This is a genomic window from Bradyrhizobium sp. HKCCYLS1011 (assembly GCF_051167795.1).
Classification (GTDB): Bacteria; Pseudomonadota; Alphaproteobacteria; order Rhizobiales; family Xanthobacteraceae; genus Bradyrhizobium.
On the sequence record NZ_JBNPTT010000014.1, the window covers coordinates 57,297 to 113,106 of the forward strand.

Genomic DNA, 55,810 nt, shown 5'->3' on the forward strand with positions numbered 1-55,810 from the left:
TGTGAGCAGCGGCTGGTCGGTGCGGCCGTCGGCATTGGTCATCACCTGCTTCAGGCGCCGCCATGAACCGTCGGGCCGGAGCACATCGAGCTCGATGGCTACATTTTCCGCGGGCTTGCCCCGCACCGTGTCCAGCACATGCGTGCTCAATCGCCCCATCGCTTGCCGTCCTCATCCGATCGCACCGGCAGCCCGGCGGAGCGCCTGTCGCTGCCTGTCGGCACCAAGCGTATATCGATCGCCGGATTTGGCCTAGTGTGGGCGTGCTCGAGGCTTTTCGATTTGTCCGCGTCAGAACAGCAGCACCCCGTCATCTTCCTCCGCCACCGCTGGCGCACTGACGGGAATCGCGGAAGCCAGCCCAAGCCGCTGCAGCACCTCACGGTGGACCTCGCGTTCGCGCTCCATCGTGTAGCGGGCGAACAGCTCGTCCAGCAGCGACTGGTCGGCCGGCAGCAGCGTCACCTGCCTGGGCGCGACATTCTCGGCGGCGATCGAAGCGGCGGTGCCGGGAAGCCGGGCGGAGGCCTGGTCGAGCGCGGTGATGCGATCGCGCGCCCGGCCCAGCAGTTCGTCGAACGCGGCGCTCTCGCGCGCCAGCCGGGTCATCAGCCCGACCAGCTGCTCATTGCCGGCCTCGGCCTCCTGCAGCGCGTTCAGCACCGCGGGCTCGAGCCGCGCAAGCTCAGCCGCATCGCCCTGGGCGCGGTGCTCACGCAGCTCGCCGACGAAATTTTCGATCCGGTCGAGCACAGGCTTGAGCCTGACGGCGCCGGCCGACATCTGATCGGCTGCGGCCTTGAGCTCGTTCGCGATCACCACGAAGGCATTGCCTTTGACGCCCGCGCGGGCCGCCCGCAGGCTCGCATTCATGCCGATCAGGATGATGTCGCCGACGGCTTCGCCGAGGCCGGAAATCGCCTCGCGGAAGCGGCTCACCGTTTCGGTGACGACAGTGAGCGCCTCGTCGACCGAGACGCCGGATCGCTCGCAGGCCGCGATCAGTTTCGAGGCCTGCGCCAATCGCTGCTTCACCAGGGTCAGGAACGAGGACGCGTCCTCGGCCTCGCCGCCATAGATGGCGCGGCTCTGCGCGACCAGGCCGCCGGCATCACAGATGATGGCGCCCAACGCGCTCACCGTACGCGCGAGGTCCTGATCGAAGGCACGCTTGGTGTCCTTGAGCTGCTCGGCCTGCAGCTGGCCGACCAGCCAGGTCGCAGGTGCTGCGACCGCGTCCGGCGCGATCGTCGGGGCCGGCTGAGCCATGCGGCCCAGCGCCTCGCTGATATGTTCCAGCCGCTGGCGCGTGGCATCGCCCGATTGCAGCGCCATGACCGCTTCGGTGATCGCCGATGCAATCCGGCTCGCCGCCGTCGCGGCCGTCTCGGTCAGCCTGGCGCCGCTCGCCTGCTGCGCCATGAGGTCGGAACGTGCCGCCACCAATCCGGCCGCGACCGACAGCAGCTCGCTGCGATACAGGCCCTCGAACTCCTTCTGCCGCCCCAGTGCCGCCTCGACGGCCTTGGCGAGCTGAATGCCGTCGCGCGCACAGGCCTCGACGGAGCGCTGTGCGGCCTGTCCCAGCTCGAACGCCTCGCGGGTGAAATCGAGAAAGCTCTGGCGGTCGCCATCGAACGATGCTGCCTCGATCCGGGCGCTGCGCGCCACGATGGTGATGGTCTGGATATGGCCGGACAGCAGCTTGAGGACCGCGGAGGCCTGCTTCGCCTCCTCGCCAATACTGGCGAGCAGCGCGGCCTCGGCCGGCAGTGCGCCGGCCACAGCATTGAGACGGTCCGCGATGTCCTGCAGCGCCTGCGAGGCGCCTTCGATCCGCCCGCCCGACAGCTCGCGGGACAGCACCGAAAGCCCGTCCTCGAGCTCCTTGAAGATCCCGTGGCTGCGGCCGAGACGATCGCCAACCTCGGCGAACGCCTCCTCGATTCGCGAGGACACGTCGGCGATGGCGGTCATTGCCGCTGCGCCTGCATCCGTCATGTCGGTTGCGGAGGTCACCACCTCAATCCGTCACTGCGGCCTGGCCGGCCTGCTGCCACAGCATGATCTCGCGCGGGATCTGGCGGAGCGGCACGACCTTCTCCGCGGCTCCCTTGGCAATCGCCTCTTTCGGCATGCCGAACACGACGCAGCTTTCCTCGTCCTGCGCCCGCGTCGTAGCACCGAGCCGTCGCATCTCCAACAGCCCGCGCGCGCCGTCATCGCCCATGCCGGTCATGATGATGCCGAGCGCATTGGCGCCGGCATATTGCGCAGCAGAGCGGAACAGAACGTCGACCGACGGGCGATGCCGCGACACCGGCGGACCATCCTTGATCGCGATGTGATAGCGCACGCCGGTCCGCTGCAGCAGCATGTGGCGCGCGCCCGGCGCGATATAGGCGCAGCCCGACTGCACCAGCTCGCCGTCTTCGGCTTCCTTGACCTGGATCTGGCAGGTGCCGTTCAACCGGTTCGCAAACGCCGCCGTGAAACCCTGCGGCATGTGCTGCACGATCAGGATCCCCGGACATTGCGACGGCAGCGCTTCGAGCACGTCGGCGAGCGCCTCGGTGCCGCCGGTCGACGCGCCGATGCAGACGATACGCTCGGTCACCGGCCGCGAGCGGGTGGCCAGCGGCGGCGGCATGATCGCATCCGCCGTCAGCTTCTTCTCGACCAGGGTCCGGCGCGCCGGGCGCGGCCGCACCCGCGCGCGCGCGGCCGCCTTCACCGCTTCGCGCAGCCGGGCCGAGCTCTCGAACAGGGCCTGTCTGGTGTCGATGCGGGGTTTCGGCACGATGTCCACCGCGCCGGCCTCCAATGCCTCGAGCATCTGCTCCGAACCGTCTTCCGTCAGCGACGAGCAGATGATCACGGGGATCGGGCGCTGCGCCATGATCTTGCGCAGGAAGGTGATGCCATCCATCCGGGGCATCGCGATGTCGAGCAGGATGACGTCGGGCAGCTCGTCCTGCAGGCGGCGCGCCGCCGCAAACGGATCCGCGGCCGTGCCCATGATCTCGATGTCGGGATCCTCGCTGAGGATCGTCGTCAGGATCTGGCGCACCGAGGCGGAGTCATCGACGATCAGCACCCGGATCTTTGGCTCGATCACCACATGCTCCCTTCTAGACCCGAAAGATCGTCGGCTGGACCTGCTTCAGCCCCGGCACGACGCTGTGGATCATCGATTCCGAATGTCCGACCATCAGGTAGCCACCCGGTCTCAAATGCGAGCACAGCTGCTCGATCACTTTGCGTTGGGTCTCCCGCTCGAAATAGATCAGCACGTTGCGACAGAAGATGATGTCCACGTCGCGGTCGACGGGATAGCTGGAATCCATCAGGTTCATGCGCATGAAATTGGTCATCCGGCGCAGCTCCGGCACCACGCGGACCTCGGTGCAGGTCCGATCCCGCGACCTCAGGAAATAACGCTTGATGAACTCTGCAGGAACCGGCGCGAGCGCGTCGTGGGTGTAGATCGCGGCCTTGGCGAGCGCGAGAACCGCGGTCGAGATATCGGTGCCCAGGATGCGATACTGGAATGTCCTGCCGCGCGTCATGTCGTCCAGGACCATCGCCGCGGTGTAGGCTTCCATGCCCATCGAGCAGGCCGCGCTCCAGACCTTGAGGTCCTTGCGTCCGCGCGCCTTCAAGAGCTCAGGCACCGCGACATCCTTCATGAACACGAAATGCGACGGCTCGCGAAAGAAGTCGGTCTTGTTGGTGGTGACGACATCGATCAGATGCGTAAGCTCGAGTTCGAGCTGGCCCTGCTCGAACAGGTTGTCGACATACTCGCCGATGCCGGAAAAATTCAGAGCACGAACGCGCTTGTGCAGCCGTCCTTCGAGCATCAGCCGCTTGGCCGCGGGCAGCTTGATGCCGACCTGGCTCTCGATCAGCTGTGCAATCGAACGGAAATGGCGGTCCGATAGCTGGGTCGCAGGAACAGCGGAAATCATTTCATGATACGACACTGGCCGCTTCCATCTCGCCCTGACGGACTGCGGGCATCTCCGCGTCCGACATCAGCCGGGCGAGATCGAAGATGATGATGAATTTCTCGCCCTTGCGGCCGATCCGCGCGATGTAGTCGGACTGCCAGCGGCCCCCGACGGAAGGTACCGGCTCGGTGGTGCTCTCATCAATGTCGGTGACCTCGAAGACGCAGTCCGCGACGAAGCCGACGCCGACAATGCGGTCCTCGATCGGCACGTCGAGGATGATGATCCGCGTCGCATCGGTCGACGGCACGCTCGGCAGATCGAGCTTCAGGCGAAGGTCGACGATCGGATAGCCGCTGCCGCGCACATCGATCATGCCGAGCAGGAAATGCGGCGCATGCGGCAGTCGCGAGATCGGCCTCATGTCGAGGATCTCGCGGACGTTGCGGATGCTGATGCCGAACGTCTCACCGGCGAGACCAAGCGTCAGATATTGCGAGATGGCGGCCATGGTGACCTTCCTTGCACCTGTGAAAACCCCGATGCGGCGTGACTATCCGAAAGCTGCGCCGCACCGCCTGGTATCGGCATCAGCGATGAAAATCGGCATCCCGCTCATCGCCGCTGTCGTCGAGAGCGAACGCAAAGCCGCCGCCATTGGCCGCCTTCGCAGCGCGACGCGGCGCTGCGCTTTGCGGCCTCTTGGGCCCGCGCTCGGTCGCAGCCATGCTCGCAGCCTTGGCGCGCAGCTGACCGACGGCGCGATCGATCGGCGCCGAAGCAGTGGCTCTCGCGTGCACGGCCGCAGGCTCGTCGATCCGGAAATAGGCGATCGTGGCCTGCAGCTGCTCGGCCTGCGAAGCCAGTTCCTCCGAAGTCGAGGAGACCTGTTCGGAGGCGCTGGCGTTCTGCTGGCCGACCTTGTCGAGCTGCTGGATCGCCTGGTTGATCTGCGCCGAACCGACATCCTGCTCACGGCAGGCGGCGGTGATCTCTTCGACCAGCTCCGCCGTCTTCTTGATGTCGGGCACCAGCTTGCCAAGCATCTGACCTGCCTCTTGCGCCACCTTGACGGTCTCGCCGGACAATTGACCGATCTCGGCCGCTGCCGCCTGGCTGCGCTCGGCAAGCTTGCGCACCTCGGAAGCAACCACCGCAAAGCCCTTGCCATGCTCGCCGGCACGCGCGGCTTCGACCGCGGCGTTCAGTGCCAGCAGATCGGTCTGGCGCGCGATCTCCTGCACGATGGTGATCTTCTCGGCGATGGTCTGCATCGCCTGCACCGCGCGACCGACCGCGGCACCGCTGGCTTCGGCGTCCTTGGCGGATTGCGCGGCAATCTTCTCGGTCTGGTTGGCATTCTCGGCGTTCTGCTTCACATTCGCCGCCATCTCCTCCATCGAAGAGGAGGCCTCCTCGGCAGACGACGCCTGCTCGGTCGCGCCTTGTGAGAGCTGCTCGGCGGACGCGGAGAGCTCCTGGCTGCCGGCGGAGACGTTCTGCGCGGCGGTCAGGGCCTCCGAGACGATCTGACGCAGTTTCTCGACCATCCGCTCCAGCGCGATGCCCAGCGTATCCTTCTCCGATAGCCGCTTGGCGTCGACAGTGAGGTTGCCGCTCGCGATTTCGTTGGCGACCGCGGCGGTGGCGTTGAGGTTGGCGGTCATGGAATTCAGCGACTTGATCAGGTCACCGATCTCATCGTTGCTGGTTACTTCGATCTTCTGGCTGAGATCGCCGATCGCGACCGCATCGGCAAGCCCGACGGCCCGCGCCAGCGCCCGGCTGATGTTGAGCGCAAGCCATACCGCCGCCGCGACCGCAATGAATAGAGAAGCAAGAACCAGTGTGATCAGGATCGTTTCGGCGCGGCTCCCCGTCTCCCTCGACTCCACCACCTGCGCCGCCATGGTCTTCTTTGCCATAGCGACATAGGCCTCGGCCGCTTCGAGCGCTTCGGTGGTCGCCGCGAGGCCTTGATGCATCGATGCTTCGGCTGCTGCCGCCCTGTCCGTTTTCGCCAGCTTGAGCGTCTCGTCCTCGACCGCATTCATCTTGGCGTAAGCCGACCCAAACCTATCGAGCAGCTTCTTGCCGTCTTCGCTGGCCGCAACGTAGATCTTGTCCTTGATCGCTTTGACCTCCTCGCGCGCCTTGCCGAGCGCAGCAATGTACTGCTCGGCCTCGGCCCCTTGCGCCAGAATGCTGTTCTTCTCGGCGCGAACCTGGAACAGCATCTCCTTTTCCATCTCGATCGCCTCGCCTCTGCGATCTGCGCGCGCGACAAGGCTCTCGGAGGTTGCGACCATCTCGGTCAGCTTGAGGTAACCAACGGCACCTGCAATCATCGATAACAAAATGACGACGCCAAACGCACTCGCCAGCTTGGCTTTAACAGTAAATCTCATGTCAGCCCCACTCGTCCCGACCCCTCAGGACGTCCCCTAGTTCAGAATGCGTTCCATGTTCGGCACGATGACGAACTCCTCGCGCCATTTGCTGATGAAGCGGATGTATTCCGGCCGCCAATGCATGCCCACCCGCGGCGTCTGCTGTACGTCGGCACGCGTGATCTCGGTGACCTCGTAGACCTTGTCGGCGGTCAGCCCGACCAGGACCGGCTCATTGTCGATCGCAAGCTCGATCACCACGATCCTTGTGTCGACCGAGGCATCGGCCGCCGGCATGCCGAAGCGGATGCGTAAGTCCGCCAGCGGAATCACGTTGCCCCGCACGTTGATCACGCTCGGCACGAACGGCTTGGCGCCCGCCACTGCCGTCACCGGCACCGGATCGATGATCTCCCGCACCAGCTCGGCCTCGAGCGCGAACTTCTCCTCGCCGAGCCCGATCATCACCACCTGGAGGGCGCCGTCGGCGGTCGCGCTCGCATCCTGCTTCTGCGCAATGCTCATCACGCCGCCTCGTTCATCTGCTGCTGCTTCTCGGTGCGCGCCTGCGCCAGCGCCACCAGCTGCGCCACATCCAGGATCAGCGCCGCGGTGCCGTCGCCCAGGATGGTCGCGCCCGAGAAGATCGTGACGTCCGAATGCAGCTTCGACAGCGACTTGATCACGGTCTGGTGGTTGCCGATGATCTGGTCGGCCACCAACCCCACCCGGCTCTCGCCGGTCGAGATGATGATGGTCTTCTGATGCAGCTCGGCGGCGGCGTTGACATGCAACAGCTCGCGCAGCCTTAGGAACGGCACCAGGCTGCCGCGCACATTGAGGAAGCTGCGCCCGCGCGAGCGCTGGTCCTCGGCCGTCAGCTCGACGCATTCCTCCACCGCCGACAGCGGGATGATGTAGCGGCCCTCGCCGACCCGGATCAGCAATCCTTCGATGATCGCCAAGGTCAAGGGCAGCCGCAAGGTCACCGTGGTGCCCTGCCCCGGCCTGGTCGCAAGATCGATCGTGCCGCGCATGTTCTCGATGGTGCGCTTGACCACATCCATGCCGACGCCGCGGCCCGACAGCGCCGAGATCGTCTGTGCGGTCGAGAAGCCCGGGTGGAACAGGAACTGGTGGATATCGCTGTCCGACAGCGCAGCGCCGGGCGCGATCAGGCCCTGCTCTTCCGCCTTGGCGCGGATGCGCGCGGTGTTGAGCCCGCCGCCATTGTCGCGCACGGTCACCAGCACCTGGGCGCCGGAGTGGACCGCCTGCAGCTCGATGCGGCCGGATTCGGTCTTGCCGGCCGCGCTGCGGGTCGCGGTATCCTCGATGCCATGGTCGATCGCGTTGCGGATCAGGTGCACCAGCGGATCGGCCAGACACTCGATCATGGTCTTGTCGAGCTCGGTGTCCTCGCCCACCGTGATGAACTCGACCGGCTTGTTCAAGTCGCGCGACAGGTCATGCACCAGGCGGCGGAAGCGGCCGAACAGCGAGCCGATCGGCACCATGCGCGCACCCATCGTGGTGTCGCGCAGGCTGCCGGCGAGACGTTCGATCTCCTCGGCGATCATCTTGATCGACAGGTCCGAGCTTGTCGCCGCCAACTGGCTCAGCCTCGCTTGCGCGATCACGAGCTCACCGACCCGGTCCATCAGCTCATCGAGCCGCTCGGCCTGCACCCGCACGGTTGCCACCGCACGCTCGTCGCTCCGCTTCGGCTCCTCGCGCCGCGGCTTGGCCAGAGACTCCGCGGCCGGCTGAGCTGCCGGAGCAGCCGATGTCGAAACAGGAAGCGCGGTCGCAGCCGGCGCTGCAGCCGCAACAGCTTCAACCGCAGCCGGCGCCAGCGGCGCCTCGGCAGCGGCGACCACTGGCACATCGTCAGCACCAGCAATCGCCGGCGCATCCGCGACTGCCGCAACGACCGCGGGCGGCGGCGGCAGATCAGCCTGCGCCAGCGGGGTCACGACGAGCTTCATCTCGTCGCACACGAACATGAAGACGTCGTCGATCGCGCTGCGCTCGCAGTCGCAATGCAGCGTGACGTCCCATTTGAGATAGCAGTCGTCCGGCTCCAGCGCGTCGAGCAGCGGAATATCGTCGGTCAGCGGCACTGCAAAGCACGGGCCCAGCTGGCAAAGATCATCGAGCAGGTCGAGCGGGTTCGAGCCGTTGCGCAGCACATGCTGCTCGAACTCCAGATAAAGCTTCCACCCCGCAGCCCGCGGCGGCGCGGCTATGGCTGATGTTGTCGCGGCGGCTGCGGCCGGGGCCTCCGCGGGGGGAGACACCAACTGCGCGAGATCATCCAAGATCGCGTCGCCGATCACCTTGTCGGTGGTTTCCGGGGCTTCGATCAGGGTCCGGATGTAGTCCCTGGCGGCCAGCGCCACCGTAATCAATTCCTGCGTCGGGGTAATCACACCCTTGCGAACCTGATCGAACGCAGTCTCGAATTCATGGGTGAAGGCCGCGACCTTGTCGAAGCCGAACATCGCACCCGAGCCTTTGATCGTATGCAGCGCACGGAAGGCCGTATCGACGAGGCCCTTATCGTGCGGATGCTGACCGAGGTCGAGCAACGTTCCTTCCAACACCTCCAGCAGTTCACTTGCTTCCTGACGGAAAACCGCGGTGGCGTCGAGGACGCTCATGACCGCACCAGTTTACCCACCACGGCCAGCAGCTGCGCAGGAACGAAAGGCTTGGTGATCCATCCTGTCGCGCCGGCGGTCTTGGCTTCCTGCTTGGCACCGTCGCTCGACTCCGTGGTCAGAAAGACGATCGGCAGGCCCGTGAGCGTCGGCTGCTTGCGCAGCGCCCGGATCAATTCCAATCCGTTCATCACGGGCATGTTGAGGTCGGTGATCACCATGTCTGGCCGGCTGGCCTGCGCCTTGGCAAGCCCCTGCGCGCCATCACCCGCCTCGATCACGCTGTGACCGGCCGGCTCCAGCGTCATTCTGATCATCTGGCGCATGCTCGGAGAGTCGTCGACAGTCAGGATGGTCGCCATTGGCGCGCCTCTTCTTGTTAATGGAAATGATGCTCGATCATTTCGTCGCTAGTGAATCCGGCGCGGCGCATGGTCTTGCGGAGCGCTTGCGAGAACGCCGTCAGCACAACCTTGCGACCTTCGGCCCTGCCGGTTTTTGCCGTCGAAAGCAGCAGCTGGATCGACGTCACGTCGGCCTTGTCGACGGACGAACAATCAATCTCGAGCTTCTCATGCCGGCGGAATGCATCGCGGATCAGGTCGCACACGGCCCGAATCGCTGCGATGCTGCAATCGGCGGGGAGGCGCAAAGCCTGTCTGGGTGGACTCAGATCAGACATACGCCAGCCTCCAAACGCTCTGACGATCCACGTCACCCATCAGCGTGAACCGCTTACCTCACCGACGATAGATTTGACTGATGAGAAAACCGTTAATGACCGACGCTTGCGCGCGCCAAGACATGCATCTTGCGGCTGCGGTCACCGCGCGTCAGCGCTTGTTTCATAGCGGGCGGCGATGGAAATGTTGGCCAATGCAATGAGGCGACTGCGTCCGTAGTCCTACGGTCGTCGTGGCCATGCACCCGGCAATCTCGCTTCGACATTGCCACCGCGGACCACCCAAACTTGACGACGTCGTCCGTGCGTCCGCCTCCGCGGCGCCCAATCCACGCTTCCTGTCGCAGATGGCTTAATCGCTTTTCAAGAATAATACGATACGGTATGTTTCAATTCTTTTGGATCCGAGACAGGAGACGTGGGTGTCAGTGGTTTCGATACGTCGGCGCGCCATGGTCGTGGCGGCGCTCTGCGGCCTTGCCTGGATGCTGGCCGCATGCGCGACCGTGGATCGTGCGACCTATTCCTCGGCAGAAGCGAAACGTGCGACCATCGACGGCTTCGGCGAAATCAGGATGTGGGCGGATGGTCCGCCGGAGAGCTTTGACCGCTCCTCGATCAGGCCGCGACTGCAGCCCAATAAGCCGTTCACCTATCTCGCGCTCTCCGGCGGCGGCGGGGACGGCGCGTTCGGCGCCGGCGTGCTCAATGGCTGGACGGAGAGCGGCACCCGGCCGGAATTCACCATCGTCTCCGGCGTCAGCACCGGCGCGCTGATCGCCCCCTTTGCCTTTCTCGGACCGGCCTATGACGGGACGGTGAAGGAGATGTACACCAGCGGACTGGCGAGTTCCTTTGCGGCCTCGCCCAGCGCTTTCGGAGCGCTGTTCGGCTCCTCGATCTTCGACGGCCAGCCGCTTCGCACGGCGATCGGCCACTATGCGACACCGGAGCTGCTGCAGGCGATCGCGGCCGAGCACGCCAAGGGCCGGCGGCTTCTGGTGGTGACGACGGATTTGGATGCGGCCCGTCCGGTGCTGTGGGATATGGGCGCCATCGCCTCCTCTCCCTCCCCCCGCGCCCTCTCGCTGTTCCGTCAGGTCCTGGCGGCCTCGGCCAGCGCGCCGGTGGCCTTCCCGCCGCTGCTGATCGAAGCATCGGCCGATGGCCGTTCGATCGAGGAGATGCATGTCGATGGCGGCGTCTCGACCCAGGTCTTCACCTTCCCCGATCGGCTCCTGATGCAGCCGGATGGCGCCAAGCAGAGCTTCGCGCCCAAACCCGCGATCTACGTCATCATGAACGGGCGGACGACGCCGGCATTCGAATCGGTGGAGAACGGCACGCGGGCGATTGCGGTGCGCTCGCTGGCGCTGAAGAGCAAGCGCGAGACGCGGTCCTATCTTGCCGCCACCTTTCAATTCGCCAAGCGTAACGGGCTCGCCTTCAACATGACCTCGATTGATGCATCCGTGCCCGAAAGCCAGGGCGCCGGCTTCGAGACCGACTATATGAGGAGCCTCTACCGTCTCGGCCACGACATGGCCCGTTCCGGTCAGTTCTGGCGGCACGCCCCTCCGGAGCTTTAGACCGCGACAAACGGCGCGCAGCTGCGACCGGCGGCCGCTTGACAGCGGGGCGACCCTGTTATAAACGATACAGTGTAGTTTTGTTCATCCGGGCTGTGTGCGAACCCGCGCTGCTCTTCGAGAGCAGGCGGGGTGATCGAAGCATCAATGCAACAGGAGCAGCCAATGCCCGTAAAATATCTTTGCGCGTGTGCCCTGATCGGCTTGCTTGCCCTGGCTCCCGCGAGCGCCGTGCCGGTCGAACCGCAGGCCGCGACCGCAACTCAATCCGGCGACGACGCAGCAACGTCTCAGGAGACCGTCGACCACGAGCTCGACCTGTTCCGCAGGGCGGGAGTGTCGCTGCATCAGGCCATGCGGATCGCCGAAAAGATCCACCCCGGCTCGGTGACGGCCGATATCAGCTTTGACGGGGCGCTCGGCGCGCCGCTTTACAAGGTCCGCACCATCAAGAGCGGCCAGGTGTTTGAATGCGACGTCGATGGAATCACGGCCGAGGTGAAAAACAGCGCCCTGTTCTCGTCGCTGCAGGAGCTGAACGAGCTGGACCGTCATAACCTGGCTGCGCTGCGTGCGGCCCATCTCAAGATGTCGGATGCCGTGCTGATCGCGGAGAAGTCGGCAGCCGGCAAGGCCATCGCAGGCGGACTGGCGAACAACGACGGCCGGCTGAGCTTTATCATCATCGTGGTCAGCAATGGCGGTCTGAAACAGGTGCAGCTCGAACCGGCGCCGGGCCGGCACTGAGCGGCCTCTCGGTCTCACTCCGCATCGGGACCGCAGGCGGCGAGGAAGACATTGACGCGCTCGCGGATGAAGTCCGGCAGTTCCTTGCGGAGCGCACTTTCGTCCACGCCCATCAGACAGCGCATCAGGACCGGCAGCAGGATCAGGTCCAGGAAGATTTCGGCGGTCACGGCCGCGCTCTTCGCCGCCGAGGCGCGCTTGGCCGTCTTCGCCGGCGCCTGCGTCATGTCCGCCAGCAGCTTGCCGACCGCAACCTGCGTGCGCTCGCGTGAGGCCTGGTGCGCCTCACGGCTCAATTTGGGGAAACGCGGCGATTCCGCGATCGTCACGCGCAGCAGAGCGACGGTTTCCTTCAGCGCGCGATCGACGATTGCGCCGGCCAGATTGACCAGCTTCTCCTGCAGCGTCCGCCCCGAAGGCTTGAAGGTCTCGAAATCCGTCAATCCTTGGACCACGCGCGCCACCACTGCGGCGAACAGCGCATCCTTGCCTGGAAATCGCGCATAGATGGTCGGCTTGCTGGCCGGCGCGGTTTCCGCGATCTCATCGATGCTCGCCCCATCGAAACCACGCTTCAGAAAGACATGCTGCGCCGCGTCCAGAATGCGCTGGTCGACATCGCCGGCCAGGTCCTTGGGCGGCCTGCCGACCCGTCGCACGGGGTCTGCGCGCTTGGTCCTGGCCTGGCTCTTCGCCTGTGTCTTGGCCTCGGTCTTAGCCTGTGTCCGGCTCATCTGGTCCGATCTCGATCGCCTGCAACCATGTTGGCGTTCGTCACCGGATGACACGTTCCGGTTCGACCGGCAATAGAACCCGTCACATTATCCTTCGTCGTCGGCGATCGTTCCTGACATTTCGCATTTTGGCCCGTACAAGGCCCCGTGCGATCAACCCGTTGCTCGCAGGCGCAACACCTGCGCCAGCTCGCCGAGGCCTCCGATCGTCAGTGACGAACTCTCCCGCAGCTCACGCAGGTCGTAGGCGAGATTGGCAATGGTCCCGAGCCCAACCTTGCCCCAGGCCAGATCCTGGCGCAGCAGGTCATTCAGAATCCGCGCTTCGACCTGAGTGTGGCTTTGGATTCCGGCCTTCACCGAATTGCCGAACTGCTCGCCGGCATCGGCCGGGCGCAGATGGTAATTGGCAAGAACGCGCGGCACGAGCTGGATATCGAACTGCGACAGCAGCCGCATATAGAAGTCCCAATCGCCGAGAACCGGCAACTCCTCGCGGTAGAGACCAAGCGTCTCATGCACCCTGGCGCGGTAGAGCAGGGAAATCGGCGGAATGAAATTCCGCGACGCCATCCGGAACAGGGTCACGTTGCGCACCCAATCGTTGAAGGGACGCACGCCCTTGCGCGCGATGGTGCCGTTGACCACGACCTCATCGACATATTGGGTATGGCAGGCAACGCCGGCGACCGACGCCGGCTCGCGATCGATCGCCGCGACCATGGTCGGCAGAAAGCCGTCGTGCCAGCTGTCGTCATCATCGTGAATGACCAGGAGATCACCGCGCGCGGCTTTCACGCCGACGTTGGCTGCCGCCCAGCGCCCCTTGGACTCGGCATGATGGATCACCGAGACGCGCCGACGCACCACATCAGGCACCTGCGTCAAGAGTTCGTCCAGCGCCGGCGCGTCGCCACCGTCATTGACGATGATGATCTCCCAGTCGTCAAAGCGCTGCTGCTGTACGCTGAGCAGGCTGCGCGCCAACAAGACCAGGCGGTTCTTGGTGCGGATGATGATGGAGACGCGCGGCATGGGAGACCTATTGTACGATGAGAGCGAGCCGATCTGCGGCGTCGTCGGGCGCGAGCCCAGGCGCTTCGCTTTCAACGTCGGCGAGAACCTTGTCGAACACGAGCAGGGTCTTGTCGGCGCCGATCTGCTGCAGCCGGTAGGTGTCGACTGCGCTTAACGTGAGACCAAGCACGGCAGCCGCATCGCGATAGGCCGCAAGCGAGCGCCAGCGCACATGCGGCGCATCGCTCGGCTTGCCCGGAAAATGCTCGAGCACCAGGAGCCGGCCGCCTGCTTTCAGCTTCGCGGCCAGCGCCTGGAAGCTCCGCACCCAGAGCTCATCATCGAGAATGTGAAAGAACAAGTCCATGCAGATGGCGACGTCGACCGGCGGCACGGAAACCTGGTCGAACGTTCCGACGATGAAGCTGCCCTGAGGCACGCGGACGCGCGCTTGCGCGATCGCGGTCTCGGAAAAGTCGACACCGATCACGTCAAAGCCGAGTCCGGCGCAGAGCGCGGAAACCAGGCCGATGCCGCAACCGGCGTCGAGCAGCAACTTGCCGTCCGGCTCGGGAAATCTGTCGAGCAGCGCCTTGCGCAGATGCTCGGCATTGGTCGCATAATCCTGTTGGTTCTCTGCCTCGCCGAGACCGATATGGCCAACGCTGCGGATCGAGCCTTGCAATGAGGCGTGGCGCTGCTCCCAATAGGCCTGCGCATCGAACGCGGCGGCCCCGTTCAGGGAGCTGAGCAGTCGGCGGACGGCCTGTTCCTGACGCGACACCGAATAGCGATCGAGAACAAAAGACCGGTAAGCATTCGGCTGCGCGTCAAGGATGCGCGCGACCGCCTGATCGACACTGGCAAACAGCGTCTCCGCTGGCCAAGTCTTGGCAGCGCCGGGATAGTCGTGCACCACCGGCCAGCAGCCGCTCGCCATTGCCTCGCCGATATTCATGCCGAAGCTTTCATAGAGCGTGGTGGAGAGCAGCACGCCCTTGTCGCGATACCAGCTCTCGATGTCGGCAATTCGCCCGTAGAAGCTGACAGATCGGCCGAGATCCATGGCGCCGATCAGATGATCGAGGTAGCGCGCCGTGCGCGCACAATTCACCTCACCCGCCACATGCAGGTGATAGCGCGGATCGACGTCGACGAGGCGCCGCAGGATCTGCAACGCCAGCATCGGGTTCTTCTTCATTGCGACGTCGCCGACCCAGGCGATCCGGCAGAAATCGCCGGCCTCGCCCCCCGGCACGAAGCGGTCGCAATCGATGCCGTTGGAGATCACCGACTGCATGACACGTTTCGGCAGGTCGGGCATCTGGTTCAAGAGCTGGTCGCGAATGTCCTCGCTGACGAAGATCAGATGATCGACCGCCTCCCACTTCACCTGGTGCGGGAAGCGGCCGTCGATCACCTCGGTCGAATGCAGGCGCACGATGACCTTCTTGGCATGAGCGCGCATGTCGATGCGGTTGGTGGCCCAGACCGCGTGCTCGAGGCACCATTCCAGCCAGACGACATCGGCCCAGGCGATCGCCTCGATCAGCTCGCCTTCCTGCCGCGAATGCACGAAGCGGATGTCGTAGTCGGGCGCGAGAGACGCGATGATGTCGCGGAGAAATGAGATCTCCTGCGGCTTCAATATATCGAGAAAAGCGATGCGCGGACGCCGGCCGACGTCCGCGCCAGATGCGGATTGCGTGAACGCATCATGATCCATGACATGCCTGCCCGTGCCGGCCGAAACAGCCCTGGATCTGAAACGTAACTTCGCCCTGAATCAGGCGAGGAAATTGCTTGCTCAGGCGTCGATGTCGACGTGTTGCGTTTCCTTGCCGATCAGCAGCGCGATCAGGGTCAGCAGCGCCATCACGGTGAGATAGAGGCCGACCAGGAACGGGGAGCCGCCGCCGGCGCTCCATAGCGCCACGGCGATGAAGGGCGCCACCGCGGCGCCCAGGATCGAGGACACATTGTAGGAAATGCCTGAACCGGTGTAGCGCACATTGGCCGGGAACAGCTCAGGCAAGAGTGCGCCCATCGGGCCGAAGGTCATGCCCATCAGCGCAAAGCCGAGAATGAGCCAAGCCATCACGCCGACGAAGCCGGCCTTCAGCATCGGCACCCAGAGCAGGCCGAAAATTGCGATCGCCGAGGTCACCACGATCAGCGTCTTGCGGCGGCCATGGCGATCGGCCCAGGGGCCGGAGACCAGGGTGAAGACGCCGAAGAACACCACGCCGATGATCATCATCAGCACGAAGCTGCGATAGTCATAGCCGAGACCCGGCAGCGGCGCGGTCACCGCCGCACGGCCATAGGACAGCGAGAACGTGGTCATCAGGTAGAACAGCACATAGGTCGCAAGCATGTAGAAGGTGCCGAGGATCAGCTCCTTCCAGTAAGTCCGCAGCGCCGCCACGAACGGCAGCTTGTGCACCTGGCCTGATCGCACCGCCCTCTCGAACGCCTTGCTCTCAACCAGGTTGAGCCGCACCCACAGGCCGACCACGACCATCACGGCCGAGAACAGGAACGGGATACGCCAGCCCCAGTCGAGGAACGCCTGCGACGGCCGCGACGGATCGCCCGACGGCAGCGCCGCGGCTATGGTCAGAAACAGGCCATTGGCGATGATGAAGCCGATCGGCGCGCCGAGCTGCGGGAAGGTGCCGAAGATCGCGCGCTTGCCCTTCGGCGCGTTCTCGGTTGCAACCAGCGCCGCCCCGCTCCACTCGCCGCCGAGCGCGAAGCCTTGCGCGAGCCGCAGCAGCACGAGCAGCGCCGGCGCGATCCAGCCGGCCAGCGGATAGGTCGGCAGCAGCCCGATCAGGAAGGTCGCGATGCCCATCGTGAGCAGCGCCCCGACCAGCGTGATCTTGCGGCCGCGCTTGTCGCCGAGATGGCCGAAGAACACTGCGCCCAGCGGACGCGCGATCATGGCGGCGCCGAACACGGCGAAGGAAGCGAGCAGCGCGGTGGTATCATTGCCCGCAGGGAAGAACAGATGCGGGAATACCAGCACGGCCGCAGTGGCATAAACGTAGAAGTCGTAGAACTCGATTGTTGTGCCGACGAGGCTCGCGAGAAGCACGCGGGAGCGTGGATTGAGCGGGACGGCGGGTGAGGTCTCGATGGCGACGGTCGACATTGACGTTATAAAAGCTCCTCATGTGTCGCACGGGATGCAAAGCCCGCGCGAATTGGCAGATGATGCTTCATGACCCTGGAATACCCCCTGATGGCATAGCGGAGCGGCGTCGTAACCCCTTGGCAATGCAAGGCTCGCATGCAACCGCAGCTCGTTCTCACGGCAATGGTTCCCCGCCTCGACCTTCGTGATGATCGCGATGCGCCTCGCCGCCACGAGGTGGTGGGCGACACGTTGGCAACATGGCCGGAATCGCTACTATGCTGCTCCGGGGGCAATCTCTGGCCCGCGGCTAGGCCAATCGTTCGTTGCAGCTGCTATCGCTCGCGGGACCGGAGCACGTCGCATGATCAGGCTGATTTGGGCGCCCGTCAGGAAGCTGCTGCAGTTTCCTCTCGTGCAGTTCTCGATCGTGATCTTCCTCATCCTGCTGATGCAGGCGGCGGACGAACACACCATCTTGGGAGAGGCTTTTGATGGGCTCGACGAGCTGGTCGATTGGTCCGTGCGAGCGGTGTCGGCCGTCGTCACGGTCAAGTCCTTCACCCGGTCCGGCCTGACCTTCTGGCTGATGATCGCCTATGTCTATCTGGCCTGCTGGGCGCTTGTGGCCATCGCCCGCATCATGCTGGGACTGCTGATTGATATCATCGGCAGAAACAACATCCTTTGGTTGCGCCACCCGATCGCGCGCGAACGGGGTGCTGAAGCCTACCGGGCCTGGCTGCCGCTGGAGCGAATCCGCCCCCAGCAGATCCCACAGGCTGAATGGGAAACAACCTACGCCTGGCCTCCGAACAACGCCCCGCCCTACCCGCCTCTTGCCCAACGGATGGCGCGCGGGACGGCCGTATACGCAGTCCTACTTGCGGTCATCGCGATCTCGCTTCAGGAGTTTACGCCTGTTCCTGTTCTCAGCTGGATCGAGAGCGGCTTGAAGCGCGCCGTTGGACTTTGAGGTGGAGCATGTAAGGCGCAGGGCCTTGCAGGTCTTTCAATGCAGCTTACTTCGAGCAGGTGCTATAGAGCCCGTTTGATGGATTTTGATACGGAGTTCGGGATTGAGCGTCGCCTTCACCAAGGAAGAAAGTGCCGAGACCGCGTCCGAGACGCTGCTCCCGGACCGCCCGATCTCGCCGCATCCGAACCTCGTGACCGAGGCGGGGCTGCGCGCGCTGGAGCTCCAGCTTCAACAGGCGCGCCAAGCTTACGAGGCGGCACAAGGAATCGAGGATGTGAACGAGCGGCGACGTCAGGCCGCGGTTCCGTTGCGTGATATGCGCTACTTCTCTGCGCGGTTGCGAACGGCTCAACTCATTCCCAATCCGACGTCCGCCGACACCGTCGCCTTCGGCAGCACGGTGACCTTCAGCCGCGGCGATGGCCGGGTGCAGACCTACCGCATCGTGGGCGAGGACGAAGCCGACCCCAAGACCGGCTCGATTTCCTTTGTGTCACCGGTTGCAAGATCCATTATGGGCAAAGCCGTCGGGGACGTTGTGGGCTCGGGGGATCAAGAACTCGAGATCATCGCCATCGCGTAGCGTGCCAAGCCGACGCGAGGCTTGTATCCCCCATGCGAGCCCTTCCACCGATCTCTGGAGAACATCGAGCGGCCGGCCCTGGTTATCCACGCCCGCAGCGCGTCGGCTTTCCAAAGCCGCTATGCCAGCTGCCCTCTCGTCTTCTTCTTGACGGGCGGCGGGTCGATCTCGGCAATCCTGCGCAGACATTCGGCGGATGACGCATGCGGACCCGACACGAAGGTGCCGCTAGCCTTGGTCACATACCAGCCGGACGCGACGCCGAGACGAAGCGCCTCCTCCGTTTGGACGCGACGTGGCGAGAGATTTTGCATGATATCCTTTCCGTGATGCGCGATCTTGCCGTCGAGCGCAGGACGGCGGGTTCAAGAGGGCGGGTTCAGTTGTCGGAGCCGGCGCTTGCCGAGAGCCGAGCGAAGTCGGCCACGATGGCTGCGATCAGATCACGATGATGGGTATCGGTAGGCGCAAGGCTTGCCGCATACAGGTTCAGCAAGTACCGCGCCTTTGCCGCCGCCTCCGCCCACGTCGCCGCCGGCGCCGAAAGAATCTGGTCCTCGATCACTGCCTGCTGATCCCGCAGAAGCTTCGCGTTCGCTTCGACGTCCGCAAGCACGCGTCGGATATCGGTCGCCTTCTGCGCGGCAATGCCGCGATGCTTGTCGAGATCGATCGGCGGTTCATTCATGCGTCGGCGTCACTAGCTAGGCTTCAGACAATTCCGCCGGACATCTCTGGGCATCGGCGCACCATGCGCGCATTCAACCCAAATAGCTACCCCTTTCACCCAGCCTTTGGGCAAGGGCGGCCAAATACGTTCCTGCCGGACGCGGGTCGCAGTTCAAACAAATGATTAGCTATTGAACAAAAAAGGGCGCACAGTTCGAAAAAGGGAGCCTCAATGTCGCGCCAGACGCACTTCCTGGTTCAAACCTTCGATCCTGCGAAAGGGAATAGATTGAAGGCCGGCGCGCCGATCGTCTGCCAGTCCGAGGGCGGTGCGCGCCGAACAGCCGAAAGGCTGGCGCTGACCAAGGCCGGAGTGGTTGCCTTTTCAACCTCCTCGGACGTCGAGACCGGTGACTACGACGATCAGCCCACCGTGTTGTTTCGCGCCGGTCAGGTGCCGGATGAATTCGATTCGATGCCGTGATGGGTCGATGCCGTGATGGAGTCGACCTCGGCAGCGCCGACGCTTTTTTTGAGCCGGCTGCCCCGCGTTCGCCGTTGCTCGCCATGCACGGCCGGCGGTGAACACGATAACCCGGACTCAACACCTGCCCATCATCACACGCGAGGAAACATCGACATGGCCAAAGGCGAGCAAAGAGGCAATCGGGAAGCCAAGAAACCGAAAAAGCAGAAAATCAAGACGATAGCCGCGGCGCCGAGCCAAAAATCCGGCGCCTGGCAGCCGACACTCGGCTCCGGCAAGAAGAAATAGAAAAGGTTATTCACTTTGAAACACACATTCTGCGTGGGCCAGTTCGTCGAGCTGAAGCCGAGCCTGATGCGTGCGGCCGCTGCAGGCCCGTACGAAATCACGCGCCTGATGCCCGAACCCGATATCAACTCGGAGAGTCCGCGTTACCGCATCAAGAGCAGCGAGGAGATTCATCAGCGGATCGTTCCCGAAAGCGATCTCACGCTTGCGACCGGTCTCACCGCGCGGTCATCAGTGAACCTGTTGCGAGGGTCTTTCTTGGCAGCACCCATCATGAGCCTTCCGCCGATCGAGGGTTGATACGCATCGGAACGAGGCTTGACGGCGGCCCCCTTGTTCGCGCGCAGCGACATCCATTGCTCGCAATTCTTGGCCGGGGACCAGTCGTCCAACTCGCCGATCAGGATCGGCGTCGGAATCTCCAGCCACTGCGAAACCGCGCTGCAGATGGGATAGAACGCAATCGCGGTGTTGAACTTCAAGTCGTCCCGGACGTCTGGAGAACGGGTTCGGCGCTCCGGCGAGACCCCACCATGGCATGCGTAGCTTGAGCCGATGGGTTTCGCGTCGCCCCACTCATCCTGCGCTAACAACGGTCACTGATACAAGTTGAGGACCGACGCGATCGACGCCGTGCTGCGCGAGTGGCGCGGGACAAGCGGGCGCGATGCCGCGGCGTGATTCGCTGTTGAATCGATCGAGCGTGACTGTGGTGCAGAACTGGCGACACCGCGAGGCCCGGACGCCCATCGCGCGCGACGCGACGCCAAGATTCGATCCATGAAAACACGCTGGAGAAGCTGGCCCGCAGGCGGATGGACACCGCGCTCAAGAGCGTCCACAGTTTGCCCTCCAAGAATGGCAGCCGTGAGCCCGTTGCGATCCTGGTGCGGCCGCCTTGCGCCCAGATGACAGGCGAGCGGCTCTCGTGATCCGCGGCACCCCGAACATCGGCAGCCCGCGAGCTCGGCTGGTCCGGCTCCTCCGAGGGGCCGACCACGATCAAGAGCTGGCGCATGTACATTTCCTACTCGTCACCTCGGCCGATTGATCGGCCGCGCTCTCTACAATGGCCAACCCACGCTGACCGGCTGCTGTCGACCCATGTCAGCTAAATGTCAGCGAGATGTCAGCTTGGTTTCAGGCGTGGCGCTCCCTATGGACGCCGGAGCGAGCATGAAACATCGATGCTCCCTTCTGCAGGGCCGGAGCAGGCTTGCATGGCGACTGCCGTGCAAGCCCTGTCCGACGCTGCGGTCGAATCATAGCAGCGCAGCTCACCGCCCCGCGCGCGGCGCCTCGGCCTTCAGCTGCTCCAGCGCATCCGGCATCATGCGGCCGAACATCGAGCTCAGCATCGCCGTCGGAATCAGACCGGCATTGCCGCTCTCCTGCCCCTGCCCGCCCGACATCAGGAATTGCGGCACCAGGGGCTGGTTGATCCGGGTCAGCGCGTCCGCGAACTTCGCAAAGTTCTGCTCAGCCAGCCTGAACTCAGGGCCGCCATAGGCATCGACCGACAGCTTGGTCGCCTGCGCGTTCGCCGCGCCGACGGCCAGCACGCGATCGGCCTCGCCCTGGCCCTCCAGCCGCGACTGCTCGCCGACGGCTGCGGCCGTGACCTTGCGCGTCTCGGCGTCCTTCTGGGCGCGAGCGAGCGCGGCGGCGCCTTCGTTCTCATTGACCTTGATCTGGATCAGCGACTGCGTCAGCGCGGATTGCGCCGCCGCCGTCGCCTTGGCTTCATTGAGCGTACGCTCCTGAATCGCAGCCTTTTCCTGTTCCTGGAAGGTCTCGACCTGCTCGCGCGCGACCTGGCGCATGCGGAGCTGGATCAGGATGTTCTCGATGGTCTGGTCGCCCGGCGCGGCGCGCGGGGTTCCGATCAGCACCTCCTGCAGATCGAGCGAATAGGTCTCGAACTTGGCCTTCATCACCGAGGCCGACTCCTCCTGGATCGCGGCGCGGTTCTGCAACAGCTCGATCAGGGTCATCTTCTGCGCGATGTTCTTGAAGAAGGCGCTGACCATCGGATCGAGTGTCTGCTCGACCAGCTTCTTCACGTCGCCGAAGCGCTGGATGATCATGGGTGCCTTCTTGTAGTCGATATGCATGACGACCGAGAGCGGCAATGTCGGTTCGAACGCATCCTTGGTGATCAGCGAGATCTCCGACAGGTTCTCGTCGAGCTTCATCGCGCCGACCTCGCCGCGCACCCATTTGAGGATGAAATTGACGGTCGGGATGATCTCGATCTTTCCTGCATAGGTGTTGAAGGCATATTTGCCCGGCAGCAGCGGATCCTTCCAGACGCCGCGGCTGCCGTTGCTGACGAGCTCGCCATGGCGATATTGCTCGCCCGACACGTCGGCGGTGCGCGGGCCGGTGTAGAAGATGACCACGCCGACATTGCCGACCGGAATGATCGTCTTCGGCACGGCTTCGACAGTGGCAAACAGCCGGTTGATGTACCAGGTGCCCTCGACGATGACCTGGAGCTGGCGCCCGCGATAACCGCCCGCGGTCAGGAATTTTTCTGGCTCCTGGAAATTGTTGTGAAAGGTGACGCCGTCGTTGAGCTCGATGCCGACCTCCGGCGCAATGATCTCGCCGGGCGGCAGCGACGGGCCGTCATGGACGGTGACGATGCCGACCAAGTCGTGATCGGCGGCCAGAATCACCGGCGTGAAGCCCCAGCGCTCGGCGATGGTGAGCTGCATGCCGTCGAGCACGGTGCGTTCCTGCGTGCTCAGCGCGTGGCCGTAGACCCGTTCGTCGGTAATGATGGCAAATTGCGTGGTGTTGATCGCGTAGGTGCCTTCGCGCAGGACCTTGCGCTGCGGCCCCTTCTGGCCACCTGCGAGCAGAAAGCGCCGGGTGTCCTCGAAGTCGGATTTGTCGTCGCTGTCGTTGGCGCCGAGCACCTGGGAGGCGCCGAGCGGCGCACCATCGCGCGCGAACACATAGGCGATCTTGCCCTGGCCGACCGTGACGAGGTCGGAGCGGTGAATCCGATACATGAAGGGGAAGAACAGGTGCAGGCCGCCGCGCAGCACTTCCGGCTCGAAGCCGGCCTCGCCATTCAACGCGATGAAGCCTTCCGCGACCGAGCCGCGGAAAGTCCAAAGCTTTTCGACGATCCCGACCTGGTTGTTCGGGATGTAGCAGAAGATGTTGGCGAGCTTCAGCAGTGCAAGCAGCACGACGATAGCAGCGGCCCATAGGGCCGGCTGGACCAGGCTGGTGGTATCCATGATGAAAGACTCCAATGTCGCCCGATGCCGGCGCGGCGGCTGTTCGCAGCTCGCGCCATCGGGCGATCCGTGCCGTTCAATATCGGCGCGCGAGAGCTAGGTATTGGAACGGCGTTTCCTAGATCGCTTCCTGCGAATTCGCGCGCTACTTTGGTCTAGTCAGACGCGTCTGGCGTTCGATCTAACAACTTGGTGTCGAAAAATTAATTATCATGAACGATGAACCGGACCGTCGGACGGCCGACTCATACTGACGGCCGATGATGCGACGTCTCCGCCGTCTCTGCGCGATCATGCATCTCTTCATCGATCCAGCACACCGCGCAGGAATTGCGCGGTCCGCTCCCGCACCTCGGGCCGGTTCAGGATCGTGTGCACGTCGGCATCGATCACCATGACCTCGGCTTTCGGATCATCCTTGAGCGCGGCGGCGCAGGAGCCGGTGACGCCGCGGTCCTTATTCCAGGGATTGGCGGCGGAGAAGTACGGATCGCGGGCGGCGATCACGTTCAGGACCGGCTCCTTCGGTCCAATACCGAGGTGAGGTTCGCTGACGAAGTAGTTGCTCTCGCACGACCAGGAATAGATCAGCCGCGCCGCGGCATCCTTGCCGGAATAGCGGCCGACGGCCACGGCACCCTCGCTGGTGCCGGCGAGGACGAGGCGCAGCCGATCGACCCAGCTCCAGTCGCGCGCCGCCTTCAGTGCATGCTCGAGCTCGGCGAGGCGCAGCGCATGCACGCGCTCATAGGTGTCGACATCGATCGGCGAGGTGTAGGTCAGGCGATCGGGAATCGCGAGGCTGTCGGGTGCGACCGAGGCGACGCCAAGCTCATCGGCCAACCAGACCTGAAACTCCTTCACCGCCGGCGCCACGCCGCTCGAGCCGTGCATCACGATGACGAGCGGCGCGATGCCGATCACGTCGGGCGCTTCCTCCGCATATCCCTCCCAGCGCCGCCCGCCGAACAAAACTCCCGGCAGCACCAGATTGGCCCTGGCCCAGGTCAGCGCGAGATTGTCCGGCGACGGCTCCAGCACCGTCCCCTTGATTTCGCCGGGCTTGTCAGCCGCGAAGGCGACCGAGGCGAACAGCAGTGCAGCGAAAGCAAGCAGGAGACGCGATACGGACATGATCGATCCTGACCTCATCGAGGTGAACAGCGCTCCGCATCTTGCACGCGCAGCGCAGGCTTCAATCCCACGGCGTCGTCATCCAAACAAGCAGCGAGCCGCGGTCCGGCTCCGATGCGTTCGGCCTCGTCGCATTTCCGACATTGCTGCGCCAGGATACGCCTCAGGCGCGGCGTTTTTGCTGGTCCGGAAATTGCGTTGTGGCCCTTCAACGGTGTGGCCCATTCAAGAGGCTCACTTGTCGAAAGGCGACATGATGACGTTCACCTCTGTTTGTGCTGCCAATGCCGTGGGCGAAGGCGACATGGGCCTGTTCCAGGTCGGCCGCAAGAGCGTGCTGCTGGTCTGGGCCGCCGGTGGCGAGCTCAAGGCCTATCGCGGGCGCTGTCCTCATGCCGACATGCCGCTGACCGAAGCGAGCTTCGACGGGACCACCGTCATGTGCCCACATCACCAATGGGGTTTCGACGGCAGAAGCGGCAGATGCGTCACCCATATCGTTCGCAACGTGCTGCATCCTTACGAACTCCGCATCGATGGCGGAGAGATCCAGGTCGACCTCGGGCCCGCCAAGCCGGCCCGTGCGCCGGCGTGACGGACACGGCACAATGGGTGGTCTGGAACGGCTCGCTCGGTGTTGTCGACCTCGCGACCATCGGCTGGATTGAGCCCAGTGACGACGGCCGGCGCGCCTGTCTCGCGCCGCCCTATGACGTGGTCGGCCCGTTCAGCCTCGATGCGCTCGAGACCGACGGCCGCATCGCCTTCGGCGCATGCCTGGTGATGTCGCGGCAGCGCTGGCAGCAGGATCAGGTCGGCCTGCGCATCGCGGCACAAAAAGCACGTCGTGCGCTTCTGCGGCGGACTGAGGGCAGCGACCACAGCGAATTCCGGGAGGCGCTGGCGCTCCCACCCGACGGCGCGCTCACGCCTTCCGAGATCAAGGCCGCGTTTCGGCAGAAGGCCAAGACGGCGCATCCGGATGCCGGCGGCAGCGACGCGCTTTACCAGAGCATCACCGTAGCGCGCGATGCGTTGCTGGCGCTGTTCGGCGACACGACGCGCTGATCGATCGACAACGCTGGTCGCCGCGATGCGCGACATCAACGCGCCAGCCTCGCTTTCACGAGATCGAACACATCCGGCTCATCGAACGCCTTCGCCGTCATGATCGCGCCGGCAGCGATCAGATCGTCATGCGCGAGATTGGTCCGCATCCCAACCGTGGCGATGCCGGCCGCGCAGGCCGACGTGATCCCGGCGTGGGAATCCTCAAAAGCGATGGCGCGCTCCGCCTCGGCGCCCGCGGCACGCAGGCCCTCCAGATAGGGCAGCGGGTGCGGCTTGCCATGCGGCAGCTCGTCGCCGATGATCACCGTCTTGAAGCGGTCGATGATGCCCAGGCCCTGCAGGATCAGCTCGGCATTGGCGCGCGGCGCGTTGGTCACTGCGACGATCGGAATGGCCTCAGCGTCCGCATAGTCCAACAACGCCATCAGGCCGGGCAGCGGCCGCACCTGCCCGGCCGCGCGGGCGCGGAAGGCCGCTTCCTTCTGCGCCAGCACCTCGGCCCGGCGCTCCGGCGGCTCATCGGGGAGGAATTGCACGCCGATCGACTGGTTGGAGCGGCCGAGCAGCTCCTTCGCGGCCCGCGGCCGGTCGAAGACGTGACCGTATGGACCGAACACCTCGTTGAAGGCCTCGACGTGAAGCGCATCGGTGTCGGCGAGGGTGCCGTCGATATCGAACAGCAGCACGCACGGCGGCATTGAACACATTCCCCAAAGCGATTGATCCTGCACGCGTGCGGAATCCGAAAATTTGACCGCATCTGATCCGGATATTGACGCGATCTGATCCAATTCTCGACCACTGCTGCTGTCGTAATTCCCACAAGAGGTAAAACGACGGAAGGGGGAATTGCGATGAGCCGCATACAACCGAAGGTGCAAAGGCTGGTTGCATCTGCGCTCCTGATCTGCGCCGCGTCTCTTGCGGGGCTCGGCGCCTCGCAAGCGGCCTCTGGCACCACTACGGTCAACGGAATGCCGTGCAACGAGCTGTGCAAGGCCTACATGTCCTGGTCCGATCGGATGATGGCCAAATTCCTGCCGCCGCGGCCGCAGATGCGTCCGTTGGCGCGGGCCCAATCTCAAGCCCAGATGCAAGCGCAGGCGCGCGCGGCGATGCACGACCGCAAGCCAGACCGCGTGGTCCATCATGCGGCCGCGGCGCGCCGCTCCGGCTTGAACTCGTTCGCACAATTTCCGCAGGCCGCCGACGCCGCGCCGCAGGCCACGGACGCGCAACGGACCGCGGCTGCGGCTCCAGGGACGGCCGCGGCTCCGGCCAATCCGGTTGCCGACCGCTTTCCGACCGATGCGGTCGTGACCGCGGCGATGGACACCGGCAGCGCCGCCAGCGAATTTCCGGAAACGACCGCGGTTTCCGCAACGGATTCGGTGGCGATGGCGGCAACCAGCACCGTTGCGGCTGCTGCCAGCGGCCAGGAGACGCGGTTTCCGGCCTCGCTGGCGCTGGCGCTGAGCGCCTTCGTGGCCTTCCTGGCCTGGGGCTGGTTCAGAGACAAGCGGGCGGCGGCAGCCAATTATTGAGGCAAGCTGGTTCCACGGCGGCCGCGCGCCTTGCGCGGCACGCCGCGTGGTTGAATTCGCTGGCCCGCAGTCGTATGCGTCGGCGCCATGGACATCGCCCTCGCCGCCAAACCCTTGAGTTCCTGGCCCCGCCACCGCGCGGGCAAGCCGGCGCCATTCCTGCCGATGAGCCGCAAGGAAATGGATGCGCTCGGCTGGGACGCCTGCGACATCGTGCTGGTGACGGGCGACGCCTATGTCGACCATCCCTCCTTCGGGATGGCGATCATCGGCCGGCTGCTCGAGGCGCAAGGATTTAGAGTCGGCATCATCGCGCAGCCGGACTGGCAATCGGCCGAGCCGTTCAAGGCGCTCGGGCGCCCGCGCGTGTTCTTCGGCGTCACCGGCGGCAACATGGATTCCATGGTCAACCGCTATACCGCGGATCGACGGCTGCGCCATGACGACGCCTATACGCCCGGCGGCGAAGGCGGCAAGCGACCGGACCGTTGCACCCTGGTCTACGCCCAACGCTGTCGCGAGGCGTTCAAGGATGTACCGATCGTGCTCGGCGGCATCGAGGCGTCGCTGCGCCGGATCGCGCATTACGACTACTGGTCCGACAAGGTGCGCCGCTCGGTGCTGGCCGACGCCAAGGCGGACATCCTGCTCTACGGCAATGCAGAGCGCGCGGTGGTGGAAGTCGCGCACCGGCTCGCCGCCGGCGAATCGCCGAAGGATCTGCAGTCGATCCGCGGCACCGCTTTGTTTCGCCGCGTGCCCGAGAGCACCACCGAGTTGCACGCCGACGATCTCGACTCCGCGGACGAAGGCGCCGCACGCGAGAAGGGCGAGGTGGTGATCCGGCTGCCGTCCTGCGAGCAGGTCGAGCAGGATCGCGAAGCCTATGCGCGGGCCTCGCGCGTGCTGCACCGGGAGAGCAATCCCGGCAATGCGCGGCCGCTGGTGCAGCGTCATGGCGACCGCGACCTCTGGCTCAATCCGCCGCCGATTCCGCTCTCCATGGCGGAGATGGATTCCGTCTACGATCTTCCCTACGCCCGCGCGCCGCATCCGTCCTACGGCGATGCCAAGATCCCGGCGTGGGAGATGATCAAGTTCTCGGTGACGATCATGCGCGGCTGCTTCGGCGGCTGCACCTTCTGCTCGATCACGGAGCATGAGGGCCGCATCATCCAGAGCCGCTCCGAAGGCTCGATTCTGCAGGAGATCGAGCGCATCCGCGACAAGACGCCGGGCTTCACCGGCGTGATCTCCGACATCGGCGGCCCCACCGCCAACATGTACCGGATGGCGTGCAAGGACCCGAAGGTCGAGGCCGCCTGCCGCAGGCCATCTTGCGTGTTTCCCGAGATCTGCCCGAACCTCAACACCTCGCATGACGATTTGATCCGGCTCTATCGCAAGGTGCGCGAGGTCAAGGGCGTCAAGCGCGTGATGGTCGCCTCCGGCGTGCGCTACGACCTCGCGGTCGAGAGCCCGGAATACGTCAAGGAACTGGTGACGCATCACGTCGGCGGTTATCTGAAGATCGCGCCGGAACATACCGAGCGCGGCCCACTCGACAAGATGATGAAGCCGGGCATCGGCGCCTATGACCGCTTCAAGGAGATGTTCGACGCCGCGGCGCGCGAGGCCGGCAAGAAGTATTACCTGATCCCCTATTTCATCGCGGCGCATCCCGGCACGACCGACGAGGACATGATGAATCTCGCGCTGTGGCTGAAGCGAAACCGCTACCGCGCCGACCAGGTGCAGACCTTCCTGCCCTCGCCGATGGCCACCGCGACCGCGATGTATCACACCGGCGTCAACCCGCTGCGCGGCGTGCGCCACGGCGGCAGCGACAAGGTCGAGGCCATCAAGGGCCTGCGGCAGCGCCGGCTGCACAAGGCGTTCCTGCGCTATCACGACCCGGACAATTGGCCGGTGCTGCGCGAGGCGCTGAAGGAGATGGGCCGTAGCGACCTGATCGGCTCGCGGCCCGACCAGCTGGTACCCGCGCATCAGCCGCCCGGCACCGGCAAGGCCGCCGCCACGCGCCGGCCGCTGCGTCCCGAAGGACGGACGCAGCGCTTCACCACCAAGGGCGTGCGCATCAGGAAGTAGTTACGTTTGGCCGACATGCCGCGCCATGAGAGGCACGCGCCCACCTGAGTGTGAGCTGTCGTCCCGGACGAGCGCGCTGCGGACAGTACGCAGCATTGCCGCGAGCGCGCGAAGATCCGGGACCCATAACCACAGGGAGTCGTGTTGGGCAGGTCCTGAGCCACTTTGCGTGCCTCACACATCCGCCTGTGGTTATGGGTCCCGGCGTTCGCCAGGACGACACCGAATGGGAGGCTCGATTTTTCCAACACATTTGCCCGCGTCTAATGCTTCTGACTGCGCTCCATATCGAGTTCGGCCTTGAGGCTATCGATGTCCCGGTAGATCGAGGCGACCGCGAGCACGCGCCCAGCGCGCTTGTAGCGCAGCACGCAGTCCTTTCCCTTGATGTCGCCATCGACCCCGATCTCGTCCCATTTCTCGGCGTGCCCTACATAGTTGATCGGCACGTCGTAGTGCTGGCTCCAGAAGAACGGCACCGCGTCGAACGGTTCACGAAGTCCCATCATGTTGCGGGCGGCAGCCTGTCCCTGCCGCTCGGCGACCACCCAATGTTCGACACGGATGCTGTCGCCGGTATAGCGGTCGGGCCACCGGGCGATATCACCCGCCGCAAAGATGCCCGGCAGGCTGGTTTCGAGAGCAGCGTTGACGATGACGCCGCGATCGATCTGGAGGCCGGCCCGCTCGGCCAGATCGAGCCGAGGCTTCACGCCAATGCCGACCACGACGAGATCGGCTTCAAGGGTGCTTCCGCCCTTGAGGCTGACCTTGCTGCCATCAATCGCCGTCACGCTGTCCTGCAGATGAAAAGCCACGCCATGCTCCTCGTGGAGCGCACGCACGAAGTCGCCCATATCTGGCCCAAGGATGCGCTCCATGGGCCGCTGCTCGGGCGCGACCACGTGCACCTCGATGTCACGGTCGCGCAGCGCGGCAGCAACTTCGAGACCGATGAAGCTCGCACCGATCACGACCGCGCGCTTCGCTGTCGCGGTGCTTGCGATAATCGCGCGGCAGTCGGCCAGCGTGCGCAACATGTGAACATGCGGCTGGTCCGCACCCGGTATCTGCAGTTTGACAGGCTCGGCGCCGGTCGCGAGCAGCAGCCGATCAAACGGCACGGTCTTGCCGTCACCGAGCACGACCTGCCGCGCTTTCCCGTCGATGGCCACGACCCGCGTGCGTAGTTGCAGATCGATCTTCGATTCGGAATAGAAATCATCCGGCCGGAGCGGCACCCAGTCCTCAGGCGCCTTGCCGGCCAGATAGTCCTTGGACAGGTTCGGACGATCCACTGGCGGCGCCTCATCGCTGCTGAGCATGGTGATCTCGCCGCCGTAACCGTCGCGGCGCAGCATTTCCGCCGCCGCGAAGCCTGCTGCACCGCCGCCGACGATGACGATACGACGCGGTGCATTGGCCGGCGCCGTTCGGGCTGGACCTGCCTGATCGCGCTTGCGCCGCACGACAACGCGGTCGGCCGCCTGTTCGACCTGCCACACCGACAAAGGCGAGAGCGCAGGGGCTCGCGTCGCCTCGCCGGTACGCAAATCGAAGCAGGCGTGATGCCAGGGGCAGCGGACGCTGTCATCCACGACGAGGCCCTCGGCGAGCGGGCCGTGATAGTGGCTGCAGAATGCGTCGATCGCGAAGACGTCGGAGCCCGTGCGCACCAGCAGCACGGCATCCTTGTCGACGTGACCAAACAGCATACCGTTCTTGAAATCGCTCAGGGACACGCCGAGCGTGAGATCCGGGCCTTCCAGCTTGCCTTCTTCGTCGGACATGGCGGATGTCTCCTTTGCTGGAGCATGATCCGGAAAAGTGCCAGGCGGTTTTCCGAACACATCATGCTCAATCAATACCCAGAGCGTGACAGCGATTCGACGCGATTCCGTCCCCGTTCCGGCGCCAGCTCTGGCAGATCAGAACCGCTTCGCCACCAAGCCGCAATCTGACGATCGGTTCCCACGGGGTTCAAAGACCGTCCTGATCCATGCCGTTCGAAGTTTGCGGACGCGCACAAGCCTCCTCCCGCGGCGCATAAGGCACCCGAGTTTTGCAGATCGTTGCCCTCGGCAATCGAGAGGGCGCAGGGAAGGCCGGACCTCGACTGAGGCCCGTGGCCCGCCTGCGAAAGAGAGTGCAGGCGGCAGGTACCACAGGATCAGCCGGACGACCCGGCCTTCCCTGCGCGATGGTTTTAACGGCTGCTTCGCGATCTCCCCGGTGCGCCGGGCTTTCTGGCCACCGTCACCCGCGTGATGCGAAATGCATCATCGCAAGCTTGATACTAGCGTCGGAGTATCAGGACCACGCGACTTGACCGTCCGCGCCGAGGTTGTACGTCGGCCTGCATGCAGAGCCCCAACCCCAACGCGTCCACCGCTCCCCGCTGCTACGCTTCGTGACGATCGGCCGAAACGCCCCTCTTCATCGCGAACGGGATGGCCGAGATCATCGTCGTGATTTGCCCGACACGGCAAGCCGCCAGGCGTGCGACAGAGTGGCACGACGGGCGGTTTGCGCATGGCGGAGATGCGGGAATTGCCCGACAGGTGAGCGACGACGTAACGGCGAAGTGCAGCGACCCTACACGTCAATCCGCCTCCGAGCGCAGTGCATCGACATCAGTGGTCGCGGATACTGGCGAGAGTCAGAAGGCGTCCACAGCTTGTGGGCGAGCGCGGCCTATGCTTGTTAGTCCGGCCGAGACATTGCCAAGGGGAAGAGACGATGGGACTGTTCGACTGGCTTAAGCCGAAGAGGCCTACACGAGGCCCAACTCCGGAGGGGCTCTACGGAGCGATGCCAAGGGGCTCGCGCTGGAGGCTCGGACCTGATCCCGCAGGCGATCCGCAAGAGTTCGTTCCCGGCTCTGACGCCTACGTGTTCGACATCACCGAATGGAGATGGAACGAGAACCTCTGGATCGAAGTGGCAAACAATTCAGCCGGCGACCCGGCAGGGTTCGGTCTCGTTCTCGGACTGTCGAATGGCGAGCACAAGGACGCCGCCGAGAGCTGGGAGCTCAAGAGTGGACGACCGGTCCTGACGGGGCGTGAGGAATGGACCATTCCGCATGGCCACCCGACACGGGAGCTGGCGCTGGTCTCACATGGCGACCGGACGACGCGCGTGCTCCGCAGGCTCGAGCAGTGCTTCGGCTTTGAGCCGCATGCTCGTCCAGCTTGGCCGGACAAGCAGACCCTGATCTGCCAACTGTTGCCGTTGCGAGGTCTGGTGGTGCCGGACAAGGGCCGTTTCACCATGCGCACGAAAGTCGTGATCGAAGAGCAGAACGGCTGGCCTTACGCCGAATTCTTCCTGAACATCAATTCCGTCCGCAGGCAGCTTTGGGTCTCGGAAAAATCGGGTGAGCACAGGACCGCAATATTGACCAGGTTTTCTCACTTTGGTGAGGCCGCATAGGCCTGTTTTGACCGCGCGGTGCCCACTCCTTCCTGGCAGGGGGGCCACGCGATAAGGTGATCGATCATCCGTCCTCTCACCCAGCCAGAGGCTCGCTGTGGCCCAGGTCTTGTTGTTCCACCATGCTCAGGGGCTGACGCCCGGCGTACGCACCTTCGCAGACCGGCTACGGGCCGCCGGCCACACCGTGCACACGCCGGACCTGTTCGATGGCCGCATCTTCTCGAGCATCGACGAGGGCCTCAATTATATCGGCCAGATCGGGATCGAGGACATTTGCGAGCGCGGCGTCCGGGTTGCGGACGGATTGGCCCCCGAGTTCGTCTACGCCGGGTTCTCGTTCGGCGTGCTACCGGCGCAGAAGCTCGCACAGACACGGCCCGGAGGTCGAGGAGCCCTGCTCTTCCACTCCTGCCTGCCGATCAGCGGCAAATGGGCCTTCGGACCGTGGCCCGAAGGTGTTCCGGTCCAGATTCACGGGATGGATAACGACCCGATCTTCGTCAAGGAAGGCGACATCGACTCCGCTCGTGAGATCGTCGACACCATCGAGAACGCAGAGCTTTTCCTATACCGCGGCGAGCAGCACCTGTTCGCCGATAACTCGCTTTCCTCATACGACGCGGAGGCGGCGACGCTGCTTACCAGACGCGTGCTTGAATTCCTGGTTCGCCTCTGAACGTTGCCAGGGATGAGGTTGCCATCTCGTATGACGCATTGGCGAAGCGTAGCTCGCCACATCCGCCCTCTTGCTAACAATATGCTGGGCTGCGCGACCACGAGCGAACTCCGGACAAATTGGAAGTACCTGGGCGCGGTCACGCCCCCCTACGACCCGCTGCAGTTGATAGTTCAATTCGCGTCTGCGCGCGCAGGACCGGCTCGACGGGACGATCGATGCCGCCTCGCTCCCGGTTTGGTGCACTATCAGCACAAATGTCCGCGCATTGCACCGCGATGAGCCGCTCCACCGGCACGAAATACCGGCACTTAATACCGGCACGGGTGTGGAGTCATCCGGTCTTCGCCAAGAGGAGGCCAAATTTCAGCCGGGTTCCAATTCAACTATGCGCGCATAGTAAGATGAATTGGGGGAGCGTTCGGTGCATCGCGCAGCGCGCGTCGTTATTTGTGCTCTCATCCCGGTACTGCTCGCGACGCTGGCCGGCGGCGCCGGTGCCCAGCAGTTGCTGCAGCGCGCGCCCGCCGCCGCAGCCGCCCGAGCAGCCCCGGCGACCCCCACGGCCCCAGCGCCGCCGCGCCTGGGCACTTTGCCGGATCGGGAGGCATTGAACTCCGGGACCGTGACGGTGATCACTGCCCCGATCGGCGGTCCGATGTCGGTGATGGGCTCCGACATGGCGGCGGTGCTGGACGATGGCGAGAAGCTGCGCGTGCTGCCGATCCTTGGGCGGGGCGCGGCACAGAACCTCATCGACATCGTCATGCTGAAGAACATCGACATGGGCTTCGTCACCACCGACGCGCTGGACTATGTGAAGAACGAATACAACATCCCGGACCTTAACCAGCGCGTGCGCTACATCGCCAAGCTGTTCTACAACGAGGTTCACATCATCGCGCGGCCGGAGATCCATAGCCTGCAGGATCTCACCGGCAAGCGCGTGTTCGCCGAACGCTCGATCGGCCTGCCGGCGGCGCGGGCGATCTTCCGACGCTTCGGCATCGAGGCCGATATCGATGATCAGACCGATCCGACCGGCGGCCTGCAGAAGCTCATCGACGGCCAGGGAGACGCCTGGATCGCCTCAGTATCGAGAGACGCGCCGATCATCAAAGGCGTCAAGAACGACGGCGGCAAGCTGCACCTGCTTTCGATCCCCTACGACCGGGCGCTGCAGGACATCTATTTCCCCTCCAACTTCACCTCCGAGCAGTATCCGAACCTGGTGCCGCCGGGCGTCAAGATCGAGACGGTCGCAGCTCCCACCGTCCTCATGGTCTATAACTGGCCCGAACAGAGCGAGCGTTACCGGCGCACGGCGCGGTTCGTGAATGCGCTGTTCGACAAGATCCAGATCCTGCAGTCGCCGCCGCGCAATCCCAAATGGCGCGACACCGTGCTGTCGGCCGCGGTCCCGGGACTGATCCGTTTCAAAGCGGCGCAGCAATGGCTCGACGGCGCGCGAACGGAGCCATCCTCGCAGCTCATTCAGGGATCTCCGGCGGAATTCCGCAGGTTTCTTCAGGAGCGCAAGGCCCAGGTCAATCTCACGCCCGAACAGGCCGCGCAGCTCTACAGCGATTTTCTGCGACGGCAGCGGGCCAAGGAGATGCGGTGAGGCTATGCCGCGGGTTGCGCTGACCTTGCACCGAACCTTCTAAGAGATGAGTCCCTACGCTCCGGTCTCAGTTTCGCAGGTCGGCGATGTAGGGAGCGGAGCCCGCAATGAGACAGCCCTGCTCGACACCGGACGGTCGCTGCGTGCGCGCGTCCGGATATCGCCAATAGGTGAAATACAGCGAACCTGGCGTCGCGACAGCCAAACGCTCAAGCTCCTGAAAGCGTCCTGAATTGATCACGCCGAGCTGTGGAACCAGATTGATGTCGGTCCGCCCGCCCATCGTGTGCGGGACGGCGTGCCCCCGGTGATAGCGTTTCCCACCCACCATGTTGGTGAGCGGATGACCCTTCATCCTGGTCGCGATGATTGCGCGCGGGGAAGCATCCTTGCCCTTGCTGAGTCCCCACGCCGCGATCAAGCGCTCGGCCGAGATGTCGAACAGATAGGAGAAACCGTCCGCCCGTGTTTCCACGATGTCGTAGTTGCCGGCGGTGCGCGCATAGTCATTCAGCCAGGTTTCGACCAGCCGTGGAGCAAGCGTCGAAGTCACGACCGCCTCGGTCAAAGGCGGCCGCAATGCTTGCAGGATTGACGTGAGGTGAGGATAGCTCAGCATCAGAACCACTCCCGCAATTCCAGCTCATGGGATTGTAACTGAGAATGGCGATCTGGTCGAGAAACGGTGCATTGCGACTGCGCCCCGGCCCGTGATCATGACTGCACTCGACGGGTGACCAGGCGCGAGCGCTCGATAGCGCTCCTCAGGCGAAGGCATGCCGTTCACGCCTCATGCCGACTTGGCCTTGCCGCGCCTGTAGAGCGCCTCGAAGCCCGCGGCCATGAAGGTCACGAACCGCTCGCGCACCGCTGCGAAATCGTCGGACGCACAGAGACCGTTCGACAGACGGTCGATGCGGCCGGTCCGCGACAGGATCAACGAATAGGCGCCCGAGGTGAACTGGAAGCTCCAGAACAGGTCCTCGGGCTTTGCGTCAGGCAGCGCCTTCTCCAGCAGGCCGATCAGTCGCAGCACCAGCGGATCGAAATAGGTGTCCATCTTCTCCGCGCCATAACCGGGCGCGTTGTTCACCTGCGCGAAGATGCGGCCGAAATGGCGCCAGCCCTCCTCGTCATTGATGTAGACCTCGAATGCGCCGTCATAATAGGCGCGCAACGCACCTTCCACCGTCGGACGATCGCCGACCTCGGCCTCATAGGCATCGAGCTCGGCGGTGCGCAGCCTCACCGCATAATCCACGCGGCGTTCGAACACGGCATCGAACAGCGCCTTCTTGCCATCGAAGTAGTAGTGGATCAGCGCGGGATGGATGCCCATCCGGTCGGCGACATCCTTGATAGTCACGCCGAAATAGCCGAGCTGCGCGAACAGCTCCTCGCTGGTGTCGAGGATCAGCTTCACGGTCGCGGCGCGCTGCTCCGCCCGCGAGCGGCGCCCCTCGAGTTTTGGCTCTGCCATGACGTCCGGCCTTCCTGATCACCTCGGCGGCGACGATGCGGCGCAGGCCTGCCCGGGTCAAGCAATGGCAGGCCTTGCCATATTCATTTATTTAGTACTAAATGAATGAAATGGTGCTGGACGCCTGAAGCCACGTCGCGATTCAGGAGGGACGACAACCTCCTGAGATTACGACCGATTTCCGTATGGACAGGCCCTGGCCACCAATGACGCGGCCGGCGATGGATCGACCGCCTGACGGGAGGACATGGGATGACGCGTTTGAAGGGACTGGCCGCCGCGCTCGTGCTGATGCTCGGCGCGAGCCTCACGACATCAGCGTTTGCCGAGACGAAATACGACCCCGGCGCCACCGACACCGAGATCAAGATCGGCCAGACCAATCCGCTGAGCGGACCAGCTTCCGCCTTCGGCAATATCGGCAAGGCCGAGGCCGCCTATATCCGCATGATCAATCAGCAGGGCGGGGTCAACGGGCGCAAGATCAACCTGATCCAGTATGACGACGGCTACAGCCCGCCGAAGACGGTCGAGCAGGTGCGCAAGCTGGTCGAGAGCGATGAGGTGCTCACCACTTTCCAGATCATCGGGACCCCGCCGAACGCCGCCGTCCAGAAATATCTGAACAGCAAGGGCGTGCCGCAGCTCCTGGCGGGAAGCGGCGCGTCACGATTCACCGATCCCAAGAACTTTCCGTGGACGATCTCCGCCAACCCCAACTACCAGTCGGAAGCCCATATCTACGCCAAGTATATTCTGGAGAACTATCCGAACGCGAAGATCGGCATCCTCTATCAGAACGACGATCTCGGCAAAGACTACGTCAAGGGCTTGAAGGACGGGCTCGGCGCCAAGGCCAGCATGATCGTCAAGGAGCTGTCCTACGAGCTGTCCGATCCGACGGTGGACTCCCAGCTGGTGACGCTGAAGGCCTCGGGCGCCGATCTGTTCTACAACATGTCGACGCCGAAATTCGCGGCGCAAGCGATCCGGAAAGCCGCCGAGCTGGGCTGGAAGCCGGTTCATATCCTGGAGGTCAACGCCTCGGCAGTCGGGCAGGTGCTGATCCCTGCCGGCCCGGACAACGCCAAGGACATCATCTCGGTCGCCTACGGCAAGGACCCGCTCGATCCGCAATGGGCCGATGACCCCGGCATGAAGCGCTACAAGGCCTTCATGGCCAAATACGCGCCCGGCGAGGACGCCAATAGCGGCTACGCCACCTATGGCTACTCAACGGCGGCGCTCCTGGTCCACATCCTCAAGCAATGCGGCGACGATCTGACACGCGCCAACATCATGAAGCAGGCCACCAACATCAGGGATTTCGTGCCCGACCTTGGACTGCCTGGGATGTCCATCAACACCAGCCCCGACGATTACCGCATCAACAAGCAGTTCCAGATGATGAAGTTCGATGGCCAGCGCTGGGTGCTGTTCGGGCCAATCCTGACGGACGAGTTCAAGACCAACTGAACGCTGGACTCATGACCATGGATGCCATCCGCGCGCGCGGCTTCGATCCCGCGAAGCTCGCCGCGCTCGGCCCTGCCCTTGCGGAATTCGTCGATCGTGGCGAGCTCGCCGGCGTCGTGACCCTCACCTCGCGCGGCGGCGAGATCGTGCAGGCCGAGGCGATCGGCTGGTGCGACCTTGAGACTAAGACTGCGATGCGGTCCGACACGCTGTTCCGGATCGCCTCGATGACGAAGCCGGTCACCTCGGTGGCAGCCTTGATGCTGCTCGAGGAAGGCAGGATCGCGCTCGATGACCCGATCTCGCGCTGGATACCGGAGCTCGCCAATCTCAGCGTGCTGCGCGATGCCGCAGGCCCGCTCGACGACACGGTGCCGGCCCAGCGCGCGATCACCATCGAGGATCTGCTGACCCATCGCTCGGGCATCGCCTACGCCTTCTTTTCGGAAGGCTCGCTCAAGCCGGCCTATGAGCGCGCGCTCGGCGATCCCGCGATGAACCGCTCGACCCCCGACGAATGGCTGGCCGCGCTCGGCACCCTGCCGCTGGCCTATCAACCCGGTGCGCGCTTCCACTATGGCCACTCGACCGACGTGCTCGGCTTCCTGATCAGCCGCGTCGCAGGCAAGCCGCTTCGCCAGGTCCTGCAGGAACGGATCTTCGCGCCGCTCGGCATGGTCGATACGGACTTCTGGCTGCCGCGCGACAAGCGCAGCCGACTCGCGAGCCTCTACAGATATGACGAGGCGGCGGGCCGGCTCGCCAAGGTCGAACCGGTGATGTACGACGCACCGCCGGCCTATACGCCGGGCGGCGGCGGGCTGATCTCGTCCGCGCCCGACTATCATCGTTTCGCGCGCATGCTGCTCGACGACGGCGCCTACGAAGGCGGACGATTGTTGCGGCCGGAGACTGTCAGGCTGATGCGGACCAACCGGCTGACGGATGCACAGCGCCAGGTCCCGTTCGCAGGCATGCCGCTATGGCAGAAGTCCGGCTTCGGGCTCGGGCTCTCGATAGCCGAGGACGTGATCGACAATCCCTATGCATGCGGCGCGCCGGGTGCGATCACCTGGCCGGGGATCTTCGGCACCTGGTGGCAGGCCGATCCGGTCAATGACCTGGTCATGATCTACCTGATCCAGCACCAGGTGCCGGTGTCGGCGGGCTCGGGGGCAACGATCGCGACCGGACGCGGCGCCGCCGGTCGCCGGGCGCTGCCCATGTACCAGCGCGGCATCTATGACGCGCTTGTTGACGGGTCGCGCGCGTAGCTCCCTGCCCGGCGCGAAGCCGACGGGACCCGCCGATCACTTGCGTTGAACATGGCACTGTGTGCCACCCATGCCATGGCTGCTCTGGTCAGGTCAGGCAAACCGGAGCAATCTGTCGCGCGGTTCCGCCATTCGGCGAGACCCACGAATTCGAGAGCCCCGCCATGAAGCATCGTCAGCTCGGCCGTTCCGGCCTCTCCGTCCCGATCCTCTGCTTCGGCTGCAACGTGCTCGGCTGGACGGTGGACGAGGCGGCCTCGTTCCGCCTGCTCGACAAGGTGCTGGACTCCGGGCTGAATTTTCTCGACACGGCCGACGTCTATTCGCGCTGGGCGCCGGGCCACTCTGGCGGCGAATCCGAGACCATCATCGGCAGGTGGATGACGGCGCGCGGCAATCGCGACCGCATCATCCTGGCCACCAAGGTCGGGTGGGACATGGGCGACGGCAAGATCGGGCTGAAGGCCGATTACATCGCCCGCGCGGTGGAGGACAGCCTGCGCCGGCTGCAGACCGACCATATCGATCTGTATCAGTCGCATCGGGACGACCCGAACACGCCGCAGGAGGAGACGCTCGCGGCCTATGACAAACTGATCAAGTCCGGCAAGGTGCGGGTTATCGGCGCCTCGAACTTTTCCGCCGAGCGGCTGCAGAGCGCGCTCGACATCTCCAACAAGACCGGCCTGCCGCGCTACGAAAGCCTGCAGCCCGAATACAATCTCGCCAAACGATCGGTTTACGAAGGCGCACTGCAGCGCGTCTGCGAAGCCAACGAGGTCGGCGTCATCACCTTCTTCTCGCTCGCCGCAGGATTTCTGACCGGCAAATACCGCTCGGAGGCAGATTTCGGCAAGAGCCCGCGCGGGCAGCGCGCGATTCCGGAATACATGAACGCCCGCGGCCTGCGCATCCTCGCGGCGCTCGACGAGGTCGCACGCGAGACCGGAGCGGAGCTGGCCGCAATCGCGCTCGCCTGGCTGATGGCCAAGCCGTCGGTCACGGCGCCGATCGCGAGCGCCACCAAGCCCGAGCATGTCGACACGTTGGTCGCAGCAACGCGGCTGGAGCTCAGCCGCGACCAAGTGGCGCAGCTTGACGCCGCGAGCGCCTGAGGCACGCAGCATAAAGGAGCCGGTACGGCGGCGGCCTTCCCACGGCGGCTGGACTAGACTACAACTGCAGCGCGACAGTTGCGGCTTTGCAGGATCATGAAACGATTCATCTGTGAGCAGAACATCGCTCATTTTCAGAAACTTTTGGGCGAAACCAGCGAAACCACCCTGCAAGGGACGCTGGAGCGGCTGCTGGCGACCGCCAAGCGCGAGCTAGCGCTGATCGATGCGGATGAGGAGGGCGCGGGTCCCTTGCCGTTCACGCAACACGCCGTGGAAGCCTTGGACGCAGCGTCGATCAGAGAGCAGTTCCTGGCGGACTTCGACGGCTCGCCGCATCCCTACATGCTGCTCGATCCCGGACCGCGCCTGCAGATCATCGACATCAACGCAGCCTACGCCGCCGCGACCTTCACCAGCCGCGAGGTCATCGTCGGAAGATCGTTGTTCGAGGTCTTTCCCGACAATCCGGACGACCCGCTCGCCGACGGCGTCAGCAATCTGTACGCGTCACTGAAAACGGTCGCCCAGACCGGACGTCCCCATGCGATGGCGGTGCAGCGCTACGATGTCCGCGACCCCTCCGGCACCTTCGTCGAAAAGCGCTGGCAACCGGTGAACACGCCGATCCATGACGATGCGGGGCGGCTTGTCTTCCTGCTGCATCACGTGGAGGACGTGACCGATCAGGTGAGCCACTGAGAGCTCCGCGGCCGCGCCAAGCCACGATCGGCCGGCTCGCTTTGCACAAGCAGCTTGCCGGTCCGGCTATTGACGAAATGCAGAGACCCGCAGGCCGGGCAGGGCATCGACACATAGGACTGATCGCTCTCGCTCAGTGCTGTGTCCGACAGCCAATGCTGCACGTTGATCCCCGTTCTCGGGCACTTATAGAGAACGCTGCGGTCCATGGTGCGCCACGCACTTTCTGTTTCAGCTTCGTCGCGATGCGTCAGGTGCCGGCGCCGCCGGATGTTGCTGCAATTCCCTGAGAATGAAGTCGCGGTGCGCCACATGCTCGACCTGACAGCGGCGAAACGTCGTCAGCAGCGCCACTGCCAGCTCGGCCGTGGCATCGTGGCCGTGGCTGTCCAGTTCGGACACGATCTGCTCCTGCCGCGCAATGTGGTGCTCGCCTTGCGCAACCCGCTTCTCCGCATCGATCAAGTGCTGCAACTCGGTTGTACGATCCATACCGGTACTCCCCGATCAAAGAAATGCGAGATCTGGCTGCGCGATCCCCTCAGTTCAACGTGCGGCGGTCGATACCGGCACTGGCCATCGCCGGCGCCTTCGCCACGACGACGGCAACACCGTCACGGCCTGCGAGATTCACGGCGTGAAAACAAAGGCTGACCCCCGCGACCACGGTCGCCATCACCAGAGCCATGACCACGATCTTCAGGTGGGTCGCTCGATCGGCGCTGTAAATCGAATGGTTCATAGGAACACCGGAGCCGTTGTCCTGAACCTCTTATTAAGCAAAACGGCGCCTGCGAACCATTCGGGACCGTCCCTTACGTAGGTTGACGGAGGCGGTTGCCACGCCGGCCTCGCCGTCGGTGCAGTGCGGCGGTGGTCAGCAGCGGATGCAGGATCGCACCCGATTTGGCCGTGTGCAGCCGTCAGGCGGGGCTTTCCCGGCGGCGCGCGAGGCCGCATCATGCTGCCATGAACGACACAGGACAGCGCCCGCGGCGCGGCATCGGCCATTCGACCAATCTGGTGGGGCGCCCCTCGGAGTGGCTTTCGAGTTGCGCCTTCAACGATGCTGCGGTGCCGCTGCACATCTGGGGCGTGGTCGAGATGAACCCCAGCCTGTTCACGATGCTGGAGCAGGCGGACGATCTCGCCGAGGCCGGCGAAGCCTTCTCGTCCTACATGATGGCGATGTTCGGCCTCGATCCCGAACAGCGCACGGCAGCCTCGGCCGGCAAGCGGCGCTTTCGATCGTCCTTCCTGCGGCTGATCCAGGGCTGGAGCTTCGACAGCAACGGCGCCGAAGGCGCCGTGCTGAAGGGCTGGGTCGAGAGCCGGTTCGGCATCGGCCCGTCGTTCCACAAGGAGGTCATCGAGCGGGTGTCGAGCCGCGCCTGGGCCACCTATGTCGAAGAGAAGATGTCGAGCCGCTTCCACAACAACGCGATCTGGGTGCAGCTCGATCTGTTGTTCGAGTTCTGCCAATGGGCGATCCGGCGTTTTGCTTTCTCAGGCGCGAGCCATCTGACGCTGTATCGCGGCGTCAATGATTTCGACGAGCACTGGATCGTGGACCGGACGGCGCGGCGCGAGGCGGTGGTCCGGCTCAACAACCTGGTGTCGTTCTCGTCCGACCGCGACAGCGCCGGCTGCTTCGGCGACACCCTCCTCACCGCGCGCATTCCCGTCGGCAAGATCCTGTTCTTCAACAGCCTGCTGTCGTCGCACCCGCTCAAGGGCGAAGGCGAGTATCTGGTGATCGGCGGCGAATTCCGCGTGAACGTGGATTATGTGTAAGACAGCAGCCGCATGCGCGCGGCGATGTCCTTCCTATCGGCTGATGATCTCAGCTGTTCTGCGTGAGAACCTCGCGCAGAGCTTCCGTCAAGCGCGTGAGCTCCGCCTTTGAGCCAATGGTAATGCGGAGGAAGTCGGAAATGCGCGGTGCCGTGAAGTGGCGGACGAGCACTGCGCGCTCGCGCAGGCCCGCCGCCAGCGCCTGGCCTGACCGCTCGGGATGGCGCGCGAAGACGAAATTGGCGCTGGACGGCAGGACCTCGAAGCCGAGCCGGATCAGCGCGGCCGTCAGGTCGGCGCGGTTCTGCATGATGACCGCACGCGTCTCCCGGAAATGCGCCTCGTCCGCGATCGAGGCGATCGCGCCGGCCTGCGCGGGCCGCCCCAGCGGGTAGGAATTGAAGCTGTCCTTCACCCGCGTCAGCGCCGCGATCAATCCGGCATCGCCGATCGCGTAACCCACGCGCAGTCCAGCGAGCGCGCGCGACTTCGACATGGTCTGGACCACCAGGAGATTCGGATGCTCGCCGATCAGGGGAATCGCGGTATCGGCGCCGAAATCGACATAGGCCTCGTCGATCACCACGGCTGCATCGCTGCGCCCGGCGGCCAGCCGCGCAATCTCCGTACGAGGAAGTGCGATTCCCGTGGGGGCGTTCGGGTTGGCAACGATGACGGGGCCAGCGCGATCGAGATAGTCGTCGACCCGCACGCGCATGTCGGCGTCGAGCGGAACGGTCGTGTAGTCGATGCCCAGCAGCCTGCAATAAACCGGATAGAAGCTGTAGGTCACATCGGGAAACCGCACCGGCGCGGGCTGCTTCAGCAACGCGGCGAAGGCGTGGGCCAGCACCTCATCCGAGCCGTTGCCGACGAAGACCTGATCCGGCGCAACCTTGTGATAGTCGGCCAGCGTCTCGCGCAGCCGTGTCGCCTGCGGATCGGGATAGAGACGCAGCGTATCGCTGGCCGCCGCCCGGATCGCCTCGATCGCCTTCGGCGACGGTCCGAAGGGACTCTCATTGGTGTTCAGCTTCACCAGGCCGGGAATCTGCGGCTGCTCGCCCGGCACATAAGGCGACAACCCCTTCGCCAGCTCTGACCAATACCTGCTCACGATTTTCTCTCTGCGCCACGCACCGCTCGGAAGCGGGCCACGACAGGTAAATCAGATCGCGAACTGAACGTCCACGGCTAGCACCAAATGGCCGCCGCGGCGATGAAGATGGGCCCTATTGCTTCGCCATGCCGAAGCTGCGCGGCCGTATGCCGACGAAAACCGTCATCCAGTCTCGCCGCTTGCGACGACGTGCTTCGCGCGATGCCGCTTGTCGTCGCGACCGGCCCGTATGAGCCTCGCGGCGCCATAGGCTGCGAGCCCCCAGACCAGGCCGAACCCGGTCCAGGCAAGAATCGGCGTCCAAAATTCGAGGAAGGTTCCGAGCACGGCCTGCTGCGGATCGCGCGGGTCGTAATACACGGGCAGCTTCTCGCCGACCTGGTAGCGCACGAGGCCGGACCTGACCGCTCCGACGACCGTGACGACGGCGCCTTCGGGCGTTTCGAAGCGCACCAGCGGCGCGTAGTCGAACACCTCGGCGGGCGCGCGATAGGGCGAACGGCGGCCGACGCCGCCGATCCGGCTCGAACGGCGCAACTCGAGCGTCACCTCGCCCTCGGCGTGCTCGTAAGCGCGCAGGACCTGGATGCGCTCGACCAAGTCGCGGCCGCCGGCGAGGAAGCAGAAGCCGGCCAGCGCCGCGAAAACCAGCACGAAGGTCCGCGGAGACAGCTTCTTAAAGACGCCCCTCATGGCAGAGGCTTCCACAATTCGATAGCGAAGCCGCGGGCGTCGAGATGCCAAAGGGGCTTGCCGGCCAGCGCATCCTTTCCCGCGCAGCGCCACTCGAACAACGTGTCGTGGCCGGAGACGGCGGCAGGAACCGTGCCGCCCGGATTCTCTCGGCAATAACGCGAGACGGCCGCGTTTGTCCGCGAGGTCTCGATTCTGGCGCAGGGAAGGTTGGCGCCGACATAGCAGGCGAGCGGCTTGCCGCCGGCGCAGCGATAGACGGCCGCATCAGCCGCTTCCTCCGGACCCGAGAGCTCGAACAACTTCGCTACGGCAGGCGCCATGTCCGAGGGCAGGTCGCGGGGTGCGTCGTCGTTGCCGACGCGCCGGCAGTAATCCGCCGGCTGCTCGGCCTTGACCTGCGCGGCGGCGCCGGCGATAGCGAGCAGCGCCAGAGCCGTGGCTCCGAAGCGGTGTCTCATGGCGAACTGGATCCTTATGAAGCGATCGCAGTCTTGCCGGGACTATGTCGTTTGCGAGGCGGTCGCACCGAAGCACGCGCCCTGAAACAGTTGGCCGCGCGAGAGTGGCACGGGCGTCAGAGATCGAGGGAACGCAGCAAGGCGGATTGAGCACCGCGCCGAAGAAGGCAGCCCAGAACAAATGCGCGTCGGCTGGTGGCACGCCTCATCGTGAGGCCGCCGCGACTGCGGTAAGGTTAATAATTGGTTTCAATTGTCGGTAAAATTTTATCGATTATCATGTTGATCAGTCGGGCGGCCGGTAGAACCCGCTGACGAGGTTCAGTCGACGCGGGCGCAAATCCACGGACCTCCCCGACATTCAGCGATGACGACCAACGGGAACCTTCATGTTCAGCGCGATCACTTCCGAGAAGCGCGCACCGCACGACTTGTGAGGGTCTGCGGACACTCGGACCGTTCATAAAACCGAGGAGAGCATCCCAATGCGTAAGGCGATCGCCAAGGCCCTGACGTGGCGAGTGATCGGAACCGCCGAAATTTTTGCGATCTCTTTCTGGACCACCGGGCACATCGCGACCGCCGGCAACACCGCCGGGCTCGTCGCCATCACCTCGGTCGTCATGTACGTGGTGCACGAGTTGGTATGGAACTGGCACGAGGGCCGCACCGAGCTGATCGGCCTATCGCGTATTCGACTTACACCGGGCGTACAGGTCAACAATGACGTCTTCATCGAGCCCGGAAATTCGCCGATCCCGACGCCGCCATGCGCAAGCTGATGGAGCAGTCGCATGCATTCCGGATGGTGAAGACGCTCCGCATCTGCCTTGAGCAGATCAACGGGACTACGTCTTCGATTTGAAGGGCACGACGGCCAGATACAATCGGCTCTTGAGCGCGATTGCCAAGCGTCGACTGGTCTCGCATGAGAGCGGGACGTTTGTCAGGTTCGCCGAAACAGGAACGGCGCTGTTCACCTAACAGCTGGGGGTGACCGGCACCTGACGCCTGCTTCCTACGTCGGGTTCATCCCAAACAACGGATGGACCGCGCCTTCGTGAGCAGGATCGAGCGGGGCGTTACGTAAGTGGGCTTGGAGATCATCGGCCAATTTGCTGACGTACTGAAGGGAGCCGGCCGAATTCTTCCGAGCGCCGGCTGGGCGGGTCCGAAAAGGCAGCTCTTGAATGCACACGCTAATGGCTCGAAGCCAGACCTGCGAAGACGACCATTAGGACCAGTTGGCTCAAGCCAGACCCGTTTGAGTCTCCGGCTCTCAAACGGCAACGATATCGTGCAAAATCGCGGAATGGCGCGCCATTCAGAATAGAACCGCGAATTCATATACCATTGAAATTAAGTTATAATTTTTCGCCAGAAATAATCAGATCGAGCCGGCCGAAGCTCCCGCTCCGCGGACAGAGGGGCAAGACTTTCACAAGAAAATTCAAATCTCTAGACCTTACTTACATGTGAATTCTTAGTCGGCACGACAGCCCTCTGTTCAAATCGCCGTGCAAACCTCGCCGGCGTCAAGCCAAGCGCGCTCCTGGAGCGACTAATGAGGAGGACGCCTCACATCGATCCAGAACTGGCAGCCGAAGACTCAATCGAACCAGACCGGCGACGAAGCGACAGCAGCCATCGGAAAACAAGACAATGAGCCCTCCTTCTAGGCTGAAACTCGCAGCAAACGCAGAACGACGCATAAAGGACGTCGCAACTTCGTTTGGCTAAACGGTTCGAATTGAACCTCCCTATGGTTGTGCGACAGAGGGGTCGCATCTAGGTTCCGCGCTGGCCGGATTTCTCGAGTTTGCCGCCTAAAGACGATTTCCCGCGACGCGGCCTGGACGCCTGCGCCGCCCATGCGCCTCCCTTACGGAGTCGCCAGATCAGGAGACGACTGCATGTCCACCTCAGCATCCCCGAAACTCGCGGAATCGACCGCGGTCAATGAGGCCGTCAAGGCGCGGATGGCGCCGAAGCAGGCGACGCAGGTCGCGCCCGTCGACATCACCGCCAATCCAGTGGCGAAGATCGTCTTCAATCCCGAAGCCGCTCCGGAGGAGCGCAGCCGCCAGGTCGGAGCCCTGCTTTCGCCTGACCTCGCCGAGGAGTGCAAGGCGTCGATCAAACAGCTCGAGGCCTATAAGGAATATCTGGCGCAGCAGCGCACGCTGATGCAGCGCAAGCTGATCGAATTGTCGTCGACGACCGTCTTCGCCAAGATGAAGCAGACGTTTGCGGACATGAACAAGGGCGTCCTCGACTTCCGCGAGATGATACGGCCGTTGGTCGACAATCTGGATGCGCTCTACACGCTGCGCACCGCCGGCGACAATGTCGTGCTGGATACGTTCGCGGAGATTGAGGAGGATCGCAAGCGCGAGGCTGATTGGGATCGCCGTACTTCAGAAACCGAATCTGAAACGCGGCAAATTACCTCCGACAGAGAGATGCTCGATCGCGACATCGCCAAGCTGAAGACGCAGACCGGCCTGTTCGGCGGTATCAAGAAATCCGCACAGGTCGAAATCGCCGCCAAGGAGCTCCTGATCGCCAAGCGGATGGATGACCTGAAGACCTGCCGCGACAAGGCGCTGGCGATCATCGCCGAAAAGGCTGAGCACGACGCCAAACAGGGCAAGTTCAAGGCCGAGAAGGACCAGGTCCGCAAGATGCTCGACATCTCCGGCCCCGAGCACGTCAAGCGCGTCGAAGGCATCATCAAGGCGGCACTCGACTACATCGACAAGTCGCAGGTCACGGTCTCGGAGCTGCGCGACGAACTCGGAGGGATCGAGGGGCAAGCCGATAAGCTCGTCAAGATCAATTCGCAGATGATCACGGTGGTCGCGATTCTTGACAAAGGCATAGACCTCGCCTGCGCCGCGAACAAGCAGAAGGTTCAGGCGCTATCGACTCCCCAGGAGGGCGAGGATACCCTCGCCCGTCTCGAGCGCGAGCGCAAGAAGAACGATTTTGAACGTCACGTGACCAATCTGCTGGACAGCGGGCGGAGCACCAAGAAGACCGTGGCCGATCTCGAGAAGGACGCGGTCGACGCCAACACCTTCCACGACGCCCTCGGCAAGCAGAATGTCAACCTGCGCGAACTCTCCAGCGACGGCATCGCCAGTGTCGCCACCAGCCTCAACACCACCATCCAGGCGCTCAACAACTCGGCACTCAACGAGGCCTCGGAGAGCGTGCGCGATTCGATGCGGGCGATGAATGCGGTGACAGACGACGTGGCCAACAAGGAGGTCATCCGCCAGGCGCTGCAGGTCGACGAGGCATCCAAGCGGATCATGGAGAAGGTCGAGTCCATGTCGAGCATCGCCGAATCGCTGCAGGCCGCCAACAAGCTGCGAGAAGACGGGCTCTCCAATATCCAGAGCCGACTCGGGGAGCTTAACGATGTCACCGCCACCGTACGTGCGCGGCTACAAGAAAGCATCGGCTTGGATGCCAAGGGTCCCGGTGCGTCGGCCGCTTCCGTGGCGCCGAAACCCGTCGACGACAAGGAAATTACTTTCGGGCAATTCTGAGCCCCGACCCCGGACCGGGCTCTGCCGGTCCGCGCTTCCCCACCTCCAAGCCCGACCGATGGAAATCCGAAATGGCCGATAACTTCCTGATCACCGGCAGCGAGAAGCTCGCCAGCCGGAAGAACTTCAAGCTGGTTGGCCGCACGGAGAAGTTCGAGGAATTGTGCACCATCCTGACGCGGATGGAATCCAACAGCGTGATCGTCTCCGGTCCGAGCGGCGTCGGCATCACCACGCTGGCGCTGGCCCTTCAAGCACGCAAGTCCGACTCCGACGCACCGTTCGACATCGTCAATAAGCGGCTGTTCTGGCTCGACACCGACGGCCTGTTCGGCCTCGGCGACAACGACGCTATCGTCAAGCAGTTTAAGGCCATATTTGCGACCCTGAACCGCACCCCCGATAGCGTTTTGATCGTGGAGGATACGCTCGATCTGATCGATGCGCTGCGCAACAGTGGGCTGATGCACATCGTCAACGCGTTGACGGCGATGGTGAAGGCGAAGAAGACGCAGGTCTTCCTTGAGGTGCGCGAGGCCGACCTGACACAGGTCCTTAAGTGTCACTCCGACTTCCGCGATCACTTTACGCTGATGGATCTGACCGAGCCGGTCGGCGCTGAACTCGAGGAGATCGCACTGCACGGCGCCAGGGACCTCGAGGAGAGCTACGAGGTCCGGATCGATCCGGCTGCGGTGAAGGCCGCCATCGACATGTCGAGCAAGTACCGTTCACTCGACACTGGCCTCACCGCGGCGCAGCCCGCGCGCACCCGCACCCTGCTCGACCGCGGCATGGCGCGCTATCTGCTGCGGGCGCATTCGACGCCGCCGCTGCTCGCGGAGCTGGAGGCGGAGCTCGCGCGTCTCACGGAGAGCGGGTCGTCCTCTGGAAACCAGGAAAACGCCGCCACCGTGCGCGCCGCCATCGCCCGCCATAAGGCCGAGTTCGCTGAATACCAGGCCAAGATCAAGGGTTACTACGCAGCGCAACGCGACGGCGAGAAGTCGATCGCACAAATGGAGGCCCAACTGCGTGGGCTCGAGGAAGAGGAGAAGAAACGGCACCTCGACGATCCCGCCGGCAAGGCCTCCACCAGCGATGGCGACTTCGATCTGATCGCCAGGGCGTCCGGCTATGCGACGCCCGAGATTCTCAAGCTGCGCGGCGACATCGCGCGGACCCAGGCGGCCGTCGACGAAAATCGGGTGAAATACAAAGCGGTCACGAAGGAGATCAACGATCGGCTGCTGTTCACTGCAAGTATGGTGATCGATGAATTTTCGCTGATCTCCGGTATCGACGCCTCCAAGCTCAAGCAGAACGACGCCGTCAAGCTGCTCAATCTCCATGGCTCACTGAAGCGGCGCGTGTTCGGTCAGGACGCGGTGCTCGATCATATCGATCGTGCGGTCAAAGTCTGGCGACGAGGGCGGCGCACCGACAGGCCGCTGCCGTTCCTGTTCTGCGGCGCCAGTGGCGTCGGCAAGACCGAGGTCTCCAAGGCGTTGGCGGAGGCTCTGTTCGACACCGACAAGGCGCTGAACCGCTACGACATGGGCGAGTTCATGGAGAAGAACGACGTCACCAAGCTGATCGGCGCGCCTCCGGGCTACGACGGCTTCGCGGCGGGCGGCGAGATGACCAACTCGGTGCGGGCCAATCCGTATCAGGTCATGCTGTGGGACGAGATCGAGAAAGCTCACCCCGACATCTTCAACATCTGCCTCAACATCCTCGACGACGGGCGCTGCCGCGACAACCTGGGCCGCAAGGTTGAGTTCGGCGACGTGGTAATGCCAATGACCACCAACATCGGCGCGGATCATGCGCTGCGGGTCGGTACCGGCCCCGGCGACTTGAGCCAGGATGAGGCCTACGAACTCACCATCCGCGACCTGAAGAAGGCCTTCCGAACGGAATTCCTGAACCGCTTTGAGGGACGCGAGAACATCATCCTGTTCCACAAGCTCAACATGGACACGATCGAGAAGATCGTGTTCCGCGAAATCTCACGCATCAACGCCTTCTACGCGACGCAATCGATCGACGTGCGCTTCCCGGAGGCGCAGCTACGGGAGTTCTGCGACAAGATCTATTCGCCCGAGATCGGAGCGCGCGGCCTGCCGGGCCGCATTAAACGCATCGAGGCCATGATCGTTGAGAAAACGATGGCGGACGCCACCTTCGGTGGCACGCTCGACATCGGCTTCGATGCCACAAGCCGCAATTTCACGTCGAACTGGATCGCCCATGACAGAAAAGCCGCATAACGACGCCGATGCGTTGCTGCACGGCATCGACAAGACGCTGTCCGACTTCAAAACCAAGGCCTATGAGGCCAAGAAATCCTACGACCAGTCCGAGGTCGGGCGCGCCCACCGAGAGCTGAGCGCGCTCGGCCGGTTCTGGTCGCAGTTCGTCCGCTCCTGCGGGTGGATCTACCTGCAGTTGATCGCTCCGGTCACCTGGCGGATCTACCGCTTCGTGCGATGGGCGTTCGCCCGCTACCGCGCGCTTTGGGCGCGCTGCGTCTACGCCAAGGACGCCTATGGTGATCCGGAATTCAGCAAGGCGCGCGGCGGAATCATGATCCTCGCGACGATCGCCGCCTGCTACCTCGTCTACGGCGCAGCGACCGTCGCTGCGACCCTGCCCTGGTACCTTGCCACTGTGCGGCACGACGAGCAGCTGTATCTTTCCAACTCCCAGAACGTCTCCAGTTCCCAAACCGAAGGCCTGGAGATCCACGAGGTCTACGGTTGCGAGACGCTGCCCTGCACCGAGCAGAACACGGTGACGTTCCGGGTGCGTTCGACCTGGTTCAATGAGATCTGGAGTATCCTCCATCATGGTTCGCTATTTTATCCCGGCTACGTCGCGGCGGCGGTCAGCCCGGTGCTGAACCGCTGTGTTATCACCTCCTACGGTGTCCGCAGGAAATTCCTGGTGCGGTCCTGGGAGCTCTATCCCGACCTCGTGCAGGTCGAATGCATGCCGACCGACGCTGGTGAGGGTAAGGATAGCAAGGTGATCAACAACAGGGACTATCGCTAGGCCCACTTCACGCCGATCTATGCGACGCCCACGCTCCGACGCAGCGCCCTGCTTCGCCGTGGCGCTATGAAGCTGCGGCCCGCCGTGCTCTCCTAACGACAAAGCTGCGACCGACTGCGATCTTGCACCACGCCTCAAGCTCGTCGTGCAGCAGCCGAAGTGTGCTCAGCAGTTCGCTGTTTTCGCCGGCGCCTTGGCCGAATGGCTCGGTGCGGCCACAGGCGGCAGCCCATTGAGCGACGCCGTGATCGGCGTGGACCTAATTGGGCGCTTGCGTCGCTCTGGGCCGCGGGAGACAATGCGGCCTTGCCGAAAAGCGGAGAGACGGCAATGCTGTTTCGTCTCGCATTTGCCTTTGTATCCTTCACGACGGTGCTGTTTGATCCCATTGAGGCGGTATCGCAGGACATGCTGCGAAGCGTCGACCTCAACAGCCCCGAAATGTCGACTTCGGAGATGACGCGTGCCGAGGTCGAGGTGCGGCTCAAAGGGGCGCCTCAAGGCGCGGCAGGCCACCGGTCTTTGGATTTGGAAGGAACGCGGCTGTCGCACCTCGATCTTTCGGGCCTCGACTTCTCCGGCGGCAATCTACGGCTCGTCAAGCTTAACCGGACCAGCCTGAAATACGCGCGCCTCGATCGGGCCATTCTGAATCAGGCTTGGCTGATCGATGCCGATTTGACGGGAGCGTCGCTCGCAAAGGCCTCGCTGCTCGGCACGCAGATGCAACGCGCCAAGCTCGGCGGTGCCGATTTGAGCGGCGCGCGCATCGCTGCCGACCTTTCCGGCGCCAGCCTGATCGGATCCAAGCTTGTCGGCGCCGATCTGAGTGCTGACATGCGCAACCAATCGATGGGCATGATGCGTGGCGTGCTCAAATCCGCCGATCTCAGGAATGCGGATCTGAGCGGTGCCAATCTCTCGCGTACCGATCTCGAATTCGCAAAGCTGCAGAACGCCAATCTTTCGAATTGCAACCTCACCCGCGCCGACCTTTCCGGGGCCGACTTGTCCAACGCAAATCTGGCCGGTGCCGATCTCACGGAGGCCGACCTCGCCTCGGCCTTGTTGCCGAGCGCGGCCGCGCTGGAAAGAGTTCAGAATCTCGACAAGGCCAGAAACTTGCATCTGGCGCGGCGACCACCTCAAGGGTCGCAGTGATCGAGGCCTGTATTCCAGCCCGAGATCAAATGGCGCGCCCGGAACGATTCGAACGTCCGACCCTCAGATTCGTAGTCTGATGCTCTATCCAGCTGAGCTACGGGCGCGTTTTTCGCGTGTGGTCTCGGGCTGAACGCCCGAAAAGGCCGGTCCGCAATCCGGAGGGCCCTGCGAAAGGCCACCTGACTAACGGCTCAGGACGCGCTTGGCAAGGTGGCAGGCACGGATTTTGGCGCAGATTTTTGCGGGACGGCCGGACCGGGGACGGATCGATCCACGGGGGTCAGGGAGCTCGCCGCTGACCAATGCTGGGCGGAGCCAATGGGACGCTGTCCTTGTCCGACGACCTCGAGATTCCGGGTTCAATGTCTTCGGCATTGCCCCGGAATGACGGAATGGGCAGCACCAGAACACAGGAAAAGCTGGTCGGACCCTTGCCGGCCGACAGCAGGAGACCTTTGGCGCCGTTGGGCGGCGGGGCGCAGAGCGTTGTCGCGGCCGCACGGCTCAGGCGCGCGCCCGCTCCTTGCGGACGCTCTGCAGCTCGACCGGGCGATCGGGAATGGCGATGCGGAAGGTGGCGCCCAGCGTGCCCTCGACCAGCTGAATCTCGCCGTCATGGGCGCGGACCAGTTCGGCGGCGATCGCAAGCCCGAGCCCGCTGCCGCCCGGACGCCCGGCGCTGCGGAACGCTTCGAACAGGTGCTCGCGCACCTTGGCCGGCACGCCAGGCCCGGTGTCCGAGACTTCGAGGATCGCAACGGCGCCCTCGCGGCGGCCGCTGACGCGGATCTGGCGGACGCCTGCATCGGCCGCCTGGCTCTCCAACGCCTGCGCGGCATTGCGCACCAGATTGAGCAGCACCCGGAACAGCTGGTCCGGATCGGCATCGACCTCCAGGCCGCGTTCGATCGCCGCCACCCAGGTGATCGACGTCGTCGGCGACAAGCCCGCGGTCTCCCGCACCTCCGTCACCACCGATTCGACCGTCACCATGCGGCGATCGGGCGCAGGCTCCTGGACCCGGCCGTAGGAGAGGGTCGACTGGCAAAAATCGATGGCGCGCTCGAGCGAGCGCATCAGCTTCGGCGCGAAGCGCTGCACCCGCGGATCGGGCACGCTGGCGAGCTGGTCGGACAGCAGCTGCGACGAGGCCAACAGATTGCGCAGGTCGTGATTGATCTTCGACACCGCCAGTCCGAGCGCCGCGAGACGGCTCTTCTGATGCAGCATCGACACCAGGTCGCGCTGCATGTCGGCGAGCTCGCGCTCGGCCACACCGATCTCGTCGCTGCGCTGGCTCGGCACGATGATCCGCGCCACACTTTCCGGATTCTCGTGGAAGCCGACCAGGCTTGCGGTCAATCGCCGCATCGGCCGCACGAACAGATAATGAAGCGCGAGATAGACCAGCGCGGCCGTCAGCACGGCCAGCAGAAGCGAGACGCCCAACAGGTTGCGCGAGAAGCGATACATCGCTTGCCGCAACGGCTTCTCGTCGGTCACCACCTCGATGAACTGGGCGCGGCCGGGCGCCGGCCCGATCACGCGCATCACGTGGTTGCCTCGCTCGGTCATGGTCCTGAGCGAATTGATGATCGAGGACCACGCGGTCATGTCGCGCATGTCGAAATCATGATCGATAGCGGCTGGCAGGTCGGCGCTGGCAAGCAGCCGCCGCTGCTGGCCCATCTTGATGGCGACCGCGCGGGCGTTGATGGAGGTCAGGATCTGACGGGCGAGCGAATCGGGCACCATTCCCGACGGCGCCGCATCAAGCACCAGGGCAGCAGTATTAGCAGCGGCGAGCCGATCGTTGAGGCGGTTGGTCCAGAAATTGGCGATCGCGGGCACATAGATCAGCACTGCCGCAATCATGACCAGCGGAATGGTCAACAGCAGCAGCTTTCCGGACAGCCCGAGCCGGCGCGACCGCTTCGGCCGCAGGCGCTCTATGATCGGCTGGTCGTCGGTTTCTGGCACGTGTCGCCCTTCACGAGGGATCCCAACCCTTACCGTTCCGCAACATGGAGCCCGGCCCCAGGCCCCGTCAAATTACGGATCGCTCATGTTCCGGTTCCACTGACCTATGTTGAAGGCCAGCTGGAAACCACCCCTCCCCCGGAAACCCCGGGAAATCGGTTCTATTCACGCCCCATTCGGCACCCGTGCAGGCTTGGCGCAGATGGTCCGCCGCACGATTGACGAGAACAGGTCGCTCCCGTATAAGCCGCGCCAACTGTCCGCGATGGTCCGGCTTGTCCGGGGGCGGCTCGATTCCTGGGCCGGCGGCGGCCTGCTTTGGGCCTGGCAGCATCACCGGACATCCTCGACAATTTAAACAGGCAGATTGCCTTCTGGCAACTTGCCCGTCAGCGGAGATTGACCCGTGAAGCGGACCTATCAACCCAGCAAACTGGTGCGCAAGCGCCGTCACGGCTTCCGCGCGCGCCTCGCCACCACCGGGGGCCGCAAGGTTCTCGCCGCCCGCCGTGCGCGCGGTCGCAAGCGTCTGAGCGCCTGAAGCCAGGGCGTCTCTCCCCGGAGATTTCCATCATGGATCGGCTGCGGCAGCGGGCGGACTTCCTCGCCGTTGCCGATGGCGTGCGGGCGAGCAGTCCTGCCTTCGTCGTCCAGCGGCGGGAACGCCAGGACCAGGGCCCGATCCGGATCGGCTTCACCGTCACCAAGAAGAACGGCACCGCCACGGAGCGCAACCGCATCCGCAGGCGGTTGCGCGCGCTGGTGCTACGGCTCGATCCCCTGTCGATGCGGCCGCACAGTGACTATGTGCTGGTCGGTCGGCGCGACGCGCTCACGCGCGACTTTTCGACCATGTTTGACGATCTCACGACCGCGCTGGGCAGGCTCGATCGGCCGCCTCGCTCGCAGGGCGAGCCGCGTTCCAAGCGGCCACCTGCCAAGCCCCGCCAACCGGATCAACTGACCAGACGACAAGAAGAACGATGACCGACAATCGCAACACCATCCTCGCCGTCGTCCTGTCCGGGCTGGTCCTGATCGCCTGGCAATATTTCTACAACATGCCGCAGATGGAGCGGCAGCGCGCGCAACAGGCGCAGACGGAGCTCGCCAAGAAGCAGGCAGCACAGCCGGAGACATCGCAGCCGCAGACGTCGACGTCGGCGC

General features: G+C 64.1%; 54 protein-coding genes, 1 tRNA gene and 1 pseudogene (2 of these 56 only partly in view). 26 read left to right on the forward strand and 30 right to left on the reverse strand.

Annotated features, from left to right (window positions below; genetic code table 11):
• The 10 genes from uraH to ACQR1W_RS35710 all read right to left on the reverse strand — a co-directional run.
• On the reverse strand, positions 1-159 hold the start of the coding sequence (gene uraH, locus ACQR1W_RS35665) for a hydroxyisourate hydrolase (protein WP_434855155.1). Its footprint begins 198 nt before the window's first position; 159 of the gene's 357 nt are visible here — the first part of the coding sequence; the start codon lies at positions 157-159; the stop codon falls past the left edge of the window.
• A 132-nt stretch (positions 160-291) separates the two neighbouring features.
• Entirely contained in the window at positions 292-2,019 is a 1,728-nt protein-coding gene (locus ACQR1W_RS35670; RefSeq protein ID WP_434855156.1) for a chemotaxis protein, read from the reverse strand.
• A 4-nt stretch (positions 2,020-2,023) separates the two neighbouring features.
• Positions 2,024-3,118, reverse strand: coding sequence for a protein-glutamate methylesterase/protein-glutamine glutaminase (locus ACQR1W_RS35675; protein WP_434855157.1), 1,095 nt, complete (start codon positions 3,116-3,118; stop codon positions 2,024-2,026).
• A 13-nt stretch (positions 3,119-3,131) separates the two neighbouring features.
• Positions 3,132-3,971: a CheR family methyltransferase gene (locus ACQR1W_RS35680; protein WP_434855277.1), complete on the reverse strand. Its 840-nt coding sequence runs from the start codon at positions 3,969-3,971 to the stop codon at positions 3,132-3,134.
• A gap of 1 nt (position 3,972) precedes the next feature.
• A complete protein-coding gene (locus tag ACQR1W_RS35685; RefSeq protein WP_434855158.1) occupies positions 3,973-4,464 on the reverse strand; it encodes a chemotaxis protein CheW in 492 nt (163 codons plus the stop codon).
• Between the two features lie 79 nt (positions 4,465-4,543).
• Positions 4,544-6,361, reverse strand: coding sequence for a methyl-accepting chemotaxis protein (locus ACQR1W_RS35690; RefSeq protein WP_434855159.1), 1,818 nt, complete (start codon positions 6,359-6,361; stop codon positions 4,544-4,546).
• A gap of 36 nt (positions 6,362-6,397) precedes the next feature.
• Positions 6,398-6,868, reverse strand: a complete 471-nt coding sequence (locus ACQR1W_RS35695; RefSeq protein WP_008972470.1) for a chemotaxis protein CheW — start codon at positions 6,866-6,868, stop codon at positions 6,398-6,400.
• Positions 6,868-9,006, reverse strand: coding sequence for a chemotaxis protein CheA (locus tag ACQR1W_RS35700; RefSeq protein WP_434855160.1), 2,139 nt, complete (start codon positions 9,004-9,006; stop codon positions 6,868-6,870). The genes ACQR1W_RS35695 and ACQR1W_RS35700 overlap by 1 nt, the downstream gene beginning before the upstream one ends.
• A complete protein-coding gene (locus tag ACQR1W_RS35705; RefSeq protein ID WP_008971554.1) occupies positions 9,003-9,368 on the reverse strand; it encodes a response regulator in 366 nt (121 codons plus the stop codon). The genes ACQR1W_RS35700 and ACQR1W_RS35705 overlap by 4 nt, the downstream gene beginning before the upstream one ends.
• Before the next feature lie 17 nt (positions 9,369-9,385).
• The gene (locus tag ACQR1W_RS35710; protein WP_434855278.1) at positions 9,386-9,688 is read right to left on the reverse strand and encodes an STAS domain-containing protein; all 303 of its coding nucleotides are present in this window, start codon (positions 9,686-9,688) and stop codon (positions 9,386-9,388) included.
• A gap of 422 nt (positions 9,689-10,110) precedes the next feature.
• Between ACQR1W_RS35710 and ACQR1W_RS35715 the strand changes: the two genes are divergently transcribed.
• Both ACQR1W_RS35715 and ACQR1W_RS35720 read left to right on the forward strand, forming a co-directional pair.
• Positions 10,111-11,277, forward strand: coding sequence for a patatin-like phospholipase family protein (locus ACQR1W_RS35715; protein ID WP_434855161.1), 1,167 nt, complete (start codon positions 10,111-10,113; stop codon positions 11,275-11,277).
• Between the two features lie 165 nt (positions 11,278-11,442).
• Complete coding sequence (locus tag ACQR1W_RS35720; protein ID WP_434855162.1) at positions 11,443-12,024, forward strand: PepSY domain-containing protein; 582 nt, start codon at positions 11,443-11,445, stop codon at positions 12,022-12,024.
• Positions 12,025-12,038: 14 nt separating this feature from the next.
• Here the strand turns inward: ACQR1W_RS35720 and ACQR1W_RS35725 are convergent, their stop codons facing one another.
• From ACQR1W_RS35725 to ACQR1W_RS35740, 4 genes are all read right to left on the reverse strand, one after another.
• Positions 12,039-12,758: a TetR/AcrR family transcriptional regulator gene (locus ACQR1W_RS35725; RefSeq protein ID WP_434855163.1), complete on the reverse strand. Its 720-nt coding sequence runs from the start codon at positions 12,756-12,758 to the stop codon at positions 12,039-12,041.
• Positions 12,759-12,911: 153 nt separating this feature from the next.
• Positions 12,912-13,793, reverse strand: coding sequence for a glycosyltransferase family 2 protein (locus ACQR1W_RS35730; protein WP_434855164.1), 882 nt, complete (start codon positions 13,791-13,793; stop codon positions 12,912-12,914).
• A gap of 7 nt (positions 13,794-13,800) precedes the next feature.
• Positions 13,801-15,501 carry a glycosyltransferase gene (locus ACQR1W_RS35735; protein WP_434855165.1) on the reverse strand — a complete coding sequence of 567 codons (1,701 nt, stop codon included), beginning with the start codon at positions 15,499-15,501 and terminating at the stop codon, positions 13,801-13,803.
• A gap of 81 nt (positions 15,502-15,582) precedes the next feature.
• Positions 15,583-16,932 (reverse strand): MFS transporter, encoded by a 1,350-nt coding sequence (locus ACQR1W_RS35740; RefSeq protein ID WP_434855166.1) that lies wholly within the window; start codon positions 16,930-16,932, stop codon positions 15,583-15,585.
• A 346-nt stretch (positions 16,933-17,278) separates the two neighbouring features.
• Between ACQR1W_RS35740 and ACQR1W_RS35745 the strand changes: the two genes are divergently transcribed.
• A complete protein-coding gene (locus ACQR1W_RS35745; protein WP_434855167.1) occupies positions 17,279-17,890 on the forward strand; it encodes a hypothetical protein in 612 nt (203 codons plus the stop codon).
• A 103-nt stretch (positions 17,891-17,993) separates the two neighbouring features.
• The gene (gene greA, locus ACQR1W_RS35750; protein ID WP_434855168.1) at positions 17,994-18,476 is read left to right on the forward strand and encodes a transcription elongation factor GreA; all 483 of its coding nucleotides are present in this window, start codon (positions 17,994-17,996) and stop codon (positions 18,474-18,476) included.
• Between the two features lie 119 nt (positions 18,477-18,595).
• Here greA and ACQR1W_RS35755 read toward each other — a convergent pair whose 3' ends face one another.
• The gene (locus ACQR1W_RS35755) at positions 18,596-18,790 is read right to left on the reverse strand and encodes a hypothetical protein (RefSeq protein WP_434855169.1); all 195 of its coding nucleotides are present in this window, start codon (positions 18,788-18,790) and stop codon (positions 18,596-18,598) included.
• Between the two features lie 65 nt (positions 18,791-18,855).
• A complete protein-coding gene (locus tag ACQR1W_RS35760) occupies positions 18,856-19,164 on the reverse strand; it encodes a hypothetical protein (protein ID WP_434855170.1) in 309 nt (102 codons plus the stop codon).
• Between the two features lie 213 nt (positions 19,165-19,377).
• Here ACQR1W_RS35760 and ACQR1W_RS35765 point away from each other — a divergent pair, with 213 nt between their 5' ends.
• Positions 19,378-19,629: a hypothetical protein gene (locus ACQR1W_RS35765; RefSeq protein WP_434855171.1), complete on the forward strand. Its 252-nt coding sequence runs from the start codon at positions 19,378-19,380 to the stop codon at positions 19,627-19,629.
• 156 nt (positions 19,630-19,785) lie between these two features.
• Positions 19,786-19,920: a hypothetical protein gene (locus ACQR1W_RS35770; protein WP_434855172.1), complete on the forward strand. Its 135-nt coding sequence runs from the start codon at positions 19,786-19,788 to the stop codon at positions 19,918-19,920.
• A 173-nt stretch (positions 19,921-20,093) separates the two neighbouring features.
• Here the strand turns inward: ACQR1W_RS35770 and ACQR1W_RS35775 are convergent, their stop codons facing one another.
• From ACQR1W_RS35775 to ACQR1W_RS35785, 3 genes are all read right to left on the reverse strand, one after another.
• Positions 20,094-20,513, reverse strand: a complete 420-nt coding sequence (locus ACQR1W_RS35775) for a hypothetical protein (RefSeq protein ID WP_434855173.1) — start codon at positions 20,511-20,513, stop codon at positions 20,094-20,096.
• A gap of 684 nt (positions 20,514-21,197) precedes the next feature.
• Positions 21,198-23,174, reverse strand: a complete 1,977-nt coding sequence (locus tag ACQR1W_RS35780) for an SPFH domain-containing protein (RefSeq protein WP_434855174.1) — start codon at positions 23,172-23,174, stop codon at positions 21,198-21,200.
• 303 nt (positions 23,175-23,477) lie between these two features.
• A complete protein-coding gene (locus tag ACQR1W_RS35785) occupies positions 23,478-24,308 on the reverse strand; it encodes a hypothetical protein (protein ID WP_434855175.1) in 831 nt (276 codons plus the stop codon).
• A 256-nt stretch (positions 24,309-24,564) separates the two neighbouring features.
• Between ACQR1W_RS35785 and ACQR1W_RS35790 the strand changes: the two genes are divergently transcribed.
• Both ACQR1W_RS35790 and ACQR1W_RS35795 read left to right on the forward strand, forming a co-directional pair.
• Positions 24,565-24,903 carry a Rieske (2Fe-2S) protein gene (locus ACQR1W_RS35790; protein WP_434855279.1) on the forward strand — a complete coding sequence of 113 codons (339 nt, stop codon included), beginning with the start codon at positions 24,565-24,567 and terminating at the stop codon, positions 24,901-24,903.
• The gene (locus ACQR1W_RS35795; protein WP_434855176.1) at positions 24,900-25,376 is read left to right on the forward strand and encodes a J domain-containing protein; all 477 of its coding nucleotides are present in this window, start codon (positions 24,900-24,902) and stop codon (positions 25,374-25,376) included. The genes ACQR1W_RS35790 and ACQR1W_RS35795 overlap by 4 nt, the downstream gene beginning before the upstream one ends.
• 35 nt (positions 25,377-25,411) lie before the next feature.
• Here the strand turns inward: ACQR1W_RS35795 and ACQR1W_RS35800 are convergent, their stop codons facing one another.
• Positions 25,412-26,077, reverse strand: coding sequence for an HAD family hydrolase (locus ACQR1W_RS35800; protein WP_434855177.1), 666 nt, complete (start codon positions 26,075-26,077; stop codon positions 25,412-25,414).
• 156 nt (positions 26,078-26,233) lie between these two features.
• On the opposite strand from ACQR1W_RS35800, the gene ACQR1W_RS35805 reads away from it, so the two are divergent.
• On the forward strand, positions 26,234-26,923 hold the full coding sequence (locus ACQR1W_RS35805) for a hypothetical protein (protein ID WP_434855178.1): 690 nt from the start codon (positions 26,234-26,236) through the stop codon (positions 26,921-26,923).
• Between the two features lie 87 nt (positions 26,924-27,010).
• Complete coding sequence (locus ACQR1W_RS35810) at positions 27,011-29,032, forward strand: YgiQ family radical SAM protein (protein ID WP_434855179.1); 2,022 nt, start codon at positions 27,011-27,013, stop codon at positions 29,030-29,032.
• Between the two features lie 263 nt (positions 29,033-29,295).
• Here ACQR1W_RS35810 and ACQR1W_RS35815 read toward each other — a convergent pair whose 3' ends face one another.
• A complete protein-coding gene (locus ACQR1W_RS35815; protein WP_434855180.1) occupies positions 29,296-30,822 on the reverse strand; it encodes an FAD-dependent oxidoreductase in 1,527 nt (508 codons plus the stop codon).
• 1,021 nt (positions 30,823-31,843) lie between these two features.
• Here ACQR1W_RS35815 and ACQR1W_RS35820 point away from each other — a divergent pair.
• The 3 genes and pseudogenes from ACQR1W_RS35820 to ACQR1W_RS35830 all read left to right on the forward strand — a co-directional run bounded on the left by ACQR1W_RS35820 (position 31,844) and on the right by ACQR1W_RS35830 (position 34,770).
• Positions 31,844-32,467 (forward strand): hypothetical protein, encoded by a 624-nt coding sequence (locus ACQR1W_RS35820; protein ID WP_434855181.1) that lies wholly within the window; start codon positions 31,844-31,846, stop codon positions 32,465-32,467.
• Positions 32,468-32,555: 88 nt separating this feature from the next.
• Positions 32,556-33,146 (forward strand): annotated as a pseudogene (locus ACQR1W_RS35825) (dienelactone hydrolase family protein); the annotation flags it as partial.
• 424 nt (positions 33,147-33,570) lie between these two features.
• The gene (locus ACQR1W_RS35830; RefSeq protein WP_434855182.1) at positions 33,571-34,770 is read left to right on the forward strand and encodes a TAXI family TRAP transporter solute-binding subunit; all 1,200 of its coding nucleotides are present in this window, start codon (positions 33,571-33,573) and stop codon (positions 34,768-34,770) included.
• A gap of 67 nt (positions 34,771-34,837) precedes the next feature.
• On the opposite strand, the gene ACQR1W_RS35835 is transcribed toward ACQR1W_RS35830, so the two are convergent.
• Complete coding sequence (locus tag ACQR1W_RS35835; protein ID WP_434855183.1) at positions 34,838-35,389, reverse strand: hypothetical protein; 552 nt, start codon at positions 35,387-35,389, stop codon at positions 34,838-34,840.
• Positions 35,390-35,560: 171 nt separating this feature from the next.
• Positions 35,561-36,250: a TetR/AcrR family transcriptional regulator gene (locus ACQR1W_RS35840; RefSeq protein ID WP_434855184.1), complete on the reverse strand. Its 690-nt coding sequence runs from the start codon at positions 36,248-36,250 to the stop codon at positions 35,561-35,563.
• A 252-nt stretch (positions 36,251-36,502) separates the two neighbouring features.
• On the opposite strand from ACQR1W_RS35840, the gene ACQR1W_RS35845 reads away from it, so the two are divergent.
• The 4 genes from ACQR1W_RS35845 (at position 36,503) to ACQR1W_RS35860 (ending at position 40,817) form a co-directional block, all read left to right on the forward strand.
• Complete coding sequence (locus ACQR1W_RS35845; protein WP_434855185.1) at positions 36,503-37,726, forward strand: ABC transporter substrate-binding protein; 1,224 nt, start codon at positions 36,503-36,505, stop codon at positions 37,724-37,726.
• An 11-nt stretch (positions 37,727-37,737) separates the two neighbouring features.
• The gene (locus ACQR1W_RS35850; RefSeq protein ID WP_434855186.1) at positions 37,738-39,000 is read left to right on the forward strand and encodes a serine hydrolase domain-containing protein; all 1,263 of its coding nucleotides are present in this window, start codon (positions 37,738-37,740) and stop codon (positions 38,998-39,000) included.
• Positions 39,001-39,164: 164 nt separating this feature from the next.
• A complete protein-coding gene (locus ACQR1W_RS35855) occupies positions 39,165-40,115 on the forward strand; it encodes an aldo/keto reductase (protein WP_434855187.1) in 951 nt (316 codons plus the stop codon).
• Between the two features lie 96 nt (positions 40,116-40,211).
• Positions 40,212-40,817, forward strand: coding sequence for a PAS domain-containing protein (locus ACQR1W_RS35860; RefSeq protein ID WP_434855188.1), 606 nt, complete (start codon positions 40,212-40,214; stop codon positions 40,815-40,817).
• Positions 40,818-41,048: 231 nt separating this feature from the next.
• Here the strand turns inward: ACQR1W_RS35860 and ACQR1W_RS35865 are convergent, their stop codons facing one another.
• On the reverse strand, positions 41,049-41,309 hold the full coding sequence (locus tag ACQR1W_RS35865; RefSeq protein WP_008974435.1) for a hypothetical protein: 261 nt from the start codon (positions 41,307-41,309) through the stop codon (positions 41,049-41,051).
• A gap of 49 nt (positions 41,310-41,358) precedes the next feature.
• Positions 41,359-41,559 carry a hypothetical protein gene (locus ACQR1W_RS35870; RefSeq protein ID WP_434855189.1) on the reverse strand — a complete coding sequence of 67 codons (201 nt, stop codon included), beginning with the start codon at positions 41,557-41,559 and terminating at the stop codon, positions 41,359-41,361.
• A 227-nt stretch (positions 41,560-41,786) separates the two neighbouring features.
• On the opposite strand from ACQR1W_RS35870, the gene ACQR1W_RS35875 reads away from it, so the two are divergent.
• Entirely contained in the window at positions 41,787-42,611 is an 825-nt protein-coding gene (locus ACQR1W_RS35875) for an NAD(+)--dinitrogen-reductase ADP-D-ribosyltransferase (RefSeq protein WP_434855190.1), read from the forward strand.
• A gap of 49 nt (positions 42,612-42,660) precedes the next feature.
• On the opposite strand, the gene hisC is transcribed toward ACQR1W_RS35875, so the two are convergent.
• From hisC to ACQR1W_RS35890, 3 genes are all read right to left on the reverse strand, one after another.
• The gene (gene hisC, locus ACQR1W_RS35880) at positions 42,661-43,728 is read right to left on the reverse strand and encodes a histidinol-phosphate transaminase (RefSeq protein ID WP_434855191.1); all 1,068 of its coding nucleotides are present in this window, start codon (positions 43,726-43,728) and stop codon (positions 42,661-42,663) included.
• A gap of 165 nt (positions 43,729-43,893) precedes the next feature.
• Entirely contained in the window at positions 43,894-44,424 is a 531-nt protein-coding gene (locus ACQR1W_RS35885) for a DUF3592 domain-containing protein (protein ID WP_434855192.1), read from the reverse strand.
• Entirely contained in the window at positions 44,421-44,885 is a 465-nt protein-coding gene (locus tag ACQR1W_RS35890) for a hypothetical protein (protein ID WP_434855193.1), read from the reverse strand. Before ACQR1W_RS35890 ends, ACQR1W_RS35885 begins: the two co-directional genes overlap by 4 nt.
• Positions 44,886-45,370: 485 nt before the next feature.
• On the opposite strand from ACQR1W_RS35890, the gene ACQR1W_RS35895 reads away from it, so the two are divergent.
• From ACQR1W_RS35895 to ACQR1W_RS35915, 5 genes are all read left to right on the forward strand, one after another.
• Positions 45,371-45,667, forward strand: coding sequence for a DUF2061 domain-containing protein (locus ACQR1W_RS35895; RefSeq protein WP_434855194.1), 297 nt, complete (start codon positions 45,371-45,373; stop codon positions 45,665-45,667).
• A gap of 1,131 nt (positions 45,668-46,798) precedes the next feature.
• Entirely contained in the window at positions 46,799-48,442 is a 1,644-nt protein-coding gene (locus ACQR1W_RS35900) for a hypothetical protein (RefSeq protein WP_434855195.1), read from the forward strand.
• A gap of 71 nt (positions 48,443-48,513) precedes the next feature.
• Positions 48,514-50,715: an AAA family ATPase gene (locus tag ACQR1W_RS35905; protein WP_434855196.1), complete on the forward strand. Its 2,202-nt coding sequence runs from the start codon at positions 48,514-48,516 to the stop codon at positions 50,713-50,715.
• Positions 50,696-51,499 carry a hypothetical protein gene (locus ACQR1W_RS35910; protein WP_434855197.1) on the forward strand — a complete coding sequence of 268 codons (804 nt, stop codon included), beginning with the start codon at positions 50,696-50,698 and terminating at the stop codon, positions 51,497-51,499. The genes ACQR1W_RS35905 and ACQR1W_RS35910 overlap by 20 nt, the downstream gene beginning before the upstream one ends.
• 330 nt (positions 51,500-51,829) lie before the next feature.
• Positions 51,830-52,660 (forward strand): pentapeptide repeat-containing protein, encoded by an 831-nt coding sequence (locus tag ACQR1W_RS35915; protein ID WP_434855198.1) that lies wholly within the window; start codon positions 51,830-51,832, stop codon positions 52,658-52,660.
• A 30-nt stretch (positions 52,661-52,690) separates the two neighbouring features.
• On the opposite strand, the gene ACQR1W_RS35920 is transcribed toward ACQR1W_RS35915, so the two are convergent.
• Together ACQR1W_RS35920 and ACQR1W_RS35925 are read right to left on the reverse strand one after the other, a co-directional pair.
• Positions 52,691-52,767 (reverse strand) — tRNA-Arg (locus ACQR1W_RS35920).
• Between the two features lie 400 nt (positions 52,768-53,167).
• Positions 53,168-54,643: a sensor histidine kinase gene (locus tag ACQR1W_RS35925; protein WP_434855199.1), complete on the reverse strand. Its 1,476-nt coding sequence runs from the start codon at positions 54,641-54,643 to the stop codon at positions 53,168-53,170.
• Between the two features lie 406 nt (positions 54,644-55,049).
• Between ACQR1W_RS35925 and rpmH the strand changes: the two genes are divergently transcribed.
• The 3 genes in view from rpmH to yidC are tightly spaced (at most 32 nt apart) and all read left to right on the forward strand, a layout consistent with a single transcriptional unit that may run on beyond the window.
• Positions 55,050-55,184, forward strand: a complete 135-nt coding sequence (gene rpmH / locus ACQR1W_RS35930; RefSeq protein WP_006609582.1) for a 50S ribosomal protein L34 — start codon at positions 55,050-55,052, stop codon at positions 55,182-55,184.
• A gap of 32 nt (positions 55,185-55,216) precedes the next feature.
• Positions 55,217-55,630, forward strand: coding sequence for a ribonuclease P protein component (gene rnpA, locus ACQR1W_RS35935; protein WP_434855200.1), 414 nt, complete (start codon positions 55,217-55,219; stop codon positions 55,628-55,630).
• Positions 55,627-55,810, forward strand: partial view of a membrane protein insertase YidC gene (yidC, locus tag ACQR1W_RS35940; protein WP_434855201.1) — the 5' end (the start) only. 1,679 nt of this gene lie beyond the right edge of the window; the window shows 184 of its 1,863 coding nt (coding positions 1-184); it begins with the start codon at positions 55,627-55,629; its stop codon lies off the right edge, out of view. Before rnpA ends, yidC begins: the two co-directional genes overlap by 4 nt.

Excerpts from the sequence above, each read along its gene's own strand:
- ACQR1W_RS35810 (WP_434855179.1), top strand. The coding sequence starts at position 27,011 with ATGGACATCGCCCTCGCCGCCAAACCCTTGAGTTCCTGGCCCCGCCAC.
- ACQR1W_RS35685 (WP_434855158.1), bottom strand. The coding sequence starts at position 4,464 with ATGGCCGCCATCTCGCAATATCTGACGCTTGGTCTCGCCGGTGAGACG.
- ACQR1W_RS35855 (WP_434855187.1), top strand. The coding sequence starts at position 39,165 with ATGAAGCATCGTCAGCTCGGCCGTTCCGGCCTCTCCGTCCCGATCCTC.
- ACQR1W_RS35680 (WP_434855277.1), bottom strand. The coding sequence starts at position 3,971 with ATGATTTCCGCTGTTCCTGCGACCCAGCTATCGGACCGCCATTTCCGT.
- ACQR1W_RS35870 (WP_434855189.1), bottom strand. The coding sequence starts at position 41,559 with ATGAACCATTCGATTTACAGCGCCGATCGAGCGACCCACCTGAAGATC.
- ACQR1W_RS35705 (WP_008971554.1), bottom strand. The coding sequence starts at position 9,368 with ATGGCGACCATCCTGACTGTCGACGACTCTCCGAGCATGCGCCAGATG.
- ACQR1W_RS35755 (WP_434855169.1), bottom strand. The coding sequence starts at position 18,790 with ATGCAAAATCTCTCGCCACGTCGCGTCCAAACGGAGGAGGCGCTTCGT.
- ACQR1W_RS35720 (WP_434855162.1), top strand. The coding sequence starts at position 11,443 with ATGCCCGTAAAATATCTTTGCGCGTGTGCCCTGATCGGCTTGCTTGCC.
- ACQR1W_RS35780 (WP_434855174.1), bottom strand. The coding sequence starts at position 23,174 with ATGGATACCACCAGCCTGGTCCAGCCGGCCCTATGGGCCGCTGCTATC.
- ACQR1W_RS35790 (WP_434855279.1), top strand. The coding sequence starts at position 24,565 with ATGACGTTCACCTCTGTTTGTGCTGCCAATGCCGTGGGCGAAGGCGAC.
- ACQR1W_RS35885 (WP_434855192.1), bottom strand. The coding sequence starts at position 44,424 with ATGAGGGGCGTCTTTAAGAAGCTGTCTCCGCGGACCTTCGTGCTGGTT.
- ACQR1W_RS35900 (WP_434855195.1), top strand. The coding sequence starts at position 46,799 with ATGTCCACCTCAGCATCCCCGAAACTCGCGGAATCGACCGCGGTCAAT.
- ACQR1W_RS35875 (WP_434855190.1), top strand. The coding sequence starts at position 41,787 with ATGAACGACACAGGACAGCGCCCGCGGCGCGGCATCGGCCATTCGACC.
- ACQR1W_RS35695 (WP_008972470.1), bottom strand. The coding sequence starts at position 6,868 with ATGAGCATTGCGCAGAAGCAGGATGCGAGCGCGACCGCCGACGGCGCC.
- ACQR1W_RS35745 (WP_434855167.1), top strand. The coding sequence starts at position 17,279 with ATGATCAGGCTGATTTGGGCGCCCGTCAGGAAGCTGCTGCAGTTTCCT.
- rnpA (WP_434855200.1), top strand. The coding sequence starts at position 55,217 with ATGGATCGGCTGCGGCAGCGGGCGGACTTCCTCGCCGTTGCCGATGGC.
- ACQR1W_RS35890 (WP_434855193.1), bottom strand. The coding sequence starts at position 44,885 with ATGAGACACCGCTTCGGAGCCACGGCTCTGGCGCTGCTCGCTATCGCC.
- ACQR1W_RS35760 (WP_434855170.1), bottom strand. The coding sequence starts at position 19,164 with ATGAATGAACCGCCGATCGATCTCGACAAGCATCGCGGCATTGCCGCG.
- ACQR1W_RS35740 (WP_434855166.1), bottom strand. The coding sequence starts at position 16,932 with ATGTCGACCGTCGCCATCGAGACCTCACCCGCCGTCCCGCTCAATCCA.
- ACQR1W_RS35725 (WP_434855163.1), bottom strand. The coding sequence starts at position 12,758 with ATGAGCCGGACACAGGCTAAGACCGAGGCCAAGACACAGGCGAAGAGC.
- ACQR1W_RS35915 (WP_434855198.1), top strand. The coding sequence starts at position 51,830 with ATGCTGTTTCGTCTCGCATTTGCCTTTGTATCCTTCACGACGGTGCTG.
- ACQR1W_RS35850 (WP_434855186.1), top strand. The coding sequence starts at position 37,738 with ATGACCATGGATGCCATCCGCGCGCGCGGCTTCGATCCCGCGAAGCTC.
- ACQR1W_RS35840 (WP_434855184.1), bottom strand. The coding sequence starts at position 36,250 with ATGGCAGAGCCAAAACTCGAGGGGCGCCGCTCGCGGGCGGAGCAGCGC.
- ACQR1W_RS35835 (WP_434855183.1), bottom strand. The coding sequence starts at position 35,389 with ATGCTGAGCTATCCTCACCTCACGTCAATCCTGCAAGCATTGCGGCCG.
- ACQR1W_RS35730 (WP_434855164.1), bottom strand. The coding sequence starts at position 13,793 with ATGCCGCGCGTCTCCATCATCATCCGCACCAAGAACCGCCTGGTCTTG.
- ACQR1W_RS35805 (WP_434855178.1), top strand. The coding sequence starts at position 26,234 with ATGAGCCGCATACAACCGAAGGTGCAAAGGCTGGTTGCATCTGCGCTC.
- ACQR1W_RS35815 (WP_434855180.1), bottom strand. The coding sequence starts at position 30,822 with ATGTCCGACGAAGAAGGCAAGCTGGAAGGCCCGGATCTCACGCTCGGC.
- ACQR1W_RS35770 (WP_434855172.1), top strand. The coding sequence starts at position 19,786 with ATGGCCAAAGGCGAGCAAAGAGGCAATCGGGAAGCCAAGAAACCGAAA.
- ACQR1W_RS35860 (WP_434855188.1), top strand. The coding sequence starts at position 40,212 with ATGAAACGATTCATCTGTGAGCAGAACATCGCTCATTTTCAGAAACTT.
- ACQR1W_RS35785 (WP_434855175.1), bottom strand. The coding sequence starts at position 24,308 with ATGTCCGTATCGCGTCTCCTGCTTGCTTTCGCTGCACTGCTGTTCGCC.
- ACQR1W_RS35905 (WP_434855196.1), top strand. The coding sequence starts at position 48,514 with ATGGCCGATAACTTCCTGATCACCGGCAGCGAGAAGCTCGCCAGCCGG.
- ACQR1W_RS35865 (WP_008974435.1), bottom strand. The coding sequence starts at position 41,309 with ATGGATCGTACAACCGAGTTGCAGCACTTGATCGATGCGGAGAAGCGG.
- ACQR1W_RS35735 (WP_434855165.1), bottom strand. The coding sequence starts at position 15,501 with ATGGATCATGATGCGTTCACGCAATCCGCATCTGGCGCGGACGTCGGC.
- ACQR1W_RS35700 (WP_434855160.1), bottom strand. The coding sequence starts at position 9,006 with ATGAGCGTCCTCGACGCCACCGCGGTTTTCCGTCAGGAAGCAAGTGAA.
- ACQR1W_RS35910 (WP_434855197.1), top strand. The coding sequence starts at position 50,696 with ATGACAGAAAAGCCGCATAACGACGCCGATGCGTTGCTGCACGGCATC.
- ACQR1W_RS35800 (WP_434855177.1), bottom strand. The coding sequence starts at position 26,077 with ATGCCGCCGTGCGTGCTGCTGTTCGATATCGACGGCACCCTCGCCGAC.
- ACQR1W_RS35690 (WP_434855159.1), bottom strand. The coding sequence starts at position 6,361 with ATGAGATTTACTGTTAAAGCCAAGCTGGCGAGTGCGTTTGGCGTCGTC.
- ACQR1W_RS35820 (WP_434855181.1), top strand. The coding sequence starts at position 31,844 with ATGCCAAGGGGCTCGCGCTGGAGGCTCGGACCTGATCCCGCAGGCGAT.
- ACQR1W_RS35710 (WP_434855278.1), bottom strand. The coding sequence starts at position 9,688 with ATGTCTGATCTGAGTCCACCCAGACAGGCTTTGCGCCTCCCCGCCGAT.
- ACQR1W_RS35845 (WP_434855185.1), top strand. The coding sequence starts at position 36,503 with ATGACGCGTTTGAAGGGACTGGCCGCCGCGCTCGTGCTGATGCTCGGC.
- ACQR1W_RS35765 (WP_434855171.1), top strand. The coding sequence starts at position 19,378 with ATGTCGCGCCAGACGCACTTCCTGGTTCAAACCTTCGATCCTGCGAAA.
- ACQR1W_RS35895 (WP_434855194.1), top strand. The coding sequence starts at position 45,371 with ATGCGTAAGGCGATCGCCAAGGCCCTGACGTGGCGAGTGATCGGAACC.